The following is a 57,671-nucleotide window of genomic DNA, read 5'->3' as shown; positions in this document are numbered from 1 at the left end:
AGTAACAAAGTTATCCGGCTTTTTGGAATAAGCATCTTTAATTGTTCCGCCTAATTTTAATGAATCGATATAGCTTCCGGTGGAAAAGACATATTTAAACTGTGAATACGGATTTCCTTCGTTATTGTCCGTTATACTTTGGCCGAAGTTAAAGCTATAAGTAGTATTGGCCTGAAGCGTGTCCAGTATTTTTATGGTGATGAATTTGCTCGCGCTGCCCATTGGTACAATTGTCGGAGCATTTTTCATCGGTGGTGAAATGATAAGTTGTTTGTTGATGTCTTTAATTTTGATGTACTCGTCAAAATTTATTTTGATGAAGTTTCCATTAAAGTTTGTACTGAAATTCTTAGGCGCGCTGCTGATGATCCTTGGAGGAATAGTGTCTTTTGCTCCGCCGCTAATGGTGCCTCTTTTAGCGCAACTGGTCGCGATGATAGAAAGAAAAAGAACAAATAGTATATACTTTGATTTTAACATCCTGAATTTCATTTAACAGTACAAAATAACAATTATATTTAGAGGAAATAAAATGTTTTCTCAAAATTATGAATGGGCGAACGCGATCGTAACGATGCTTACTCTTGCCCCCGGTATTTTCAAAAGCGCTTTTCCGCAAGCTTCAAGAGTGGCGCCGCTTGTTATTACATCGTCGATCAGTAAAAAATGTTTTCCGTGCTCATTTTCGGAATAATTTACATCAAAAAGAGATTGGTTTACTTCGGTTCTTCCCAAAAGATTTTTTTTGGTTTGCGTTTTAGAATAGAGGTTCCGGATTAGCAGCTTGTCGTCGAACGGAATTGAAAGGCTGTCGGATAAGATGGAGCCGAATTGCGTTACCTGATTGTAACCTCTTTCCCGAAGTCGTTTTTTATGAAGCGGAACCGGGATTATGACGTCAAATTTTTCGGCCAGGTGGATTTTCGAAAGTTCGTCTCCGTAAATCATTCCAAAAAAAGAACCCACTTCTTCAGCGACTTTATATTTTAAGTTATGGATCAGTTGTTGTACAATGCCTTTTTTGTGGAAGTATACAATGGAGGAGGCATGAATTAAAGGAAGCCTGCCGTAAAATTTTTTAAAGGTTTCGTTGTCCCTCACCAAATGATGATTAGTGTAAGGTAAATCATGCCGGCACTTCGAACAGATTACAGTTTCATTGTTTAACAAATGGTTATTACATCCGTTACAAATTGACGGAAAGAGCAGTTTAATCAGGTTTTTTATCATTTCATCGATTTTTTTACTTAAATATTTAAAAAATTGTTAAATTCGAAATCATTACTTTTCACAATGCCACAGAATAAATTACTATACTTTACTACCTTCAGTATTGGGTTTCTTGCAGTAGGATTGATAACGGTTTCTTTCAAATTGTACGATTTTTCCTTAAAAAATGAAGAGCTCAAAGATAAACTAACTTTAGAAAAATCAATACATCAGAATCAGATTTCGGAGATATTGAAAAGGTATGATTCCTTAAATAAGGATTATGCCGATAAAATTGCGGAAGCAAAAAAACTTTCGGCTGTCCAGTATGAAGTTTTACCTGCCAAACCTATCTTAAATTCCGTAAGCAAACCGATTTTGAAAAAAGAGCAAGAGAAACTGAACGCCGTAAATATCAGTGCCCGCGGAGTTCGTTTAATTTCCAATGATGTGGTTGAAACCACGGTATCTTCGAAGATCGATCAGGTGCGTGTCCGTTTTACTTTGGAAGAAAATAAAGACATCGAATCCGGCATTAAAAAGATCTTTATCCAGGTAACCAATCCAAAACACCGCTTCCTTACTCTGAAAGGCAAGTCGGATACCCAATTAGCCAAGGAGATTTATTACGACAGACTGAATACGGATGCCTGCGTCTTTTTAGATTTGTATCAATACCAACTGATTGTTGGGGATTATAAAATCAATCTTATCTGCGACGGGCAGGTTATCGGTTCCACCAATTTCAGAGTGAATTAAAAATCTTCCAAAAAGATAGTTTTCCGACTATTTTTTCCCGACCTATTTTTATACTTTTGCGTCACTATGGCAAAACAAGAAGACTTATTTAAGAATGTGGTTTCGCATGCAAAAGAGTATGGATTTATTTTCCAGTCTAGCGAGATTTACGATGGTTTAAGCGCTGTATACGACTATGCGCAAAACGGCGTTGAATTAAAGAAAAATATCAGAGACTATTGGTGGAAATCAATGGTGCAGATGCATGAGAATATTGTGGGTATCGATGCCGCAATTTTCATGCACCCTACGGCATGGAAGGCCTCCGGACACGTGGACGCTTTCAATGATCCGTTGATTGACAACAAAGACTCTAAAAAAAGATACCGTGCCGATGTTTTAATTGAAGATTATGCCGAAAAATTAAACCAGAAAGCACAAAAAGAAATCGAAAAAGCGAGAGGCCGTTTTGGCGACGCTTTTAACGAACAGGAATTTGTAACCACTAATGCCCGTGTTGTAGAATATCTTTCAAAAAAGAAAGAAATTTTAGAAAGGATGGCGCGTTCACTGGAAACCGAAAACCTGGCCGATGTAAAAGCATTGATCGAAGAGTTGGAGATCGCCGATCCGGAAACCGGTTCAAAAAACTGGACGGAAGTACGTCAGTTCAACCTGATGTTCGGAACGAAATTAGGCGCTTCTGCCGATTCTGCTATGGACTTATATTTGCGTCCCGAAACCGCGCAGGGGATTTTCGTAAACTTCCTTAACGTTCAGAAAACAGGGCGTATGAAAATTCCTTTCGGAATCGCCCAAACGGGTAAAGCGTTCCGTAATGAGATCGTGGCACGTCAGTTTATTTTCCGTATGCGTGAATTCGAACAAATGGAAATGCAGTTTTTCGTTCGTCCGGGCGAGGAGATGAAATATTACGACTACTGGAAAGAAACGCGTCTGAAATGGCATTTGTCACTTGGTTTAGGGAAAGAGAATTACCGCTTCCACGATCATGAGAAATTGGCTCATTACGCTAACGCAGCGGCCGATATCGAGTTCAACTTCCCATTCGGATTTAAGGAACTGGAAGGAATTCACTCAAGAACCGACTTCGATTTGAAGGCACACGAACAGTTCTCAGGTAAAAAAATGCAGTATTTCGATACGGAATTAAATCAAAATTACACGCCTTATGTAGTGGAAACTTCGGTTGGTTTGGATCGTATGTTCCTGGCTGTTTTCTCGAATTCTTTGAAAGAAGAAACTTTGGAAGACGGAAGTACAAGAACCGTTCTCCGTTTACCAAGTGTGCTAGCACCAACGAAAGCAGCTGTTTTACCATTGGTGAAAAAAGACGGTTTACCGGAAGTGGCAAGACAAATCATTGAAGATTTGAAATGGGATTTCAACGTTGCTTACGATGAGAAAGATGCAGTAGGCCGTCGTTACAGAAGACAGGACGCTTTAGGTACTCCTTTCTGTATCACGGTAGATCATCAGACATTGGAAGATCAAACGGTTACAATCCGTCACAGGGATTCGATGCAGCAAGATCGAGTGAAAATTGAAGAATTACGTAGTATTATCAATAGTGAGGTTTCCATGAGAAACTGGTTGATGAAGATGTAATTTTATTCAAATATTAAAAAGGCTTTCCAATCGGAAAGCCTTTTTTTGTTTTATTCTTTTTCGCTCATGGCGTCCCAGCCTCTCGCTTTCAATTCGATTCTTGTATTGGCACGTGTTACCAGATGAACTCCTTCACTCGGTTGTGTCATGTGACCAATTACCGTAAAATTAGGATTCCCTTTGATTTTATCGTAATCCTCCATTTTTATGGTGAACAGCAACTCGTAATCTTCCCCGCCGTTAATGGCAACTGTGGTACTGTCGATGTTGAATTCCTCACATACATTGATCAACTGCGGATCCAACGGTAATTTTTCTTCAAATAAATTACAGCCCACATTCGATTGTTTGCATAAATGCATAATCTCAGAAGATAATCCGTCTGAAATATCAATCATGGAGGTTGGTTTGATTTCTAGTTTCTCCAGAATTTCACGTACGTCAACTCGAGCTTCCGGTTTCAGTTGACGTTCTATCAGATAAGTGTACTCGTCCAAATCCGGTTGGCTGTTCGGATTAACTAAAAAGACCTGCTTCTCACGTTCCAAAACCTGAAGCCCCATATAAGCCGCTCCAACATCTCCGGAAACGACCAATAAGTCTTTCACACCGGCACCATTTCGGTAAACGATTTCGTCTCCGTTAGCTTCTCCTATTGCGGTTACAGAAATAATAAGTCCTTTTTGGGAAGATGTGGTATCACCACCAATGACATCAACGCCGTACACTTTAGAAGCGATCGCAATTCCTGAAAACAATTCCTCCAATGCTTCCAGCGGAAAACGATTCGATACTGCAATGGAAACTGTAATCTGTGTTGCCTTGGCATTCATAGCACATATGTCGGAAACATTTGCAGAAACTGCTTTATAGCCAAGGTGCTTTAAGGGCATATAAGCCAAATCAAAATGGACGCCTTCTATCAATAGATCGGTAGAAACGATGGTTTTTTTGCCTTTGAAATCCAACACAGCGGCATCATCGCCAATTCCTTTTAGTGTGGAAGGTTGCGTGATTTCAAACTGTTTAGTCAGATGGTCTATCAAACCAAATTCACCCAACTGGGTAATACTGGTTCGTTGTTGGTTTTTGTCTTCTATCATTTTTGTAAAGTTGCTGAGTTGCAAAGGTACAAAGGTACAAAGTTGCTTAGTTGTTCAAACAAAAAGTTTAAAAGGTTTAGCCCAAAGAAAAAACTCGACTACTTGCGCAATCGGGTTTTGACTTATCGTTTCATACTGAAGTGCGATCTGAATTCACGATCTTCATCGTTGAGTTTGTAAAATACCTGGAACCAATAGTCGGTCGAAGGAAGTGGATTTCCGTTGTACATACCGTCCCATCCCGGACCATTCGGGTAAATCTGCGTAATCAATTTTCCGAAACGATCATAAATATTGATTATTGCTTCGGACTGGTTCTTCAAATCCGAGATATTCCACTCGTCATTAATCCCGTCGCCATTTGGAGTGAAGAAATTCGGATAGTGCAATACAGTAGCCATCACCATAAAATCACCACAACTTGCCGGTGAAACATCTCTAATGTAAACCGTATGATCGCCGGAAGCTACATTATAAAATACGTTGCCGGATTGGAATGGGCCGTTTGGACTGTCCAATGAGAATTCATAAGTACCATAACCACCGGTAATATTTACGATCAGATCTATTTGATTTTGGAAAGCTCCGGTCAGGGTAACGGTTGCTGTTGCGCGACTGGATTTGGTAATCACCACCTGCGTGTCTTTGTAATTACAATTTGCCCCTACACTCGGAATAAGTTTTGTAAAGCGTACATCATACGTGCCTTCCTGAGTAAAGGTATACGACGGTCCTGCACTCATAAGCGTGCTTCCCAAATACCAATCTACCGTGTATATTGCCGGGTTTAGTCCGGTATTTATGGTATACGGTCGAATCGTTTGGTTGTTTATAGGATCCACGCAAATGGTGCCATCCGGGAAATCAATGTCCAGTAAAGGATGAACCGTAAATGTAAATTGCGTTTCATCATGGCAATTCGCATTGTTGGTAGCTGTCGCATAAACGTATACGGTGTAAGTGCCGGCCGTTGAATAGGTGTAATCTGCCGGGGAGATCAGTCCGACACCTCCCGCTTGCGAATAGTAATTGACATTATAAGGGACTGTTGGCAAGGCAGGTAAGGTATAGCTTCCACATTCTTCGTTATCAAATGTTAATGCAGGTAATGCCGGAGTATCTGAAACGGTGATGATAAATGATTTTTCTTCAATACAGGTTATCCCAAATCGGCCGGCGTTTACGGCATACACATAAACGGTCACGGGTGTGTTGGCCGATGTGAAAAGTGTTCCGTTCGGAACCGGATTGACTCCATTTGCATTATAAAAATAGCCAATGCTGTAATTGTTGGAGGATTGTGGTGGAACATGCGTCAGAACCGGTAAAGTGTAGCTGTCGCAAACGGCTACATCCAGATAATTGGGCAGATTTATTCCGTTGAAATAAACTTCGAAAGGTTTATCGAACACGCAACCGGTTGCCGAATCAATATTATACATATAGAAAGTATTGTCCGTGCTGAAAACATCCGTGGCATTAACTGGTGTTCCCGAACCGTTAGGGCCTCCTGGAGCAGTATACACCGTTCCGTTTGTTGGTGTCGGAATGCTGTACGGAGTACATTCAATTCGGTTTATTGGTTCATCGGTTACCGGATACGGATTTATGTTGATGGTGAAGTTAGTTTCATTAACACAGCCATTGCCATTCGGACCATTGTAAATATAATAGGTTCCCGGCGGTAAACTGGTTCCGGATAAATCGATTACTGCTCCCGGTGTTAACGCTGTCTGTCCTGGTGTTGATGGACCTCCCGGCAACGTATAATAACTTCCGTTGGTCGGGTTAGGTAAAATAAATTCGCCACAATGCGTACCACTTGGAATGGTGTCAACCAATGGCAAAGAGTTGATAGTTATGTTGTAATTTAAGTTGTCGGTACAGTTGGGTAACGTCGTTGTACTGGCGTAATAGTAAACGATTTGTGAAGTGGTTATCGGAATGCTAGGGTCAACAACAGAGCCTCCTCCCATTGGAGCAGTATAATAGCTGCCGAAAGCTATCCCGGGTAAGGTATAACTGCCACAGGCTGCTACCGGTGTGAAAAGACCTGTGTTTACAATGTTTACCGTAAACTGGGTTTCCGCAGAGCAGACGCCCAAGTTACCATGTACGTCAGTGTAATTATTTTGATTGTAAATATAAATGGTTTGCGAATTGGTTAACGATGTTCCTGGCGTAAATATGGTCTGACCTAACGCGCTCGGTCCTCCTGATAAACTATAATAAGAACCATTGGGGATAACAGGAAGCGTGTAAGAGTTGCAGGTTGTCACATCCGGCAGGTCATCTACCAAAGGAATCGGGTGAAGGTTTATCGTAAATAGCACATCTACACATGGCTGGTTGTTTACTTCCGCATAATAATAAATATCCTGGGTTGTGGCAACTTGTGTGGCATTGGTATAAACCGTTCCGGCAGGAATCACGGTTCCCGTTCCGTTTGGTCCGCCCGGTGCTGTATAAAATGCTCCAATATTGAAAGGTGTCCCCGGAACCATGAAGCTTCCGCAATTGTCCATTGTCGGTTCATACTCGTCAATCAGATAAACATCGAAGCTACTTTGATTGGTACAGCCATTGGCGTCCGGTCCGGCGAAAATATAGTAAGTACCTGTTAAATCAATAACATCTCCTGCATTGTATTGTGTTCCGGTTCCGTTGGGACCACTATAATAAGTTCCGTTGGTAATCACCGGGAGGGTAAAACTGCTGCATTCCACCGGACTTTGAATAGTGTCCACAACTGGTAGCGGATGAACGGTGATGACAGCACTGGTTACATCAAAACAATTTGGATTGGAATTGTCCGTTAATTGCGCCCAAACTGTAATGGAAGTGCTTCCGGCAGGGATGTTGATGGAATTGCCGATACTGTTTATGCCTTGCTCTGCATCTGATTGTGTATTGTAATACGTTATAGTGTAATCAGTAGACGGTAATCCATCAAGTACATGTAAATTTACATTCAATAAATTGTAGGTCTGACCTCCAATGCTGTCGCAAGTTTCAACATTAATATTTGTACCTGCTGTTACCGCATTGGTTACGATCAAGTTGAAAGAGTACACGGCATCACAAAAGTTTCCGGTTTGAGTATTTAAGATCTTAATGTAGATGGTCTGTCCTCCTGCGCTTGAATAAGAAGTAAGGTTTCCGCTCGGAATTGGCGTATTGGCTGTAATATCCGCCAAACTTTCGTAATAGAAAACATCATATATGGCGTCGTCAATTCCTAATGGTGTTTCATCATTAGTGGTTAAATCAAAGGTGTAACTGGTGCTTCCTGTATTGCAAGTCTGCAGGTTAACAGGGGCATTTACAGCCAGATTGTTAAAAATTATGGTGTCGGTCAGTAAACAGGACGCTTTTCTGATTTCTACTGTATAAGTCCCGGGCTGGGTCACGGTATAGGTTGGATTTGTTGCTCCGGGAATCGGACTGCCGTTTAATAACCACACATAGGAAAAAGTATTGTCTAAATTGGTGTCCAGAAGAAAAGTATCACCGGTGCATATGGAACGGTCCGGACCCAATTCAAAGGTGTTATCGAAACTTCCGGCGGCAATAAATACGGCCGAATCATATTCAAAATCACCATAGTCGCCAATCACAAGTTTTAAACGGTACGGATTGTTAGGCAAAACTGTCGAAGCAGCATTTAAGACAACGGTATGTCCTCTCATGTTCAGGGCGGAGGCGGCCGGGTTATTGACATTATACACCCCGAAAAGATTCGGATTGGTGGATCCGCAGGTATTGTTGTAAATAGAATTTTTTATGTTTTTTACCGTTACCGGATTAGTGGTTCCGGGGATTACAGCCAGATTGGTTGTTATGTTCGTTGTAAGGTCGGTTAATTCAAATGCGAAAATATCGTTAGACAAACACTGAAATTGTCCGTATTCATTCGAGGCGAAAAGAAAGTCAAAGCTGAATGAACTTGAAATAGGTATAAAATCAAACTGCAAATAGGCTAAATCCACCAAGGGTACGCTTGTTCCACTGCTCGTATTACTCAGGTTCTGAAGAAAAGCATCGGTTCCCCCACCGGCAGCATTGGTATTCATATTCGCGCCGGTATACAGGCCTTGCGTGTTGGCAGCGAGTCCGTTTCGAATAATTATCCCTTCACTGATGGGGAAGGAGGATCCGTTCTTATTAAAATAAGCTACCGATTGCGCAGAAGAAGAGGAAATGTTGGAAACGGTAACACAGGAATTTCCTAATAACAGGTTGACCAGATCTGCAGGCGTGTTAGAGGAATCATCAACTGTTATCGTCTGAGAATAAGTGGTTATGCCGAGTAAAAGAAATGCTATCGATACTATTTTTTTCATTTATAAAAATCGGTTTTAGGCCCTTAAAATTAAGAATATATTCTTTTGCGGATGTTAAATAAATTGCATTGATATTGTTCTGTTCACAATGATAATGTTAAATGCAAATAAAAACAAAAAACCTGACTACTTTCGAGGTCAGGTTTCAGTTATTTAACGGAAATAAATTAATCGTTCAGTTTTAGAACCGCCATAAACGCTTCTTGCGGAATTTCTACGTTTCCTACCTGACGCATACGTTTTTTACCTTTTTTCTGTTTTTCCAACAATTTACGTTTACGGGAAATATCCCCTCCGTAACATTTTGCGGTAACGTCTTTACGCAAAGCCTTGATGGTTTCACGCGCGATGATTTTCGCGCCAATCGCAGCCTGAATCGGAATATCAAATTGTTGTCTTGGGATCAGTTCGCGCAATTTCTCACACATTTTTTTACCGATGTTGTAGGCATTGTCTTCGTGAATCAACGCCGAAAGCGCATCCACCGACTGAGCATTTAATAATACATCCAGTTTCACCAATTTCGAAGTGCGCATTCCAATCGGAGTATAATCAAACGAAGCATATCCTTTGGAAACCGTTTTCAATCGGTCGTAGAAGTCGAATACGATTTCCGCCAACGGCATATCGAAATTCAATTCCACACGCTCCGTAGTCAAATAGGTTTGGTTGGTAATCAATCCGCGTTTTTCAATACACAAACTCATAACGTTTCCTACGAAATCCGCTTTGGTAATGATGGTAGCTTTAATATATGGTTCTTCTACTCGGTCTAATTTTGAAGGTTCCGGTAAATCGGAAGGGTTGTTAACCACAAGTGCCGTTTCTGGATCTTTTTTGGTATAGGCCAAATACGATACGTTGGGAACCGTTGTAATTACGGTCATGTCGAACTCACGCTCCAAACGCTCCTGGATGATTTCCATGTGCAGCATTCCCAAGAACCCGCATCGGAAACCAAATCCTAAAGCCGCCGAACTTTCCGCGGTAAATACCAACGAAGCGTCATTCAGCTGCAGTTTTTCCATTGACGCGCGCAGGTCCTCATAGTCTTCAGTGTCCACCGGATAGATTCCGGCAAATACCATCGGTTTCACATCTTCGAAACCGTGAATCATATTGGTGGTTGGGGTTTTCGCATCGGTTAACGTATCACCCACTTTTACTTCTTTTGCTTCTTTAATCCCTGAGATCAGATAACCTACGTCACCCGCAGAAATTACGTTTTTCGGAACCTGATTCAGTTTCAGTGTTCCAATTTCATCGGCAAAATATTCGTTGCCTGTAGCCATGAATTTAATCTTCTGGCCTTTTTTGATTTCCCCGTTTTTTACTCGAAAAATAACTTCAATTCCGCGGAATGGATTGTAAACCGAGTCGAAGATCAATGCCTGTAACGGTTCGTTCGGATCGCCTTTCGGAGCAGGAATGCGTTCGATGATCGCCGCTAAGATATTCTCCACACCAAATCCGGTTTTCCCCGATGCATGGATGATGTCTTCCAGTTTACAGCCTAGTAAATCGATAATGTCGTCGCTTACTTCTTCCGGATTCGCGCTGGGCAAATCGACTTTGTTCAATACCGGAATAATTTCCAGGTCATTCTCCAAAGCAAGGTATAGGTTGGAAATCGTTTGTGCCTGAATACTTTGTGCTGCATCCACGATCAAAAGGGCGCCTTCACAAGCTGCGATGGAACGGGAAACCTCATAGGAGAAATCCACGTGGCCCGGAGTATCGATCAGGTTTAATATATATTGCTCGCCTTTGTAGGTGTATTCCATCTGAATGGCGTGACTCTTAATGGTAATCCCACGTTCACGCTCCAGGTCCATGTTGTCCAACAATTGTGCTTTTTCCTCACGCGCCGTAACGGTTTGTGTGGCACCAAGCAAACGGTCGGCCAGAGTGCTTTTCCCGTGGTCAATGTGTGCAATAATGCAGAAATTTCTAATATGCTTCATCTTCGTTCTTTGTAATTTTTTGGGCGTTTCCACAAGGGCCGGGCTTTCCGCTGTATCTTTTGTACCTCCCGATAAAAATCGGGATCCACAAAAGGATGCCGCTACAATCCCTAACGCAAACTTTCTTGACAATTCACCGGACAGCCACTGACTGCCCTTACTCTTACTACCAGATCTAACGCGACCTACCTTAAAGGTAGTGAATTAATCGGCAAATATAGTCAAAGATTTGATTTAAAAGGGAAGCTTAACAAATTACGTTAAATTCAGAATTCAGGTTAATCGGTTTCTTCTTTTTCGATTACTTCATTGTCGGGCTTTGCGGTATTTGGCAAAACAGTTACTTCTTTTTCCTTTTCGGACTGTTCAACATACACCGCATAATCCGAAGGGTGAATCCTTGCGCCCATATATTCCGCATAAATTTTTGTGAATTCTGCCCCAAAATATAAAATAGCTGCGGTATAATAGACCCAAACCAGAATAATGATCAACGATCCTGCTGCGCCATACGCCGACCCGGTACTCGTAACATCGATATAGATGCCTATCAAAAAGCGGCCTAACATGAAAAGACATGCGGTAAAAAATGCGCCGGATCTAACGTCCTTCCAGGAAATTTTTGCATCCGGGAGTACTTTGAAAATCACGCCAAAAAGCGTCGTAATAACCGCAAAACTGACCAATATGTTGGCGATTTCAAAAATAATAAGCGTAATGCTGGGAAAATAGTATTTCAGCCAGTCACTTAATGCCAACAGAATTCCGTTTATCAATAACGACACAATGAGTAGGAACCCAAGGCCGATAATCAAAGAAGAAGAAAGTAATCTGTCCTTGATGAGTTTCAGCCAACCCCGTTGCGGTTTTGCCTTTAATTTCCAGATGATATTGATGGAATCCTGGATTTCTGCAAAGACACTTGTCGCTCCGATGAGTAAAATGACGCCGCTAACCACCATCGCTGCATTTGTTTCACCCGAAAGTTCCATGTTTCGGATAACCTCCTGAATCTGGGCTGCAGCGGCATTGCCCATCAATCCGTTTATTTCTTTAAAAATCTGGCCCTGAACCGCCTCGCGTCCAAAGAAAATGCTTGTAAGTGAAACGATTAATAATAAGAGAGGCGCCAATGAAAAAACGGTATAGTAGGAGAGGGAGGCGCTCAGTTTTAATGCCCGGTCATCGATAAATCCCCGGAAAGTATCTTTCAGGATCCTGAAAGCAACGCTGATATTGACTCTCTTTTCCATACTCCTGTTTTTAACAAAGTTAGGTCGTAAAAACCAAAAGGAGCTATAAAATTCTATAATTCTCTTTCGAAATTATTGGTTTTCTGCTTGTTATAGCTTTCGGGGATTGATTTGGGTTTAATATAAAATTCGTAATTTTGCACCAAAATGAAGAAGATGGTCAAGATTGGCAACATAGAATTACCTGATTTCCCTTTGTTACTCGCGCCTATGGAAGACGTGAGTGATCCACCGTTTCGTCGTTTATGCAAGCAGCACGGCGCCGATCTGATGTACTCGGAATTTATTTCCAGCGAAGGACTGATCCGTGATGCCATGAAAAGCAAAAAGAAGCTCGACATTTTTGATTATGAGCGTCCCGTAGGGATTCAGATTTTCGGCGGTGATGAGGAAGCGATGGAAATGTCGGCCAAAATTGTCGACACCGTTCAGCCTGATTTAGTGGATATCAATTTTGGATGTCCGGTAAAAAAAGTGGTATGCAAAGGCGCCGGTGCCGGAGTATTGAAGGATGTGGATCTAATGGTGCGTCTGACCAAAGCTGTAATTAAAGGAACAAACCTTCCGGTAACGGTAAAAACCCGTTTGGGTTGGGATCATGATTCCATCAATATCGATGAAGTTGCCGAAAGATTACAGGATGTAGGTGTCCAGGCGTTAACGATCCATGGTCGTACCCGTGCCCAGATGTATAAAGGACATTCCGACTGGTCGCATATCGAAAGAGTGAAAAACAATCCGCGTATCACCATGCCTATTTTCGGAAACGGCGATATTGATTCCCCTGAAAAAGCGTTGGAATACAAAAACAAATACGGTTTGGACGGAATCATGATCGGTCGTGCCGCGATTGGATATCCCTGGATTTTTGACGAGATCAAACATTACTTTAAAACTGGCGAATTACTGCCGGCTCCTGATATGGAAGCCCGAATTCAAGCCGCACAAAATCACCTTACGTGGGCTATGGAATGGAAAGGCGAGCGCGTAGGAATTGTGGAAATGCGCCGTCATTACACCAACTATTTTAAAGGAATTCATAATTTCAAGGAATACAGACAAAGATTGGTGACCAACGATCATGCTGAGGAATTGTTTAAGATTTTTGATGAAATCCGTGATGCATATTCTGACTATCAGATTGTCTAAAACTATTGTATCAGTATATGAAAAAACCCGTCTTGTTGTAAAGACGGGTTTTTTTATTACGGTCTGAATTAAATTAAACCTGTACTTTCTTCCACTTTCCTTTTTTGTAAAGCACGATGCTTGCCAATGTTATTCCTGTTTCAGCTATCGGAACAGCCATGAAAACGCCGGTCGGGCCCATTTTAAAATGTTTCGCTAGAACATAAGCAAGCGGAATCTGAAACAACCAGAATCCGAAAAAGTTAACCCACGTAGGCGTCCAGGTATCTCCGGCTCCGTTAAACGTGTTGATCAGTACCATCCCGATGCCATAAAAAACATACCCCAGACTCATGGTCTGTAAAGCTTCCACGGCAATCTTCCGTACGATCACATCATTCGAGAAAAAGGAAATAAGATATTGGGCAAATAACAAGGTAATCACCATAATGGTAGCCATGAAAATGGTGTTGTATTTGGCCGTGGTGAAAACGGATTTCTCGGCACGTTCGATCTGCTGGGCTCCTAAATTCTGTCCCACCAACGTTGCTGCAGCATTGCTTAATCCCCAAGCCGGGAGAATGAAAAACATCATAATCCGCAAAGCCGTCTGGTATCCCGCTGAACCATGATCACCTCCGGTAGTCGCTACCAACTGCGCTAAGAATATCCAACTGCAGGAAGCGATGACAAACTGTAAAACACCCGGAGCGGCAATTTTTGCGATGTTTTTTATCTGATCTAAATCGGGTATAAAATACGACGGAATAATTTTTAAGATGCCTTTTCCGTTGAACAAATGATATAACTGGTATAGTACGCCAATGCTTCGTCCGGTAGTAGTTGCCATTGCAGCGCCAATCAGTCCGAAAGCGGGAACCGGCCCCAATCCATTGATCAGAATCGGACACAAAATAATGTTACATGTGTTTGCCAGCCATAAACTTCGCATGGCAATGGCAGCATTTCCGGCACCGCGGAAGATTCCGTTGATCAGGAATAAAAGCATGATGCACAAACTTCCACCCATCATGATTCGGGTGAAATTCACACCGTAATCCGCTGCTTCTTGAGAGGCGCCCATAATTAATAAAATGTCTTTGGCATAAATAAAACCGAAGACACTGATGACCGAATTAATTACAAAGGCAATAATGATGGCCTGCATTCCTGATTTGGCTGCGGCAACCGGGTCCTTTTCGCCAATTCGTCGTGCGACTACCGCTGTAGCTGCCATACTGATTCCGATTGCCAGAGAGTAAATAATAGTAATCACGGATTCAGTAAGACCAACAGTCTGTATGGCAAAACTACTGTGTTCCAAATGACCGACGAAATATAAATCGACCAAAGCGAACACCGATTCCATCATCATTTCCAAAACCATCGGAATGGCTAAGAGGATTACGGCTTTTTTAATGCTTCCGCTGGTGTAATCAAAGGAGTCATCTCCTTTTATAGCGGTCTTTAAAGTATTGAATATTCTTGAAAAAGTAGAATTTTTTGATGTATTTGTCATGATAAAAAGGATAAAATGAATAAAGCCGGATTGATAAATCCGGATAAGGTTGAAATGTCCTAATTATCTCAGTGAAAATAAGTAAGGACTAGACAAAAACAATCATGGGCGTTCCGTTTGTTGAAAAGCAAATATAAAAATTAATTTGAAAGCTGTGTGTTAATCCAGTAGACTTTTGCCTACACGACTTGATGCGATCCAGGAAGCCGTCAGTCCTAATATACCGATGGTTCCAAGCACAATGATTACGTTTAGGGTCTCAAATTGGATGGGATAAGCCATAGATGGCGTAATCATAATCAGCGCATATTTCTTTTGCAGAAAAACAAAGAACATGCCTAAAAATAGTCCGATGATTCCCCCAACGCAGGTCAGTAAACTTCCCTGGAGTAGAAAAACCGCTCTCAGGTGACGGATTTCAGCACCTAAATTGAAAAGGGTTTTCAGATTGGCTCTTTTATCGAGAATCATCATAATCAAAGCGCCTACTAAATTAAACAAGGCTACTATAATGACTAAAGTAAAGATCAGATAAACGGCAATGTTTTCAGTGTTAAGCATTTTGTACAAACTGTCATTTAATTGCGCTCTGGTTTTTACTGATACTTTGTTGTTAAAGAGGGTTTGCAGTTCTTCCATCGTTTCTTCTTCCGAAGCGGATGGTTTCAGTTTTACTTCGATGGAAGTAATCTGATTGGATTGGTATTGCAGTAATTCCTGCGTCAGGCCTAAATCGGCAAAAACGAATTTTTTATCCAGATCATCATTGATGGCATAAATGCCGGCAGGAGTTAAGGGCGATTCATTAAATGCTTCTTCCGGATTTTCAATGGTTCCTTTGCCGGGTTTGGGAACGAAAACCTCAAAAACATTATTAAAATCAAAAAGTCCCATGGAAAGTTTGTTGGCGATGCCATAACCTATGACTACCTGTGAAGTGTTGGGTTTAAGCCATTGTCCGGCATAAATTTTCTTTTCGAAGGGCGTCGTTTTTTTGAAAATACTGTCAACGCCTTTTAAATATGCTACTTCCTGCTTTTCGTTGAAAGAAAACAGAACGCGTTCTTCAATGGTCTTGCTGTAAAACGCAATGTTTTTGGACTGCTTCAGTTTGCTTTCCTGTTGAGGAGTGATCAGCATCGATTTACCGACGGAATTAGCAACCTTTAAATCAGGATCGGTTTCATTGGCAAAAGAAAGGCTGAAATCCCGAAGACCGCTAAATACGGACAACACCACAAAGAGCGCCATGGAACTCACGATTATGCCAAGCGCAGCAATGCCGGTAATGATATTGATGGCAGTGCTTTTGCTGAAACTGATCGTGTAACGGCGCGCTATGTAAAACGGGAAATTCAATTCTTAGGATTTCTTTCTTCGTGCTAAAAGATCTCTGTTCTCAATCGGATTTTCATCGCCTTTAAGAGCGTTGTCGATCTTTTCAATATAATCCAAACTGTCGTCGATGTAAAAAACCAGATTCGGAACCCGACGTAATTGCTGTTTAACGCGTTGTGCTAAATCGTGTTTTATCAGCGGCGTATTCGTACGGATCGCTGTTAAAAGTTCCGGTCCTTTGTCTACCGGGAAAATGCTTAAATATACTTTTGCGATTGATAAGTCTGAGGTTACATTTACTTTCGATACGGAAATAATCAGATTGCTGATTCCGTTTTTACGTACCTCTCCCTGCAAAATATCCACCAAATCTTTTTGCAAAAGCGTTCCTATCTTTTTTTGTCTGTTTGTTTCCATGCTGCAAAAATACGATTTTTTTAAGTTATATATAAATAGGAGTAAACGGTCGGCGATTTTTCGGAAGTCTTTTCTTGTTTATTGGTCGGTTTGTATGCAAAAACGGTTTTGATTTTTGTGAACATTGTAAAAACTTTTGCGACCTTTGTAGTTCAATAAGAAAGCATGAGAAAAATTGAGCACATAGGAATTGCGGTAAAGGATTTGGAGACATCCAATCTGATTTTTGAAAAATTGTTCGGAGCACCGGCTTACAAACAGGAAGAGGTAGCAAGCGAAGGAGTGAAAACTTCTTTTTTTATGAATGGTCCCAATAAAATTGAATTATTGGAAGCTACATATCCGGAAAGCCCGATTGCGAAATTTATTGACAAAAAAGGAGAAGGCATCCATCATATTGCATTTGATGTGGAAGATATCGTTGCGGAAATTGCTCGTTTACAGCAAGAAGGCTTTACGGTTTTGAACGAGGTGCCTAAAAAAGGCGCTGATAACAAGCTGGTGGCTTTTCTTCATCCAAAAGGAACAAATGGAGTTTTGGTTGAATTATGTCAAGAAATCCCGAATTAATTTTTGTGGGATTAAAAAATAGTAGTAATATTGCAACCTCTAAACCGGTCCTATAGCTCAGTTGGTTAGAGCACCTGACTCATAATCAGGTGGTCCCTGGTTCGAGCCCAGGTGGGACCACAAGCATGTAAGGCCTTCTTTTTGGAAGGCTTTTTTGCTGCTTTAAAATGTCGGAAATTTTTAACGAAAGAAAAAAAAAGATTTTTAATAAAAAAACATTGTTTTGTTGAAAAAACTTATTACTTTCGTCAAAAAGGTATTGAATTGTAAATCGAATATTTAATCAATTATGTTTAACAGTGTTGATTTGATGCGATTTTAACATAATATTAAATTTTGACAGAAAAATTTAAATATTTTTTTGTCAGGAAGTTAATTTTTATATTTTTACACCCATGAAAAATAACCTACATAAGTTAATAGTGATTGTGGCTGTTTTATTAAACGCCCCAGTGGTCTTTTCCCAATCAGAGCCACCACCCCCACCGTTGCCACCCCCACCAGGATTGCCTATTGATGGAGGGCTGTTGTTGCTATTGGTAGGTGCCTTAGGATATGCGTTATATTACTTTAAAAAAAGTGCCAGTATAAAAAAAGCTTCAAAGTAATTTGAAGCTTTTTTCTTTTTCATTGTATTATTTTCTTAATTCCTGTAAGCGGGATACATATTTTCCGATAACATCAAATTCCAGATTGATTTTTGTGCCTATTTTAAAGTTTTTAAAATTGGTATGCTCCAGAGTGTATGGGATTATTGCTACGCTGAATTCATTTTTCTTTGAATTAACAACCGTTAGGCTTACGCCGTTTACGGTTATGGATCCTTTTTCGATAGTTATGTTATTTTGACTGCTGTCGTATTCAAAAGTAAAATAAATACTTCCGCCCGCATGTTCGATGTTTTTGCAGATTCCGGTTTGATCAACATGGCCCTGCACAATGTGGCCGTCCAGTCGGTCCCCTAATTTCATCGCGCGTTCTAAATTAATTGAGTCGCCAATTTCCCAGTTGCCTAAATTTGTTTTATCAATGGTTTCTTTGATGGCGGTAACCGTATAGCTGTCGTTCGTAATTTTTACTACCGTTAAACAGATGCCGTTGTGAGCAACACTCTGGTCAATTTTCAGTTCATTTGTAATTGTGGAGTTGACGGTTACGTGAATATTGTTGTTTTCTTTCTCAATATCCTGAATCGTTCCAAGAGTTTCGATAATTCCTGTAAACATAAGTATTAAATTTGCTAAATTTGCACATCCAAAATTAGGAATAAATAACTAGTCAGCATGGTTAAAAAAGCAGAAAATATAATTGTAGGGATTTCTATCGGCGATTTGAACGGTATCGGAAGCGAAGTCATTTTGAAAACTTTCGAGGATACGCGAATGCTTGAACTTTGCACGCCGGTTATTTTCGGGAATGTCAAAATTCTTTCTTTTTTAAAGAAGACATTGAATTTGGAATCGAATTTGCACGGAATCGATAAGCTGGAGCAATTGGTGTTTGGGAAGATCAATGTCTTGAACGTTTGGCGCGAGGGCGTGAATCTGCAATTTGGTGTTAACGATGAAAATATTGGTAAATATGCCATAAAATCGTTTACGGCGGCAACTCAGGCGCTGAAAGAAGGATTGGTCGATGTTTTGGTAACGGCACCTATTAATAAGTATAATATACAGTCGGAGGATTTTCATTTTCCCGGACATACGGATTATCTGAATCAGGAATTGGAAGGCAATGCTTTAATGCTGATGGTTCAGGATACGTTGCGTGTTGGATTGCTAACGGATCACGTGCCGGTAAATGAGGTTTCGAAACATCTGACAGAAGCATTGATCCGAACCAAATTGGAGACGGTCAATAAAACACTTATTGAAGATTTTGGAATCACCCGACCTAAAATTGCAGTGTTAGGCTTAAATCCGCACTGTGGTGATCACGGTGTAATCGGTAAGGAAGATGATGAGGTGATCGTGCCGGCGCTGAAAAAATTATTTGAAGAAGGAATTATGGTTTTCGGACCGTTTTCGGCGGACAGTTTCTTCGGATCAGGACAATATGAAAAATATGATGCGGTTATTGCGGCCTATCACGATCAGGGATTGATTCCGTTTAAAACATTGTCTTTTGGTAAAGGAGTTAATTACACTGCCGGATTAAATAAAATACGTACGTCACCGGATCATGGAACGGCTTATGAAATTGCAGGAAAGGGTGAGGCGGATTTTAATTCATTTAAGGAAGCGGTTTACCTGGCGCTGGATGTGTTTCATAACCGAAACGAATATAAGGAGTTGATTAAAAATCCCTTAAAACCGAAACAAAAGCAGTTATAAACAAAAAAATGTTTACAACTCGTTTGGATTTACAATAATTTTATATCTTTGCACGCTCAAAACTGTTGGTATGAATATTCAGAAAGATTTTTTAATCCCGTTTGTGGGGTTGAAGTTGGGGAAACATCAGTTTGATTATCAAATAGGTAAGGAGTTCTTTGAGAGCTTTGAATTTGACGAATATAATGACGTTAATATCAAAGTGGATCTGGTTTTGGACAAGAAAAGCACTATGCTGGAGCTTGTATTTAAACACAAGGGTACGGTTAACGTGGCATGTGATAAGACCGGAGAAGAATTTGATTTGCCCATTAAAGGAAAGCTGAATCTAATTGTGAAATTTGGGGATGCTTTCAATAATGAAAATGATGAAATGCTGGTTTTGCCACATGGTGAATTCCAGGTAGATGTGGCTCAGTATATCTATGAGATGATTGTGCTTTCGGTACCTTCGAAGCGCATTCACCCCGGAGTAAAAGACGGGACATTGAAAACTGAGGCAATTGAAAAACTGAATGAACTGGCTCCGAAAGAGCATCATAAAGAAGAAGAAAATAATGATCCCCGTTGGGATAAATTAAAACAACTATTAACGGATAAATAATATAGTAAGATGGCACATCCTAAGAGAAAAACCTCGAAAACAAGAAGAGATAAGAGAAGAACGCACTATAAAGCGACAACTCCTCAAATTGCAACATGTCCTGTAACAGGAGAAGCACATTTATACCACAGAGCATACTGGCATGAAGGTAAAATGTACTACAGAGGTCAAGTTGTTATTGACAAACAAGTAGCGGAGGCTTAATCCGAAAAATGAATAGAGAAAACTCTCACTGTGTGGGAGTTTTTTTTTGTTGAACCTATTGAAAGTAAATTAAATAGGGATAAAAGAATATAGGTGTGGGATTTTTTTCGTAATTTCCACCACTTTTTGAAATCACTTTTTTCAGGAAGAAAAATACAACTTTTATGAATAAAATATCAGCCGCTATTACAGCAGTGGGAGCCTATGTTCCGGACTTTGTGTTATCAAACCAGGTGCTGGAAACAATGGTGGATACCAATGACGAGTGGATTACTTCTCGTACCGGAATCAAAGAAAGAAGAATGCTAAAAGAAGAAGGACAAGGTACTTCTTTCATGGCGATAAAAGCAGCACAAAACTTAATCGATAAAGCAGGAATTGATCCAAAAGATATCGATTTGTTAATCATGGCCACAGCAACTCCGGATATGCCGGTTGCAGCCACAGGAGTGTATGTTGCCACTCAGATCGGAGCCGTAAATGCGTTTGCTTACGATCTTCATGCAGCATGTTCAAGTTTCCTTTACGGAATGTCTACCGCTTCAGCCTACATCGAATCAGGACGTTACAAAAAAGTCCTTTTGATCGGCGCCGACAAAATGTCTTCCATTATTGATTATACTGACAGAGCTACCTGTATCATCTTCGGAGATGGTGCCGGAGCCGTATTGCTTGAACCGAACACAGAAGGATTGGGCTTTCAGGATGAATTTTTGAGAAGCGACGGTATCGGGAGAGAATTCCTGAAAATCGATGCGGGCGGATCTATCTTGCCGGCTTCTGAGGAAACCGTTAAAAACAAACAGCATTATGTATTCCAGGACGGAAAAACCGTATTCAAATATGCTGTTTCCGGAATGGCAGACGTTAGCGATAAAATCATGCAGCGCAATAACTTAACCAAAGACGATGTGAATTGGTTAGTGGCTCACCAGGCCAACAAAAGAATTATTGACGCTACTGCTAACCGCATGGGCTTAGACGAGGAAAAAGTACTGGTTAACATTCAACGTTATGGAAATACAACATCGGCTACATTACCATTGTTGTTAAGTGATTTTGAAGGTCAACTTAAAAAAGGAGATAATATTATTTTTGCAGCCTTTGGAGGTGGTTTCACTTGGGGAGCTATCTACTTGAAATGGGCATATAACAAACAATAAACAACAAAACCAAATTTAGAATAGTATGGATATCAGAGAAATTCAAAACCTAATCAAATTTGTAGCAAAATCAGGTGCTACAGAAGTAAAATTAGAAATGGATGATTTTAAAATCACCATTAAAACCACTGAAGCTGGAGCAGCTGAAACAACTTACATTCAGCAAATGCCTATGCAGGCTATGCCACAGATGGCAGCACCGGTAGCAGCACCAGCGGCGGCACCAGTAGCAGCAGCACCAGTTGCAGGAGCACCGGCAGCAGATGATAATTCAAAATACATCACAATCAAATCACCAATGATCGGTACTTTCTACAGAAAGCCGTCTCCGGACAAACCAATGTTCGTGGAAGTTGGAAGCACTATCTCTAAAGGGGATGTGGTTTGTGTGATCGAAGCAATGAAATTATTCAACGAAATTGAAGCGGAAGTTTCAGGTAAAATCGTTAAAATTTTAGTTGATGACGCTTCTCCGGTAGAATTCGACCAACCTTTATTCTTAGTTGATCCATCATAAAAAGTTAGGAGTTAGAAGTTCGAAGTCAGAAGTTTTTCTTTCTTCATCTAAATTGTCTAATGGACACATTGTCTAATTATCTAATTGAAAGTTATGTTCAAAAAAATATTAATCGCCAACAGGGGAGAGATTGCACTTCGTGTGATCAGAACCTGTAAAGAAATGGGAATTAAAACGGTTGCGGTTTACTCGACTGCCGATGCGGAAAGCTTACACGTTAAGTTTGCCGATGAAGCAGTTTGTATCGGACCTGCGCCAAGTAATCTTTCCTATTTAAAGATGTCAAATATCATCGCTGCTGCTGAGATCACCAATGCAGATGCGATTCACCCGGGATACGGTTTCCTTTCTGAGAATGCTAAATTCTCTAAAATCTGTCAGGAGCACAATATTAAATTTATTGGGGCTTCTCCTGAAATGATTGATAAAATGGGAGACAAAGCTACGGCTAAAGCAACCATGAAAGCCGCAGGAGTACCTTGTGTGCCTGGATCAGAAGGGATTTTGGAAGATTTCAAACAAGCCAAAAAAGTAGCTAAAGAAATTGGTTATCCGGTAATGATGAAAGCTACTGCCGGCGGTGGAGGAAAAGGAATGCGTGCCATCTGGAAAGAAGAAGAGCTTGAGAAAGCTTGGGAAAGTGCCAGAATGGAAGCCGCTGCCGCTTTCGGAAATGACGGAATGTACATGGAAAAACTTATCGAAGAGCCTCGTCACATCGAGATTCAGGTAGTAGGAGATTCTTATGGTAAAGCTTGTCACCTTTCTGAAAGAGATTGTTCCGTACAGCGTCGTCACCAAAAATTAACAGAAGAAACACCATCGCCTTTCATGACGGATGAGTTACGTGAGAAGATGGGAGAAGCTGCAGTAAAAGCGGCGGAATATATTAAATATGAAGGAGCTGGAACTGTAGAGTTCTTAGTGGACAAACACAGAAACTTTTACTTCATGGAAATGAATACACGTATTCAGGTGGAGCACCCGATCACTGAGCAGGTTATTGATTATGACTTGATCCGTGAGCAGATTATGGTAGCGGCTGGTGTGCCTATTTCAGGTAAAAACTACTTGCCACAATTACACTCAATCGAATGCCGTATCAATGCGGAAGATCCATACAATGATTTCCGTCCGTCTCCGGGTAAAATTACCGTTTTACATGCACCGGGAGGGCACGGGGTTCGTTTGGATACGCACGTTTACGCAGGATACACGATTCCGCCAAATTATGATTCGATGATTGCGAAGTTGATTACAACGGCGCAAACACGAGAAGAAGCGATTTCAAAAATGAAACGTGCTTTGGATGAGTTTTACATCGAAGGAATCAAAACTACGATTCCGTTCCACAGACAGTTGATGGACCACCCGGATTATGTGGCCGGAAACTACACAACGAAGTTCATGGAAGATTTCGTAATGAAAGAAATCTAAAATATATAAAAAACCCAATCGGAAGATTGGGTTTTTTTATTGGAAACTGTTGTCAGCCATATTGTTTTAATGGCTGTTGCTCATCGTAATTTTTAACTTACCGCCTTTCATAATGTCTTCATGACTAATGAAGAACTTCTGTAAAGGTTTACCGTTTAAAGTCATACTTTTGATATAGACGTTTTTATCGGATTGATTGTTAACTTCAATTTCAAATTGTTTTCCGTTCTCCAGATTCAGTTTGGCATAATCCACGCTCGGACTTCCGATAGCATATTCGTTAGACCCTGGCGCTACAGGATAAAAACCTAAGGACGAAAAGATGAACCAGGCGCTCATCTGACCACAGTCGTCGTTTCCGCCCAGACCATCCGGAGTAGGTTTATACTGCATTTTTAATATAGTTCGGATTTTTTCCTGCGTTTTCCACGGCTGATGGGTCCAGTTGTACAGGTAGGCTACGTGATGCGCCGGTTCGTTTCCGTGAACGTAACCACCAATGATTCCGTCTCTTGTGATGTCTTCGGTTTCAGCAAAAAAGCTGTCCGGAAGATGCATGGAAAACAATTCGTCCAGTTTTTTGATGAATGCTTTTTGACCACCCATCGTTGTTATTAAAGTGGAAGGATCCTGGGGCACAAAAAAGCTGTAATTCCAACTGTTGCCTTCGATGAAACCCTGGCCATGTGTGCTCAAGATGTCAAATTCTTTTTTAAACGTTCCGTCCGCTAGTTTCGGACGCATAAAACCAATGCTGCTGTCGAAATTATTTTTCCAATTATTAGAACGTTTTAAAAATTGCACGTATACGTCCTGTCGGCCCACTTTTTTTGCCAGTTGTGCAATTGCCCAGTCGTCATAGGCATATTCCAAAGTGTTAGAAACTGAAATGCCGCTTTTTTCGGCGGGAATGTAGCCCATGTCAATATACGAACCGATTCCTTCATAATCACGCTTATTCGCTGTAGTAACACAGGCATCTAAGGCTTTTGCCGGATCGCCGGTATAAACGTTTTTAAGAATTGCATCGGCTACGACCGAAACACTGTGGTAACCGCTCATGCACCAGTTGTCGTTGGCATAATGGCTCCATATCGGCAGCATTTTTTGCGGACTTTGTTCGTAATGTCGTATCATGGAATGCACCATGTCATTGTTTCTCTTTGGCTGCAAAATATTGAACAGCGGATGCAACGCACGATACGTGTCCCAAAGAGAAAAAGTGGTATAATTGGTAAAACCTTGCGCCTGATGGATTTCCTGATCCAGACCTTTGTATCTTCCGTCTACATCTATGTAGGTTGTTGGCGCGAGAAAGGAATGATACATTGCGGTGTAAAAGTTTTCTTTTAGGGTTTGACTTCCTTCAATTTCTACTTTACTTAATTCAGTTTCCCAAAGGTTTTGTGTTTGTTTTTTTACGGCATCGAAATCCCAATTCGGCGTTTCGGCTATAAGATTTTGCAAAGCGCCGCTCATGCTGACCGAGGAAAGCGCCAGTTTGATTTTTATTTTTTCCTGATCTTCGGTTTTGAAGTCAAAATGCATACGAATCTGTTTTCCGGAGATTTCGGGAAAGTTCTTGTTCTGGTTGAATTTTCCCCAAAAACCACGATACACCGGCTTGTCTTCAAAATTTTTACTGCCATAACTCTGAAACGGTTTGGAGAAAGCGATGGCGAAATATTGTACCCGGTTTTTTGCCCAGCCGTTGGTTTGTCGATAGCCGGTAATCAAAGTATCGTTGATTACGCGAACGTAAGTCCAAACGTTCTTCTCCGGATAATTGTAAATCCCGCTCATCAGATCCAAAATAATGTGTGCTTCGTCCGATTTTGGAAAAGTATACTGATGAAAACCAACACGATTAGTGGCAGTCAGCTCGGCCAAAATATTATGATCATCTAATTTTACTTTGTAATAACCGGCTTGGGCGACGTCATTCTGATGGGAAAAAGCCGATCGGAAACCCGATGCGGGATTCGAAGCAATACCCGGATTCAATTGCAGTTTTCCTGTAGTCGGCATAATCAGGAAATCGCCCAAATCAGAATGTCCCGTCCCGCTGAAATGAGTATGACTGAAACCTACAATCGTTTTGTCGTCGTACTGATAGCCTGCGCAGTATTTATACACATCGGGATTGTATTTCCCGTTTACTGAATAAGGGATGGTGTCTGTGTCGGGGCTGAGTTGTACCATACCAAAAGGAGCCGAAGCCCCGGGATAGACATGCCCCATACGCTGTGTTCCGATAATAGGTTTTACGAAGTGCACATATTTGTTCTGGCTGTAAACAGGTAAGGAGAGTATTATGAATAATAATGGAAAAATGTATTTTTTCATTTTAGTTGTCTTTTTGAGTAGATAAAGAATACGGAAACGACTTTTGGGTTGTTCCTCTTTTTAAATTAGGAGCACTGCTCATTTTTAATTGGAAAGTCCCTCCATTGAGTATCGCAGTATGATTTATCCAATTGTAGTCATAAGTTTTTCCATTAAGTTTAACTTGTTCTATGTATTTGTTGGTCTCGCTGTTGTTTGGCGCTTTTATGATGAAATCCTTGCCGTTCTCTAAGTGTAAGGTTACTTTTTTGAAAAGCGGTGTTCCTAAAACATACTGGTCGGTAGCTGGACAAACGGGATAGAATCCTAACGCTGAAAATACATACCAGGCGGAGGTCTGACCATTGTCTTCATCGCCACAATAGCCATCAGGAGTGGGTTTGTAAAGTTTGTTCATGGTTTCTCTTATCCAATATTGCGTTTTCCAGGGCTGACCGGCATAATTATACAAATAGATCATATGCTGAACAGGCTGGTTTCCATGAGCATATTGCCCCATGTTGGCGATCTGCATTTCCCGAATCTCATGGATGGTCTCTCCATAATACGAATTATCGAAAACCGGCGGCATGGTAAAAACGCTGTCCAATTTTTTTGCAAATTCACCATAGCCACCCATCATTTTTGCCAACCCGTCAATATCATGAAATACACTCCACGTGTAATGCCAGCTGTTTCCTTCCGTGAATTCGTCTCCCCATTTAAAAGGGTTAAAAGGCGAGTGGAAGGAACCGTCTTTGTTTTTGCCGCGCATCAGTTTGGTTTCCGGATCAAAAAGATGCTTGTAATTCAACGACCTTTTTTTGTACAATTCAATTTCTGTTTGAGGTTTTTTTAGCGCTTTTGCCAATTGATAGATTGTAAAATCGTCGTAGGCATATTCCAGCGTGCGGGCTGCACTTTCGTTGATGTTTACATCATAAGGGACATAACCTGATTTGTTGTAATACTCAACACCTTTTCTTCCTGTAGCCTGAGGTCCTTCATTATTGGCGCCGTGTAATAAAGCTTCGTATAATTTTTCGATGTCATAACCTCGTAATCCTTTAATGTAGGCGTCAGACACCACCGAAGCCGAATTGTTCCCAATCATTATATCGCTGTAAGAAGGACTGCTCCATTCCGGCAGCCAGCCCCCTTCTTTATAATCGTTTAGTAGTCCTTCCTGCATTTCTTTGTTGATGGAGGGATACATAAGATTTAAAAAAGGATATAAAGCCCTGAAAGTGTCCCAGAAACCGGTTCCGCCAAATCGATAACCCGGTAAAACAGTGCCTGTGTACGGACTGTAATGCACTATTTGCCCGGATTCATTTTTCTCATATAATTTCATTGGGAAAAATAAGGTACGGTAGAATGTTGAATAAAAAGTGCGCAAGTGGTCGACGTTGTCGCTTTCCACTTCTATCTTACTTAAAGTCTTGTTCCAGGAGGCTTTGGCTTTTTGTTTTACAGTGTCAAAGTTGTCTGATCCAATTTCCCGTAAATTGATTTCGGCTTGTTCAAAACTTATAAAAGAGGAAGCGACTTTGGCATGTACTTTTTCATTGGCTGCAAGCGACTTAAATTTAATGATGGCTCCAATATGGCTTCCTGATAAATCCAAAACATCCATTTTTGTTTTATCGCTCCAAATGTTGGATTGTTCAAAAGGCTTGTCAAAAATAATAACAAAGTAGTTTTTGAAGTTGTTGAGCTTTCCTCTGGTGTAACGGGAACTGTATCCTATGATTTTATTTTCTGAAGGAATTATTTTGATGTAAGAACCTCTGTCAAAAGCATCAATCACCATATAGCCTTCATTGGTTTTGGGGAAAGTGAAGCGAAAAGAAGCGGCTCTTTCGGTTGGGGTTAATTCAGTGGTGACATTATAATCGGCTAAGTAAACGCTGTAGTAATAGGGCTTAGCAATTTCTGTTTTATGACTGAACCAGCTGGCTCTTTCGCTTTCTTCAAAAACGGGTTTTCCTACCACCGGCATTAAAGAAAACTGTCCGTAGTCATTCATCCAGGGCGAAGGTTGGTGCGTTTGTTTAAAGCCTCTGATTTTTTGAGCGCTATAGGTGTATTGCCAGCCATCACCATTTTTACCTGTCTGTGGTGTCCAGGCGTGCATGCCCCAAGGCAATGCAATGGAAGGGTAGGTGTTTCCGTTGCTTAACTCATAACTGCTGTCTGTTCCCATCAGCGGATTAACCCACTCCACAGGGTCGGTCACCTTAATGGTGTTCTGAGACGAAACAAAATTCAGTGACAGTAAAAACAGTAATAGGGCGGTTTTTTTAAAGAAGGTCATAGATACAGAGTTTACTTTACTTACAAATATAAGTTTTTATAAGAAGGAATCTTGCTGTTGATCTGGGATAAAAAAAATCCCGAAGCTTAGCTCCGGGATTTTGATTCTTGATTGATGATTGTGCTTATTCTTAAACGCCTAATTTTTTAGCGATTGTTGCAGGAACTGCTTTTTTGTGCAACATGATAGCCGTTGCTTTGTATTTAGCGAATTCTTTGCTCATGTATAAATACCCTTTGTAGTCGTTTGAAGATCCCCAAGAGTTTTTAACGATATAGTATTCTTTACCGTTTTGATCTTTTGAAATTCCAACGATGTGCATACCGTGATCATCAGTAGTAGTGTAGTTGTCGAATGCTTTCTGACGCATTTCTTCTGTTACCACAGCTTCTTTTTTAGGACCGTTGAACATGTCTGCTTTTTCTTCAGCAGTCATTTCTTCTACTCTTTTTTCCGGTACGAAAGCAACTCCGTTTTTCCAAGAGAAACTTTTTTCGCTAACGTCACCAGCCCAAGCTACAGAATATCCGTTTTTCAACGCATTGTCGATGATGTCTGTCAATTCATTCATTTTAACGTTGTATACTTGATCATAAGACCAGTTGTCCGGAACCATTAAAGTGAATTTTGTATAGTATGGGTGCTCCATCAAAGAAGAGATTTCCACATAATCATCCGCATTAATTCCTACTACTTCTTTAGCAAAAGTTTCCGGTGTATAGGTTTTTCCATTGTATTGGAAAGACTTTGGCGCCTGACCTAAATACGAATCGATTACTGCAGTATATGCTTTTTCCCAGTTTGGTGTTAATTCTCCGTTTGGATTAGTAACAACAGCTTTCAAAACACCTTCGCCTATAGCTGCCATTTCAGCAAATTTATTTTTATCGGTACCGTAGTTCAAACCAGTATAAACCGATTGTGGAACAGCACCGTATTTTCTGTACATGTTGATTACGTCATGGAAAGCACCTCCGTCGCCTAAAGCAACCGAACCGTGCATACGAACGTAGTTTCTTCCTTTCTCAATGTAAGCATTTCTTGCAGAGAAAATCTGAGACAATTCAACCGGTTTTTTACCCATACGGATCATTTCGGATTCCAAGAATGAGTTGGCTGAATAACTCCAGCAAGTTCCTGAAGATCCCTGATTTTTAACCGATGTATTTTCGATGTTCACCACATCTGTAAATTTGTAAAGCTCTTTACTTTTTTCGCTTGCATTGATTTTTAGCGAATTCACTAAATTATCTTGTGCAAAAGCCGACGACATACTCACAATCAATGAAGATGCAACAAGAAAAGGTTTGATAGGAATTGTTAACATAGTTTTGTTTTTTGTGTTTCACTATTGGTTGGTAAAATTAAAAATTGTTACAAAGCAAAATTCATTTTAACAACAATTTAGGTTTTAATTATGATAGATATTCCCTCCGGGACCTTACGTCAGGAGGGATATGTATTTTGTCTTATAGAGTCTCTTTCAGCCACTTAAAGAATTCGCGTTGCCAAACCAAAGCATTTTGTGGTTTAAGCACCCAGTGGTTCTCATCCGGGAAAAGAACGAATCGGCTTTTTATGCCTTTTAACTGCGCTGCCTGGAATGCTTCCTGACCTTGTCCAATCGGAACACGGTAGTCTTTTCCGCCCTGGATGATCAATATTGGAGTATTCCAGTTATTCACCATGTTGATCGGATTGAACTGAGAGTACGCTTTTTGGGCATCGGCATTATCTTTTTCCCAGTAAGGACCTCCGTGATCGAAGTTGTTGAAAAATACTTCTTCCGTGGTTCCGTACATGCTTTGCAGGTTAAAAACACCGCAATGTGAAATGAAAGTCTTGAAACGGTTTTTGTGGATTCCTGCCAAATAGAATACGGAATAACCACCGTAACTTGCTCCTACAGCGCCCAAACGGGTTTTGTCAACGTACGATTCTTTGGCTACATCGTCAATCGCTGCAAGGTAGTCATCCATTACCTGTCCGCCCCAATCTTTACTGATGTCTTCGTTCCATTTTACTCCGTGACCCGGCATTCCGCGACGATTTGGCGCCACAACGATATATCCCTGAGCAGCCATTGTCTGGAAATTCCAACGGAAAGAATAGTATTGTGTCAGCGCACTTTGAGGTCCGCCCTGGCAATATAGTAAGGTTGGGTATTTTTTGGTTTTATCGAAGTTCGGAGGAAGGATTACCCAAACCACCATTTTTTTACCGTCGGTAGTGGTTACGATTCTTTTTTCGGTTTTGCTTAACGCTAATTTGCTGTAAACTTCAGTATTTACATTGGTAATTTGCATCCAGGCTTTTTTCTTGAATTCATACGAATAGATTTCCGAAGCATGGTTCATGTCGTTTCGCGCCAAGATTACTTTTCCGTCACTGAAACCAACAATTTCCGTCACGTCAAAATCGCCGTTTGTAATTTGTTTTACCGTCAGGGCAATTTTCGTTAACCCAGGGAAATTCACTTCGAATAATTGTTTGGTTCCGGCAACAGGAGCGATGAAATATACTTTTTTACCGTCTTCACTCCATTTGAAACTTTCAACGGTTCCATCCCATCCGGCAGTAAGATTAATGTCCATTCCTTTGAAACGAACAATCAGATCGTTTTTGTCGGCTTCATAACCGTCGCGTTTCATTTGAAGCCAGCTTAGGTTTCCTGTTGGTGAATACAAAGGATGTGTGTCGTATCCTAAATTGCCTTCAGTTAAGTTCTTTGTGGTTTTGGTTTCGATATTGTATTCGTACAAATCAGTGTTGGTACTGATGGCATACGCGGTTCCCGATTTCTTTTTGCATACGTAGATGATGCTTTTTCCGTCAGGAGACCAGATGTAATCTTCATCACCACCATGTGGTTTTTGTGGCGTATCGAAAGCTTCTCCTTTCATGATGTCGATAGGAATCACTTTGTCGTTGTTCTCTGTAAAGAAAACATGATTGTGTGTTCCGTCGTTCCAGGTGTCCCAATGGCGGTAATCTAATCCGTCATATACCTGAGCTTCTGCTTTTTTAAGTTCCGGATACAGGTCTTTGCCTAATACTTTGTCGACTTTCACTTCTTTGTGTGAAAGCGTGTATTTTCCGTCGGAAGAAAGATTTTTGTTCTTAACCAGATCTTTGGTGTCTTGTACCTCGGTAGCATTTCCGCCGTTAATCGGAATGGTGTAAAATTTCGAATTCGATTTGTTTTCTTCCACCGAAGGAGTGGATACTTTGTAAACAATATTTTTTCCGTCTTTGGAAAGTCCGATCGGTGTTACGCGGCCTAATTTCCATAGTAGTTCAGGTGTCATCACATCCTGAGCTGAAGCTGATAATCCCATCATTCCAAGCGTTAAAATAAGGAGTTTTTTCATTGTTGTTATTGTTTTGAAAAGAAAGGCTAAAAATAAGGATTTTTCGGTTTTGATTGCCGATTTGATCTTAATTAACAAAAAGCCCCGCGTTTGCGAGGCTTTTCTTTTGCTAATTTTCGGGAAAATTACTTCTTAACGAAACGTTTTGTTGTTACACTGTCATTATCGGAAATTTCTAAAATATAGTTTCCTGATCCGATCGTGGAAATATTGATTGAACCGTTGCTGAATTTACCGTTAGCTACAGTTTGTCCCATTAAATTGTAAACTCTATAAGTTGCATTTTCCGAAACTTCAGTTGCATTTAGTACATCAGTTGCCGGGTTAGGATAGAGCTTAACCGAAGAAAGCGTATTTGTAGTTTCTGTTGGTTTTGCAGTAGACGTGATGTTAACGGTATAATCCTCAACTTGTCCGTAGGAGAAAGCTTCGCAAGAAGTCGGAATTCCGCTGTACTTCATTGAAACTCGCATTCTTGTAGCGCCTAATGTCGCTGTAGCAGGAATTGTGAAGGAGCCGCTAACAGGTGTGGCCGTAGAGGCAGCATTACTCCATACCAATTCGCCTGCATCTGTGAAAACGCCGTTTTGGTTGTAGTCAATCCAAACCGCATAACCTTCAGAATACACTGTAGCGGTCCACGATGGAGTAATCGTGATTGTGTTTGATGTGCCGCGAACCGCGTTGGTAGATAAAGAGGTGAAGTTCTCATAACCAGCGGTACCGGTCGAAGTGTTGTTGATTGTTCCAAAAACCACTTTACCGATTTTCTCATCCGTAGTGCTGTTTCCTTGCGAAGTACAGTAAGTGATTGAAGAGGATAATGTCGTAACATTTACCGTATTACTTGAAGCAGAAATATTTCCGGCAGCGTCTTTAGCTTTTACAGAGAAAGTATAAGCCGTTGCAGCTGTTAATCCTGTTGCATTATAAGAAGTTGTTGTTACCGTACCAAGTAATGTTGTTCCTCTGTAGACATCATATCCGGTTACGCCAACGTTATCAGTAGAAGCTGTCCACGATAAGTTCGTTGTTGTTTGTGTAGTTCCGGAAGCTGTTAAATTTGTTGGAGCAGAAGGAGCTGTTGTGTCAGCCGTTCCGGTTACTAAATTAACGGTGTAATCCTCTACTTGTCCATAATCAAAAGCGCCACAAGCGGATGGAATCGCATTGTATCTCATGGATACGCGCATTCTTGTTGATGTAGCTGTAGCAGTAGTTGGAACTGTAAACGTACCGGAAACCGGAGTTGTAGTTGAAGCGGCATTGCTCCATACCAATTCACCTGCATCGTCGAAATCCTTATCGTTGTTGTAGTCGATCCAAACGGCATAACCTTCAGGATAAGTAGAAGCTGTCCATGTTGGAGTGATGGTAATTGTTGCGGATGTGCCTTTCGTTAGGTTAGTTGAAATCGATGTGAAATCTGTATAACCTGTGCCTCCTGTTGAAGCATTGTTGATTGTTCCGATTTGTACTCTTCCGATGGATTCGTCTGCAACACTGTTTCCTTGGGAAGTACAGTAAGATGCTACAACAGCCAAAGTAGTTACATTAACGGTGTTGCTGGCAGCAGAAATATTTCCCGCAGCATCTTTAGCCTTAACGGAGAACGTGTATGCTGTCGAAGCTGTTAAGCCTGTTACGTTATAAGTTGTAGTGGTAACGGTTCCTAATAAAGTCGTTCCTCTGTAAACATCATATCCCGAAACGCCTACGTTGTCCGTAGAGGCAGTCCATGATAAATTAGTTGTTGTTGATGTAGTGCCTGAGGCAGTTAAACTTGTTGGGGCTGATGGAGCAGTTGTATCTGAGCTTCCTGCTGTAATGGTAAAGTTAGCATTCGAAACATCGAAGAAGATGTGGTTTGTACCTTTGACCATGATTCTGTTTTGGGTTCCAGCCGTATTAGGAACAGTGATTGCCTGAGAACCATCGTTTGGTGTTGCTGCCAATAATGTTGACCAGGTAGTTCCGCCGTTAGTTGATATTAAAATATCAACATTCGCACAGTTTACACCGTTAGCAGTAGTTCCCGCTACGTTCCATGTAACTGTCTGAGTGGAACCTCCCGCCCATGAAACAGCTGTGTTTGGAGCGGTAACGTCAAACGGACCTGCCGTAGCATTTACCGTAACAATCATGTCGTCACTGTTGTTAGCCGGTCCGCCGGCTCTGTTATCACGGACTGTTAATCTGAAGTTCAATGTACGTGCCACAGAAGACAATGCTTCGACAGTAAGTTCAGTTCCTGCTGTTGTAGTTGCGCCGGTTAGTACCGATGCCATTTTAGGAAAATAGCGTACTGTTGATGTAGATGAATTGTAAGATCTGAAATTCGGACCTGTGGTTTTAGTAGCACTCGGTGCTGCAGAAGAAGTTCCATTGTCCATTTCTTCCCAGTTATAAGTAAGTGCATCACCATTAGCATCGGTACCTGTACCTGTTAACATAAATGGTGTGCTTTTAGGAATAGTGTAGTCCAAACCTGCATTTGCTGTTGGAATTGAATTTCCGGTAGCGGTATTAGTGGAACAGGTTTTCGATTTGATATTGTTGGTAACCTGTTGGATGCTCATGGCATGGAAATACGGATCAGAGTGCGGTTGTACATCTAAAGAGGTGATACCAGCATAACCCATAATTGTAGATCCTGAACCAGGTTCCATTTGAGCACCCGTGCCTTCATTGCTGTGTGTAAAGGTGTGGTTGGCCCCAAACTGGTGCCCCATTTCGTGCGCTACATAATCGATATCGAAGTTGTCTCCCGACGGGATTCCGTCTCCCGGAGAAGTAAATCCACTTCCTTTTCCAAGTGGTACTGAAGTAGTTGGGTTAGTACAAACACATCCGATACAACCCGCGTTACCACCACCACCCGATGCACCGAATAAGTGACCGATATCGTAGTTGGCATTTCCGATGTTGTTGGTTAAGGTTGTTTGTAATTCCTGGTTCCATGCGCCACCTGATCCGGTTGCTGCTGCTGAGTATGGATCAGTGGAAGCGCTGGTGTAGATTACCACATCTGTATTGGCAATCAAATTCATGTGAACCCCGAAATCTTTTTCAAAAACCCCGTTTACACGTGTCATGGTATTGTTGATCGCTGCTAATGCTAATGCTTTTGTGCCGCCAAAATAAGCGGTATATTCGCCTGTTACGGACATCGCCAATCGGAACGTTCGTAAAGTCCCGTCATCGGCATTTGGACGTAATGTTTCGCCTGAATCTGTTACCGCTGTAGCTGCTTTGTCCACGACGGAACATTCGAAATGAGAAAGTGATCGGATTTTATCGGCTTTCTTAAATACAGTATATGTTTTCAGATCCTGAGAGTAAGGTTCAATGAAAACCGCAGATTGGTCCGCATTGATCTGCATCGTTTGTAAACCAAGCGGAGAAATACTGAAATGAATGGTCGAGGTTGGGTTGTCGATGCCTTGACCGACATACGATTTTATTTCCGGATAACGTTCCGCCAGTCCGGGCTCCATATTGGAAGATTCCAGGATTCGGAAGCGCTCCATTTGTCCTTCTGCATTTGGAAAGGAAACAATCACATTTGATTTTCCCGACTGAATTCCTCTTTTGGGAGAATTAAGCAGGGCATTTTTTAATCCGTTGATGTCAAGTTCAAACAGATTTTTAGTAGGCAGGGTAGCTCCTCTTTCTGTAGTAACCATGTTACTTTTCTTTGAAGAAGCTTTCCAGAACGATCCTCCGTCTTGGGCAAAGGAAAGACTCGTAAAAGCCAGTAGGGCAATTGAAAGTAATCTGTAGTTCATAATTTTTTTGGGTGTTAATTGATATTTGGTTTCAATTTTTCAACGTAAATATATTTAACATTTTTATTAATTAAGCAAATAATTATAACATAAATTACAAAAAACGTCTTAAATAAAACTAAAAAAATCAGAATTTACCATCAATTTGTTAATGTAAAACCATGTGAACAGATTTTTTTGTTGTGAAATATTTATTTCCAATGATTTTTAAGAGGACAAAATTGCATTTTTCGTAATTCTTTGTTTTTGAAATATTTAGAAAGGCTTTCCGGTTTTTATTACTTAAAGAAAAGGCTGTTTCAAAAAATATAACTAATTTCACGGACTAAAATAGATTTCAAAAGTGAAAAGCAATAACAAACTCTTTATAGCGATCATTGTCGCGTTGATTCTTGGTGTCATCTTGGGTGGCATTGTTCATTATCAGTTTGTTGAATCAAAAGAAGTTTTTTCAAAAAATATAAAACTGCTCGGAACCGTATTTATCAGAATGGTGCAGATGATCATCGCTCCGTTGGTATTTACAACCCTGGTTGTAGGAATCGCCAAAATGGGAGATCTGAAAATGGTGGGGCGAGTTGGAGGAAAAGCGATGGGGTGGTTTATCTCTGCGTCATTGGTTTCGCTTTTACTTGGAATGGTGTTGGTAAATACCCTTGCTCCCGGAAAAGGTACCAGCATTAAAATGGATGATCCGTCATCGGCTTCGGAACTTTTGGAGAAAACACAGTCTTTTTCTCTGGAAGAATTCGTTAAACACGTAGTTCCTAAGAGTATATTCGAGTCGTTTGCCACTAACGAAATTCTACAGATCGTAATATTTTCCATATTCTTCGGTATCGCTTTGTCTTCTTTCTCAAAAAAAGAAGCGAAACCTATCTTGAAATTATTTGACCGCATTTCGCATGTGGTTTTAAAAATGGTAACCTATATTATGTGGTTGGCGCCACTGGGTGTTTTTGGTGCGGTGGCTGCTGCAGTAGCCAATTATGGATTTGAGATTTTCAGTCTGTATGCCAATTATCTTTTTGCGTTTGCCATTGGAATTCTATTGCTTTGGGTACTTCTCCTTTTTGTAGGTTATCTGATTCTGGGTAACAGACTTTGGGATTTGTTAAGACGAATTAAGAGTCCATTATTGATCGCATTTTCCACAACCAGCAGTGAAGCGGTTTTTCCTAAGATGGTGGAAGAGTTGGAGCGTTTCGGCTGTCAGCCAAGAATTGTATCATTTACCTTGCCGTTAGGATATTCATTCAACCTGGACGGAAGCATGATGTACATGACTTTCGCCAGTATTTTCATAGCCCAGGTATACGGAATCGACATGCCGCTGGACAAGCAGTTAACCATGTTGTTGGTGCTGATGCTGACCAGTAAAGGTGTTGCCGGAGTACCACGTGCCTCTTTGATTGTAGTAGTGGCAACCTGTGCAATGTTCGGAATCCCGCCGGAAGGAATCGCGCTTATCCTGCCAATTGATCACTTCTGTGACATGGCAAGAAGTATGACCAATGTATTAGGAAATGCCTTGGCTACAAGCGCCGTTGACAAATGGGAAACTAAATCATAAATTAAATATTTAAAGAAATATCCATAATGAAAGAAGATTTTCACTGGACACAGTTATTAAATCCTGAATTCTACATTAACCTTGAAATTGCCGGGCATCACATCGGTATTTATGTGGTATTGTTTATCGTTTTCGCTGAAACTGGTTTATTCGCAGGTTTCTTTTTACCAGGCGACAGCTTGTTGTTCCTTAGCGGAATTTACAGTGAAACACTGATGCAGGAATTGTTCGCTATTGAAAATGAATTTACAAACGTTGCCGTTTTAGCGACATTGGTGGGAATTGCCGGAATCATAGGGAACGTATTCGGTTATTGGTTTGGTGCCAAAAGCGGTCATTTTCTGTACTCAAAACAGGATAATTTCTGGTTTAAAAAGAAATACCTTATCCAATCCCGTTTGTTTTTCGAAAAGCACGGAGGAAGAGCGATTATCTTTGCCCGATTCTTACCAATTATCAGAACTTTTGCACCAATAGTGGCAGGAATTGTTCAGATGCCAAAGCAAAAATTCATGTTTTATAATATAATTAGTTCGTTCCTATGGTCCTTTGTCCTGATCTTCGCCGGGCATTACCTTTACACTTATTTACTGGAACGTAACATCATCGACCTTAAAAAGAATATCGAGTTGATTGTTATCGGAATCATTATCGTCTCTACGGCGCCATTGGTAATCAATTCGATTAAAAATAAAATGAAAGTCAGAAAATAAGATCATGGACGTTAGCTACTGGGAACTGAAGAATTGGTTTACCAACGTTGATTACACGATTGTTGGTAGCGGAATAGTAGGCCTGCATGCTGCGTTACGTCTTCGTGAGCGTTTCCCCCAAAGTAAAATCCTGATTCTTGAAAAGGGAATTTTACCGGAAGGTGCCAGTACCAAAAACGCAGGTTTCGCCTGTTTTGGAAGTTTGTCTGAAATCATAGAGGATTTACGAAACTACAGTGAAGAAGAAGTTATTCAGCTGATACAGAAACGCTGGAACGGACTGAATCTGTTGCGCAAACGTCTAGGTGACACGACCATCGATTTCAAACCCTTTGGAGGTTACGAAGTTTTTCTGAAAGAAGATGAAAGCACGTATGCCGAATGTCTTCAGAAATTGCCTTTCGTTAACGAGTTACTGCGACCGCTTTTCAGAACCGATGTTTTTGCCAAAGAAGTTGACCGGTTCGATTTTCAGGGCATTCACGAGTATTTGATCTTTAACCCGTTTGAAGGACAGATCGATACCGGAAACATGATGCAGGCGCTGATGCGTGAAGCGGTTGCCCATAAAATTCTGATTTTAAACGGACAGACCGTTACGGATTATCACGATTCCGATAGCGGAGTGCAGATAAATACAACGGACTTTACCTTCAATTCTAAAAAGCTATTATTTGCCACCAACGGTTTCGCGGATAAGCTTACGCACGGAGCGGTTCATCCCGCACGGGCACAGGTGCTGATTACCGAGCCGATTCCGAATCTGGATATCAAAGGGACTTTTCACATTGACGGAGGATATTATTATTTCCGGAATATTGATGACCGAATTTTATTTGGTGGCGGTCGAAACCTTGATTTTGAACGAGAAGCCACATCCGAATTCGGCTTGACCGAAACAATCCAAAACTATCTGGAGCAATTGCTCAGAGAAGTGATTTTACCAAAATACGATTTTAAAATAGCACATCGATGGAGCGGCATCATGGGCTTAGGATCGCATAAGAAACCAATAGTTGAACCGCTGTCCCAAAATGTCTATTGCGGCGTCCGTCTGGGTGGAATGGGCGTGGCCATTGGTAGCTTAGTGGGACAGGAATTAGCAGATTTAGTATAAATGGCAGGAAAGAAACCAGCAAAAAAACAACCGGCAAAACCAAAATCTAAAAACGGCAAAAGCAGTTTGAGAAGAAGGATAGCCGTATTCTTCCTAAAGCTTTTTTTATGGCTTTTCGGTTTGTCTATCCTATCAGTTGTTTTCTTCAAATTTGTTCCGGTACCCTTTACACCGTTAATGGTAACCCGTGCCTTAGAACAGCGATCGGCAGGAAAGGAAATGACCTGTAGTCACGATTGGGTTCCCTTGGAAGATATCTCGGTGAATCTTCAAAAAGCGGTTATAGCCAGCGAAGACGGAAATTTCTTAAGACATAACGGTTTTGATTTTAAAGCGTTAGCCAATGCTTACGAAAGCAATCAGAAAGGGAAAAAGCTAAAAGGCGGAAGTACCATTTCACAGCAAACGGCTAAAAATGTCTTTTTATGGCAGGGCAGAAGTTACCTCCGTAAAGGATTGGAAGCGTATTTTACCGTTCTGATCGAATTGATCTGGGGTAAAGAACGTATCATGGAAGTCTATCTGAACAGTATCGAAATGGGTGACGGCGTATATGGCGCACAGGCAGCTTGCGAACATTGGTATGACAAAGACGCCAAAGATCTGACCAAGTACCAGGCAGCCGGAATTGCAGCCATTCTTCCAAATCCAAGAAAGTTCAAAGCATCGAATTCATCTTCATATACCAACAGAAGAAAAGATAAGATTGTCCGCGTGATGCGCCATATAGGAAAGATTGATTACAGTGCAGAGAAGTAACCTTCACATGCTTAGATAAATACATTAGAAAGTGTTCCGGTAAAGGGGCACTTTTTTATTTCCGGTAACATTTTCCAAGGTAAGACGTCTAATTACCATAAATCAAAAAACATAAAAAATGACATCACACGAAATAGATTACCATATTTATGGTGAAGAAATGCAATACGTTGAAATCGAATTAGATCCGCAGGAAGTTGTTATTGCCGAGGCAGGAAGCTTCATGATGATGGACAACGGTATCAAAATGGAAACCATTTTTGGAGACGGTACCGGGCAACAACAAGGGTTTTTAGGTAAATTAATGACGGCCGGTAAAAGAGTTTTAACGGGAGAAAGTCTGTTCATGACTGCTTATATAAACCAGGACAACGGAAAACGTAAAGTTTCGTTCGCATCGCCTTACCCAGGGAAAATTGTTCCGATTGATTTGACGCAATACCAAGGGAAGTTCATTTGCCAGAAGGATTCTTTCCTGTGTGCTGCTAAGGGTGTTTCTGTTGGGATTGAATTCTCTCAGAAATTAGGACGTGGCTTATTTGGCGGTGAAGGTTTCATTATGCAGAAAATTGAAGGCGACGGTATGGCATTTGTGCATTCAGGCGGTACGCTGGCTCGTAAGGAACTGCGCCAGGGGGAAGTATTAAAAGTGGATACCGGTTGTATTGTCGGATTTACTAAAGATGTGGATTACGATATCGAATTCATAGGCGGAATCAAAAATTCGATTTTCGGAGGAGAAGGACTTTTCTATGCAACGTTGCGTGGACCCGGAATCGTTTATATTCAATCGTTGCCATTCTCAAGATTGGCTGACCGAATTATCGCCGCAGCTCCAAAAGCAGGAGGAAGCGGTAGAGAAGAAGGAAGCCTGCTGGGAGGCTTAGGTCGCATGTTAGACGGTGACAACAACTTTTAATGAGACCATAATCAATAAGAAAGCGTTCAAAGATTGAACGCTTTTTTTATTAATTGCTGTTGCTGTCTTCTACTTTGATGACATAAGTAGCAACAATATACTTTTCGACTTTAAGATGAACATCAAAACTTCCTTTCTTGTTGAACTTGTGCTTAAAAGTCGTTAATTCATTGTTGGACTGAATGTCGTAAATGTCATACGGAAATTCTTTTTCTCTAATTACTTCAATGAGAGCGGTGCTGTATTTTTTTTTGTCCAGACTTTTATAACCGAAAGTCACTTCATCACCTTTTTTACAATTTATAACTATATTATCCGGTGTAATAGGGTTGATATTTAATTTAAAAGTTTCAGTGTAAACAAGTGGCGGCAAATTGTTTTTAATTTGAGCAGCGTCATCAAAGAGAAACCATTTTTGTTCAATCGGGATGTGATTTTTTGCAAATAGGCTGGGATCACTTAAAAAATAGCCATTAATGTATTCTTTTATAAAATAGGACGTAGAATATATGTAACCGCTTGCCCAGGTTGCATCACACAAATACCATTTGCTGCCTAATTTTACAGCATTCCATGAGTGGTTTACTAAATCTAATGATTCAACATTTCCATCTATTGTCCTTCCGTAACCATTGATGATTTTGCATTCAATATTGGCAAAAAAGCACAACTCTTTGATTAAATAGGCGTAGCCGGTGCAAGTTGTTTTTTTGTTTTTGAAAAGTTGGCTTAATGCTTTTTTTTGGTATTGACGGTTCCATTCAAGGTAAGCCAGACTGTCATTTTTGAATTTTCTTCTTGCACTTATGACTTTTGTGTTTTGGGCGTCATCTGCTTTGATATTGTTACAAACCCAATAAAAAATCGCTCTGAATTTTTCAACATCGGTTTTAAGTTTATTAGTGAGTTTATGTGAAAGAACTGGGATGTTGTCTAGTTTTTCTCCCTCGTTTAGTTTCGCAATATTGTCGGCTATAGTAAAATCAGTAGCACTAAAATCGGAAATCTGTGCGTTGATTAGCGAGGAGAAAAACAAGGTGAAAAGAAAATAAAAACGTTTCATTAGGTGCAATTATTTCTTTGAAGAATAAACTCCTTTTTTAGCTACTTTACCCATTGTTATAAAAGTACAGGAGTCCATTTGTACATTTAAATCTATTTTTAAATCAGAACTTCCGTGGTCAATGATTACTTTTTTGGATTCCATCCCAATAAAACTAAATTGCAGAACATCACCTCGTTTAAGTTTTTCAGGAAATACGAAATTCCCGTCCATATCGGTTTGTACTCCTTTTGGTGTCCCTTGAAGTACAACACTTACTCCTGGTAAAGGCAAGCCTCCTTCCATGACAACTCCTTTTACGGTGAAAAGATTTTGTTTAGTGTCGTCTTCTGTTTTTAGGTTATTACCATCCGATTTATTTTCCGGTTTACTATCCTGAGCGTGTATCATGGAGCTGCTAAAAAACGAAATACAGGCAAGGCCAATCCCACTTAGAAAGCTAATCCTGTTTTTCTTTTTTAAAGCTGCTTCATTATGCATTTTAATTTGTTCCGTTTTAAATCTTCCGCAAACATTTTTGCTCTTTTCTCTGTTGAAATAAGCGACGATTTCTTCCGCGGGTAATTTTGTGAAATCAACTACTTCTTTGCTGCAGGCATTACAAAATCCACCGTTTGCAGTAGGATTGAATTTATTAAAATCTTCAGAGCATGGAGATTCAATATTTAGAAGGAATTTACTTTTCATATTTACTTTTCTTTGTGATTGTAAGATAAAAAAAATCCGCTTATTTAAGCGGATTTTCAATTTGTAAAATTTATTTGAGTTGTTTAATTCCCATATTGTAAAGTGTAAATGCCTGGACATCCACATTTTCCTGAATCGTGGCAGCTACGGATTTTCCGGCTCCATGTCCTGCATTGATATCAATACGGATCAACGTCGGATTTGGTCCGCTTTGTTTGTCCTGTAATTCGGCTGCAAATTTGAAACTGTGCGCCGGAACTACGCGGTCATCGTGATCACCTGTAGTAACCATGGTGGCCGGGTATTGAACTCCTTTTTTTACGTTGTGTACCGGAGAATATTTTTTGATGTACTTAAACATTTCCTCTGATTCTTCCGAAGTTCCATAATCATAAGCCCATCCGGCACCTGCAGTAAAAGTATGGTAGCGAAGCATGTCCAAAACACCTACGGCCGGCAATGCTACTTTCATTAGGTCGGGACGCTGTGTCATTGTAGCGCCTACCAATAAACCACCATTTGAACCTCCTCTTATCGCTAAATAATTAGGAGTGGTATATTTTTCTTTGATAAGGTATTCTGCCGCGGCTATGAAATCGTCAAATACGTTTTGCTTTTGCATTTTTGTACCGGCATCGTGCCATTTTTTACCGTATTCACCACCGCCACGCAAGTTCGGAACGGCGAAGATCCCTCCGTTTTCCATCCAAATCGCGTTGGCAATACTGAACGTCGGTGTCAGACTCACACTGAAGCCGCCATAACCATACAACATGGTCGGATTTTTACCGTCAAGTTTCAACCCTTTTTTGTAGGTAATGATCATTGGAATCTTGGTTCCGTCTTTTGAAGTATAGAAAACCTGTTTGGAAACGTAATCCTCGCCCTTGAAATCCACTTTCGGTTTTTCATAAATCGCAGAACTTCCCGAGTCTGCTTCGAACGAATAAGTGGTTCCCGGTGTAATATAATTGGTAAACGAATAATAAAGTGTTTTTTCTTCTTTTTTACCGCCGAAACCTCCGGCTGTTCCAAGACCCGGTAAGGAAATTTCACGAACCAGTTCTCCTTTGTAATTGTATTGTAAAATGGCAGAAACGGCATCTTTCATATAATTGGCAAAGAAATAACCGCCACCGGTAGAAGGGGATAATACATTTTCGGTCTCGGGTATGAAATCGTTCCAGTTATCCGGTGTCGGATTTGAAAAATCAACAGTAACGATCCTTTTGTTCGGCGCTTTCATATCGGTTACGATAAACAATTTGCTGCCTTCGTTTTCAATAACATAACTTGACGTGTCGAAGTTGTCCAGAATAGTAATTATTGGACTGTTTTCCTTCGTAAGATCTTTGATGTACAACTCATTTCCGTAAGTCGAATTTGCCGCTGTAATTACAAGATACCTGTCGTCTTCCGTAACACTTCCGCCCACATACCTTCTTTTTTGATCCAGGCCGAAAACTACTTTATCGTCTTTTTGAGCCGTCCCCAATTTGTGATAATACAATTTATGCTGATCGGTTTTTGCCGATAGTTCGCTTCCTTTCGGTTTATCATAACTGGAGTAGTAGAAGCCTTCGTTGCCTTTCCACGAAACACCGCTGAATTTTACGTCTACAATAGTATCTTCCAAGACTTTTCCGGAATACGCATCCATGATGATCACTTTTCGCCAGTCACTTCCGCCTTCTGAAATAGCATAAGCCACTTTGGAGCCGTCACGCGAAAAATCCAGTCCGCCTAAAGAAGTAGTTCCATCTTTAGAAAATGTATTTGGATCTAAGAAGATTTCCTCATGTCCGGAAGCATCTTTTCGGTATAAAACAGACTGATTTTGCAAGCCATTATTTTTATAGTAATACATGTAATATCCTTCTTTGAAAGGCGCCGAAATTTTCTCGTAATTCCAAAGTTTTTCCATTCGTGCCTTAATGGCGTCACGGTACGGTATCTTTCTCAGGTAATCGTACGTCAGGTTGTTTTGTGCTTTTACCCATGCACCCGTTTCAGCAGAACGGTCGTCTTCAAGCCAATGATAAGGGTCATTTATTTTGGTGTTGAAATAGATGTCGGTATGTTCGACTTTTTTTGTCGGAGGATAGTTGATCTTTCCGATATTTTTCGGGGCCTGTGCATTCATGGTTAAACTACAGATTACAGCAGTTGCAGTTGCTATGTTTTTCATATATGTGAATTTTATTTTTTAGTGGTCATATACGGTATCGCCTTTTTATTTCATGGAGTTTATCTCGCAGTATTTTATTTTCAGCGGATCTCGATGATTATTTAATTGCTAATGCAAAACAATTTATTGATGGCTATTTCATTGTTTGTTTTTTAAGTTTCTCAAATATAGTTAAATTTTAAATTAAAGTTTTTTCACCGTAAAAACCATCGGAGTTTCAGAAACGATTAAAAATTGAAATTTAGTCCCAAAATGATATTTCTGCCGATATTCGGAATGCCGTCCGTTTTTAATCGTGACAAATGCGAAATGTATGTTTTGTTTAATAAGTTATTGGCGTTAAGGGAAAGATCGAATTTGGTTTTTCCCAGAACAACATTTCCTCCGAAACCTAAATTCAGCAGCGTAAAATCATTTGATGCGGTTTCAAACGAACTGACGTTGTTCTGATCCAACGTATAATCCACATTAAACAAGGCATAACCGTTTTTCAACCAATTTTGAATGTCGAATTCGGTACGCACGGTATTTGAGAATTTATTCGCGGGAATCAGGGGTAAATAATCGCCGTTTTCTTTTTTGGCGGTCACACTCTCAAAACTGCTGACTAAATGAAGCCAATCCAGCGGGTGAGGATGATAGTGAATGCCGATTTCCCCACCGTAAAGCGCCGCATTGCCCTGAATGTAATCATATACGTCATTACCATCAATGGCAGTTCCGGTTGGTGAAAGAAAAATGTAATCGTTGATGTGATTGTAAAAACCATTGGCGAAGAACTCAAAATGGGCGTTACCATATTCCAGATTCAAATCGGTCTGCAGGTTTTGTTCGTTTTTTAAATTGGGATTTCCGACCTCATAACGGTTACTTCCCTCGTGAACGCCATTGGAAGTCAGCTCTGCTAAATTAGGAGCACGAAATCCTGTAGCCATATTGGCACGAAGCGTCAGCTTGTCGAGTAATTTTGTTTTGTATCCCAATGAAGCGTTGAAACTTTCGAAATTTTTGTTCAGGGCTTCAAAATAACCTTCCTCACCAACTATTCCATGAGTTTCAGAATCTATTTTCCGACTGTCAAAACGTATTCCGGCCTGAAAAGTATGGGATTTCCATTCGTAATTGGACGTTGCCAGAAATCCAATGTCGTTTGTGATGGCATCGGGAATCAGCAGTTCACTACCGTTATTCTCATTGCTTTGGTGTAATCCCTGTACACCAACTATAGTTTCCAGATTTCCAAATTTGGGCAGATAGTATTTTACATTGTAACTCGTGGTTTTCAATTTCATGTGGAGTGCTATATCATCGGCAGTTTCCAATTCTTTTCTATTGTTGTAAGTGTATCCCAAATCGGCTTCCAGTTTTGAATTGCGGAAGAAAAACTTCTGATGTAAACTCAAAAGATGATTATCGATATCTTGCTTCGGATATAAAGGGGTTCGGAAATGTGCATCGGAAATACCTTCTTCAGGTAAACCGATGTTTAAGTTGTTATAATTGTACCGGAATTCCGAATTATAATACGTATTGGAATAGCCTAAGCCAATTTTGTAATCTTTCTCGATAAATCGGGTGTTGATTACTTTTTCGCCTGACGGAATTTCATAATCAGCATGGGTGGAATAGCTCGCTCTTGTCAGGAATTTCCAATTGTCAGAGGAAGATTTGATGCCTAAAGTAGAGTTGCTTCCCTGTGTATTGGAAAACAACTTCTGATTGAAATTGCCGGAAAATGTATTGGCTTTGGCGAATTTTTCGGGATTGAAATACAAAACACCACCCAATGCATCAGATCCGTAAAGTAGGGAGGCCGGTCCTTTGATGACTTCAACGCTTTCCACTCCGGCATCGCTCATGCCCAAACCGTGTTCTTCACCAAATTGTTGGTTTTCCATGCGAATACCTTGAGTATAGATAAGAACCCGATTGCCACTTAAACCGCGAATGACCGGTTTTCCTATAGAAGTTCCTGTGGATATCTGCGCAACTCCCGGAATGGTTGCCAATCCTTCAGCCAAAGTAGCCGCTCCTTTTTGTTGCAGTTGTTTAATTGATTGATGTTCAACTTTCATTACGTTTTGCGACTGTAGTTTGTTAAAAACGGTAGAAATGATCATCTCGTCCATGTGGGTCGAGGTTTCTTCCAGTACGACGTTTGTAAGCGGGTTTTGTTGTCCGAGAATTACGGAAAGGGTTTTGTTGGCATAGCCTATACAGGAAAAAGTTACGTTGAAATTTCCGTTGGGTAAATCGGTAAACTTGTATTTTCCGTTAACATCGGAAATGGTTTCTTTATGTAGTTCCGGAATGGCAACTGTCGCGCTTTCAACAGGTTTTCCGGTATGGTCCGTAATGCTGCCGGAAAGCGTGTTTTGGCCGACCGCAATGAGTGAAAGCCCCAAAAATAGGACGGTTAAAAAATATTTCATATGATTTGCATTGAATTATTGTACAAGAATTTGCGCCGAATGTTCTTCGACTGAAACAATTATCCAATAAAACAAGGAGGTCCCCGAAGCGGAAGGAAGTTGCCCGAAAAGACAATGGGCTTTTCCGTAAGTGAAAAAGGAAGTGGTTTGCTTTCAATCGTTTTTACAAAATCGAAAGTGAAAAATTCAACCGAAATGTAATTGCTGAAGGCGAACTGACAGGAGAAACAGTCATCGAATTCGTGGTGACTGTGTGAGAATTCAGTTTTGGAAGTGCTGTACTTGTGATGGCATTGTTTTTCGGTGAGCTGTTTTACTAAATGCTCATACGAATGCGCTGATTGAAACAATATTGCGAACAATAATGCAATCAGTAAAGAAAGGCTGAAATGTTGCAGTTTCTTATTCATTCCACACAAAGATACGGAACAGAAAAGAAAAATCCGTTTAACTTTTACGTTAAACGGATTTCAATATGCTGTAAATCGGAATTATACCAATTCGTTTGCTACTAAATGTTCTGCAATCTGAACTGCATTGGTTGCAGCTCCTTTGCGTAAGTTGTCGGCAACAATCCACATGTTCAATGAGTTTGGCTGACTTTCATCACGACGGATTCGACCAACAAAAACATCGTCTTTTCCTTGTGCATAGATTGGCATCGGGTAAGTTTTCGTATCCAGGTTATCCTGAACGGTAACGCCTGGGGTGTTGTGTAAGATGGAACGCACTTCGTTAACGTCGAAATCGTTTTCAAACTGTACGTTAACCGCCTCGCTGTGTCCGCCAACTACAGGAATACGGATAGCTGTAGCCGTAACTGCGATCGTTTTATCTTCAAGGATTTTTTGTGTTTCGCGAACCAATTTCATCTCTTCCTTAGTGTATCCGTTGTCTTCAAAAACATCGCACTGTGGAATTGCGTTACGGTGAATTGGGTAAGGATACGCCATTTCGCCTTTGATTCCTGCGTACTCATTTTCCAATTGCTGAACTGCTTTCACACCCGTTCCTGTAATGGACTGGTAAGTAGAAACTACAATTCGTTTGATGTCGTATTTTTTATGTAACGGCGCTAAAGCCATAACCATCTGAATAGTAGAACAGTTTGGATTAGCAATGATCTTATCTTCTTTAGTTAAAATGGAAGCGTTGATTTCAGGAACTACTAATTTTTTAGTTGGATCCATTCTCCAGGCAGATGAATTGTCGATCACTGTTGTTCCTGCTTCCGCAAATTTCGGAGCCCATTCTTTTGAAGTGTCTCCTCCGGCTGAGAATACAGCAATATCCGCCTTCATGTCTACTGCGGTCTGCATTCCAACTACCTTATATTTAGTGCCTTTGAATTCAACTTCTTTTCCTACAGATCTTTCTGAAGCTACGGGAATTAATTCTGTAATCGGGAAATTTCTTTCCGCTAAAACCTGAAGCATCACTTCGCCTACCATACCGGTGGCACCTACAACGGCTACTTTCATTTTACGTATTGATTTTTAGTGTGTTATTACGAACTGCAAAAGTAATTAATAATGATGTTAAAAAGTTATAACAAAAAAATATCACAAGAATTATTTTGCAAATAAAAAAAACCGCCCAATCGGACGGTTAAGTTAGAATATGTTGTGTAGCGGATTATTTTTTCAGCAAATCGCGGATTTCTCCTAATAATTCTTCCTGAGTCGGACCTGATGGGGCAGGAGCCGGTTCCGGTTTTTTCAGTTTGTTCATAGCTTTGATGATAAGAAACATCACAAAAGCAACTATGATGAAATCAATTAAAGCGGTGATAAAAGCGCCCCATTGAATGGCCACTTCGGCGACACCAGGAGTAACCACTGCACCTGCAGCATCTTTGACTTCGGGAACTGCTTTTGTAATAACATATTTCTGGTCGTTGAGATCCAAGCCACCCATGATGATACCCACAATTGGTGCAAACATTTTCTCAACGAAAGCGGTAACCACTTTCCCAAATGCGCCTCCCATAACAAATGCAATTGCCATGTCAACCAGGTTGCCTTTCATGGCAAACTCCTTAAACTCCGATATAAATCCCATAGATTCGTTTTTTAGTTAAAAATGCCTTTGAAACTAAATTAGTGAAATTTTGGTTACATTTTGGTGTTTGAATCAAAAAAGTGCGTTATTCCTTGTAAAAAACACGTTTTACACGATGGGAAATGCTGGTTAAAATTTCATATGGAATGGTGCCAATGACTTCTGCCAATTCGGTAACTCGCGGTGATTTTCCGAAGACAATTACCGTATCACCTTCCCGGCAATCGATATGAGTAACGTCGATCATTAACATGTCCATGCAAATGTTGCCTACAATTCGGGCTTTTTGATGGTTCACCATTACATATCCTTTTTCATTGCCCCAGCTTCTCGGAATCCCATCGGCATAACCAATTGGGATGGTGGCGGTTCGTGTTGGCTCAGTCACCCTGAACTTTCTGCTGTAACCTACACTGTCGCCAACCGGAATGTCTTTGATCTGTAGAATAATGGTTTTGAGTGTACCAATCGTTTCCAGATGTTTCATTTCTTCAGGATCATTGCCCACGCCGTACAAACCGATGCCCAGACGAACCATATCAAACTGATGCCCGGCAAAATTGTAAATCCCCGAAGTGTTTAAAATATGTCGGATAGGTGCAATATTCAGTTCCTGCATCAGTCGGGTAGACCATGAATCGAATTTCTGAATCTGTTCCAAAGTAAAATCCCTGAATTCCGGTACATCACTTGAGGACAAATGCGAGAAAATACTTTTTACCGAAACAAAGTTGTTGTTTTTCAATAAGCCGATAAGTTCATCCAATTCCTTTTCTTCGAAACCAAGGCGGTGCATTCCGGTGTCGAGTTTCAGATGGATCGGATAATTGGACAGGTTTTTTTGTTGCGCCAGAAAGATAAACTTCCTTAAAACCGAAGCCGAGTATATTTCCGGTTCCAAATGGTAAGCAACCATGGCAGCAAAAGCACTGTTTTCGGGATTCATTACGATAATCGGCATGGTGATTCCGGCGTTGCGAAGTGCAATTCCTTCATCGGCGAAAGCGACACCCAAATAATCCACTTTATGGTGCGCTAACAATTTTGCGATTTCAAAACTGCCGCTTCCGTAACCGAACGCTTTCACCATCGCCATCATTTTCGTAGACGGTTTCAGCTTCGAACGATAGTAATTCAGATTGTGACTGATCGCATTCAGATTGATTTCCAAAACCGTTTCATGGGTTTTCTCTTCCAATACCACGACAATTTCCTCGAACTGGAAACTACGCGCTCCTTTTATCAGAATGGTTTCGTTGGAAAAATGCGAGCTGTTGAATTGCAGCAGGAAATCTTGTGTTGTCGCAAACGAAATAAAATTCGGATAGTCTTTTAAATGGCTTCCAATGCTTTCTCCGATTCCGATTACGGTGTCGATTTTATTGTGAGCTAACAGTCGGAATACTTTCGAATACAATTCTTCTACGGGAAACCCGCTTTGAAAAATATCGGAAAGAATGACGGTTTTCTTTTTATGGGTTTTGTGTTGTTCCAGGAAATCCAATGCAATTTTCAGCGATTGGTAATCGGAACTGTAACTGTCGTCGATGATCGTACAGTTATTGATTCCGTTTTTCACCTGAAGCCGCATTTCGACCGGATACAGATTGGCAATTCGCTCTTGTATCGTTTTTTGATCATAGCCAAAATGCAGTAAAACCATTATGCAGGTAATCGCATTTTCTTCGGATGCTTTATCGTGAAACGGAATTTCAGCAAGGAATTTTTCACCTTTTTGTTGAATCTCTAAAGTGGAATTTCCTTTTTCAGAAATTAAGATGTCTGCGGAAGTATCATCATAACTCCACGTAAACGTTTTGGCAGAAGGAGGCAGAAGCGCTTCGATCTTCTCGTTTTTTTTCAGAATTACGATTTCCGTATGTTGAAATAATTTTAATTTTTCGCTGATTTTTTCCTCTTCCGAAGCAAATCCTTCATTGTGCGCCGAACCGATATTGGTCAGAATTCCGAGGGTAGGCTGAATGATTTTTTCCAGCTTTTCCATCTCCCCAACAAGCGATATGCCGGCTTCAAAAATACCCAAGTTATGACGTTCGTTAATTCCGATAACTGAAAGGGGAACACCCACCTGCGAGTTATAACTTTTCGGACTTCGGATGATATTGTATTCCGGACTCAGCAGAAAATTCAGCCATTCTTTTACAATGGTTTTTCCGTTACTGCCTGTAATTCCCACGATGGGGAAATCGAATTGTTTGCGGTAATAAGAGGCAAACTGTTGTAAAGCCACTAAAGTGTTTTCCACTAGCAGGAAATTGGCTTTGTTGGCAAGTTTTTCCGGCACGCGATTCACCACAAAATACTGAACGCCCGACTCAATCAGGTCAGGAATATACTGATGGCCGTCATGGTTGTGTCCCACCAAAGCAAAAAACAGCGTACTGTTGTTGTTCTGCAATGAGCGGCTGTCAATGGAAACATTGTCAATCAGACAGGTTTCGTCGACCCCTAACCATTTGGCGTGAATGACCGGGACGATATTGTGAAGGGATAAACTCAAAATTTAGTCTTGCGTTTTAATTTTTTCGGACGGAACGGTTTCGCTTTCCTGCGACTCTCGCATCGCGTTGAAATAAGCCGCACGGCTAAGAGGTTCGTATTCTTCGGTTTCGCCTAAAAGGACCAAATTGTCGTTGTTTGCTTTTCTGAAACTGTAGTGGGCTAAATTTCCGGTACGGGTGCATACGGCGTGTACTTTCGTTACGTACTCGGCCGTAGCCATAAGCGCGGGCATGGGACCAAACGGATTGCCTTTAAAATCCATGTCCAGACCGGCTACGATTACTCGCACTCCGGAATTGGCCAGATCATTACAAACAGTTACAATCTCATCATCAAAAAACTGTGCTTCATCAATGCCGATCACATCGCAACCATCGGCCAGAATACGAATGTTCGCCGCTGCCGGAACAGGTGTGGAGCGGATTTCAGTGGCATCATGCGAAATTACCATTTCGTCATGGTAGCGGGTATCGATGGTGGGCTTGAAAATTTCCACTCTTTGCTTTGCAAATTGGGCTCTTTTCAAACGACGGATCAGCTCTTCGGTTTTACCGGAAAACATTGAGCCGCAGATGACTTCGATCCATCCAAATTGTTCTTTGTGATTTACTGTATTTTCGAGAAACATTTTGTAATTTTCAGACGTAACAGAAAAATTTCTGATTAGATTTGTAACTCAAACAAACCAACGTAAATTTTACTGTTTTTTATATTGTTTCAAATGTAGAAAAAATTATCAAAGGTTCTTTCCATTGACAAAATAAAAAACATTGAAAAAACAGCATAAGAATTGCCTTACTCCATATAAATTCAAAAGTTATGAAGAAAAAATTAGAAGCCGAATTAATCAGTATTGCGCACCGAATTTTAAAGATGAAAAACAGGGACGATGTGGTTCAGCTGCATCAGGAAGCCCAGAAATTATATGAGAATCTGTCTGTTCTCCGTTTTTACCAAGAGAATATCGAGGCATTAAAAACAGAATTGGCTCCGGAAGTTCTGGAAGAAAAAATGGAGAAGGCTGATGAGAAGAAAGCGGACGCAGAACCGGTAGTGGCTGCAGTTGCTGTTCAGGAAGAAGTCAGTACTCCTATTTCTGAAGTTCAGGTTGAAGATGAAAAGATAATGGTTGGCGAAATAGCTATAACGGAAGAGGACTTGGATACTGAAGAGCCTATAATTGCAGAAGAAACTGTAACGGAAGAAGAGGTATCAACGGAAGAAGAACCGGTCGTTCAGGAAGAGCAAGCTGAAGAACCGACTGCCGAAGAAGAACCTGTGGTGGCAGAAGCAACTAAGGAAGAAGCTGAAGAACTTCTTTTTGAACCGGTCGCAGAGGAAAGTAAGGAAAAAATAAAAGAAGAGAAAAAGGACGAACCAAAACAAATTTCTTTTGTGGAATTGTTGGGGGATACTTATCATGAAGCGGATTTTGTTAAAGTAGACGATGTTCCGAAAGAAGTTGAAAAAGCAACGGAAACCGTTTTCGAAAAAGTGGATGAGGTAAAAGTAAAACCTGCCAAAGACAAAGTAGTGGAGGAAGAAACGTCTAATCACCGACCTTTGGAAAGTATCCGAAAAGAAATTGAATCTGAAAAAGCCGAATATAAAGCCTTATCGCTGAACGAAAAATTCAACAAAACGATTACGCTTAGTTTAAACGACCGCATCGCTTTTGAGAAAAATCTTTTCGCAGGAAGCGGAGAAGATCTGAATCGCGTATTATCTCAGTTGAACACTTTTAATACACTGGATGAAGCCAAAAGTTTTATCGACGATCTTGTGAAACCCGATTATAATGACTGGCAGGGGAAAGACGAATACAGTTCGCGTTTTATGGAATTAATAGAGCATAAATTCGCCTAAATGGGAAAATTGTATTTAGTACCGACGCCGATTGGGAATCTGGACGACATGACTTTCAGAGCCATTAAAGTTTTGAAGGAAGTCGACCTGATTTTAGCCGAAGACACCCGAAACAGCGGAAAACTTCTAAAGCATTTTGAGATTGCCACGCACATGCAGAGCCATCATATGCACAACGAGCACAAAACGGTTGAAAATATCGTGAAGCGTTTGCAGGCCGGTGAAAATATCGCATTGATTTCCGATGCCGGGACTCCGGCAATTTCCGACCCCGGATTTTTGCTGACAAGAGCCTGTGTGGAAAACAACTTGGAAGTGGAATGCCTGCCGGGAGCAACTGCTTTTGTACCGGCTTTGGTGAACAGTGGCTTGCCTAATGATAAATTTGTGTTCGAGGGTTTTCTTCCTGATAAAAAGGGCCGCCAAACAAGATATCTGACATTAGCTGAGGAAACGCGCACGATGATTTTATACGTTTCACCTCATAAATTAGTGAAAACCCTGGCGGAATTCGTGCAGTATTTCGGCGCGGACCGACCGGTTTCGGTATCGAGAGAGTTGTCGAAATTACACGAAGAAACCGTGCGCGGAACAGCGGAAGAAGTGCTAAAACATTTCGAAGCCAAACCACCAAAAGGGGAGATCGTGGTAATTGTGGGTGGCAAGACAAATAAATAATTTTTTGAATTTTTAAATAGAAATGGATACACATAAAGTAATAACTACCTGGAAAGGGAAAATGAAATTTGAATCGGATAATCCCAGCGGTGATATCATTACTATGGACGCCGGACCGGACAGTGGAGGAGAAGGAAGCGGACTTAGACCAAAAGCCATGATGCTGTCGTCTTTGGCCGGTTGCACGGGGTTGGACGTAACTTCGCTGATTGAAAAAATGAAACTGGATGTCGAGGAATTCAGAATCGACACGGAAGGCGATTTAACCGAAGAACATCCGAAAACCTATCATACCGTACGCGTGGAGTACCATTTTTACGGAAAAAATCTTGACGAAAAGAAACTGGAAAAAGCCGTGTATTTGTCTGTAGATAAGTATTGCGGTGTGATGGAAATGTTCCGCCAGTTTGCTAAAGTTGAAATAAAAATAGTATATCATCACAACTAAATTATGACGGTAGCGGAATTAGTAGAAAAAGTTTCAAATCGTTCAATTTTGCCTTTTGCTGAGGTTATTGAAACGATTGACAACCATTATGATTTTGTTCCTAGTTCTTTTAAAAACGGGGAGTTGTTCAATGAAGCAGGAGTAAATAGCGGATCCTGTAAAGTGTATTCGTTTGGGAAAATGCAAGGATTGAGTGAAAGTGAGACCTTGTATCTTTTTGGAGAACATTATCAAAAAGTTTTAGAAACGCCGGATGAGGCAGATCATCAGAATATTAGAAATTTCATGAAATTTGGATGGGACGGAATCGTATTTGACGGAGCGGCCCTTACGGAGAAATAAGCATATCACTTTTAAATATATACGCCAAAATAACTTATTATCAATTGAAAATAGCTAAATCATTATGCGTTGGACATTAAAATCTAAGCCAGATCAGGAAAAAGTACAAGCCTTGCAAAATGCACTTCAGGTAGACGAAATTATCGCCTCCTTACTCGTTCAAAGAGGAATCGAAACCTTTGAAGAAGCCCGGCAGTTTTTCCGGCCGAGTTTAACCGATTTACACGATCCGTATCTGATGAAAGATATGGACAAAGCGGTCGATCGAATCGAAAAAGCAATTGCCAACGAAGAAAATATCTTGGTTTTTGGCGATTATGATGTAGACGGAACAACAGCAGTTTCGTTGATGTCATCCTATCTCCACAGTTTTTATCCTAAGGTTGCGACCTATATTCCTGACCGTTACGATGAGGGCTATGGAATCTCTTATAAAGGAATCGACTTTGCCGACGATAACGGGTTTTCACTTATTATTGCGTTAGACTGCGGAATCAAATCCATCGATCATATCGCTTACGCAAATGAAAGAAACATCGATTTCATAATTTGCGATCACCACCGTCCCGGCAATACGTTGCCTGATGCGGTTGCTGTGTTAGATCCAAAACGCTCGGATTGTTATTATCCTTATGATGAACTCTGTGGTTGTGGTGTCGGATTCAAACTGATTCAGGCATTGGCACAAAACAGAAGCCAATCTGTCGAAGATTTGGTTCCGTATCTGGATTTGGTTGCGACGGCGATTGCGGCGGATATTGTTCCGATTACGGGAGAGAACCGCGTGCTGGCGAAATTCGGGTTAGAAGTTATCAATGCTAAGCCGCGTCCGGGAATAAAAGCATTGATCCGGAATTTAAAACGAAAAGAACTTACCATAACTGATGTTGTTTTCGTAATCGCTCCGCGTATCAATGCTGCTGGCCGAATCAAACACGGAAATCATGCGGTGGAATTGCTGACCGAGTTTAATTTGGAGCAGGCTGAAGAATTCGCATCTCAGATTGAGGAATTCAATTCCGACCGTAAAGGATTGGACAAAAAAATCACTGTTGAAGCTTTGCAGCAAATCATTGAGAACAATGAACAAGATCGATTCACCACCGTAGTGTTTCAGGAAGACTGGCATAAAGGCGTGATTGGCATCGTTGCTTCGCGATTGACTGAAACCTATTATCGTCCGACCCTTGTTTTTACAAAAAGCGGCGATAAACTTGCGGCTTCGGCCCGTTCTGTAAAGGATTTTGATGTGTACAATGCCTTAGAAGCCTGTTCGGAACATCTGGAGCAGTTTGGCGGACACATGTATGCAGCCGGGATGACCCTCAAAGAAGAGAATTACGAGAAATTTAAATTGGCTTTTGAAAGCGTAGTTTCCGATACCATTCATCCCGACTTATTAACCCCTGAAATTTCAATTGATGCTGAGGTTCAGTTATCGGAGATCAATGCTAAATTCATGCGGATCCTGAAACAGTTTGAGCCTTTCGGACCACAGAACATGACGCCTGTGTTTTTGGCAAAGAATCTGAAAGATACTGGATACGGAAAAAAAATAGGCACCGATGAGGAACATCTGAAATTATTTGTGAAACAAAATGATTCGGATAGTTTTGGAGCGATTGGTTTTGGTCTGGCCAAAAAGAAGGAACTGACTGATAATAAGAAACCTTTTGACGCCGTATTTTCCGTGGAAGAGAACGAATGGAACGGCTCCGTTTCACTGCAACTTAGATTTCGCGATATTCAATAATATTTATTTAGAATGATTTTAAATAATTTGTATATTTGTTGAAATCAAATAAGATGAAACAGATAAAGCAAGTTTATCAAAATGATTTTGGTATCGCTTTTTATTGGATTAAGGACAATGAGATTTTAAGAGAGAAAGTACAATTGGTTTTTAGGGAAACCGGTTTTTATCTTTCGCTTTCAGAATTGATTGGATTCTCCGAAAACATTGAAACGACTTGCAGCAATATCAAATGTTCCGATTGCGAGTTGCAAAAACATTGCACAAAATACCTTTTGGAAACGCCATTCCCCGGTTTGGAGTTAGCAGTTTCAGAAGCGGAGGCATTTCAGTTACAGGAACTGGTTTCGGCAACGTTGTTTCAGATGGAATTGAATAATTATCTGAATGACAGCTGTAAGAATTGATGTTTTTAGACCAAATGTCACGATACCCTAATTGAGGAGGTGATTCTCTTCGGTGTTTTTTTTGGATGAAAAGACCCTATTTATAAAAGGCTAAACAAAATATATAGTAAATAAAAGAGGCTGTCCGATAAGAACAGCCTCTTTTTATTTATTGTAAAAATTGTTTTAGAACAGATCCATCAAAACCGATGGGAACAGACCGATAGCGACATTCAATCCCATAGCCACTACTGCTACAAAATAGAACTCAAAAGGTACTTTGTGCGTTTCTTCTGCGGCATCTTTCGTGTACATGGCGCTGATCACTCGGAAATAATAGTATACCGCAATCATAGAGTTGATGACCCCGGCAATTACTAAAACTAACCAACCTGCCTGTAAGGTTTGATTCAGGATAAAGAATTTAGCGAAGAATCCGGAGAAGATCGGGATTCCAGCCATTGATAATAAGGAAGCGGTAAGAATCATTGCCAATAGTGGACTTCTTTTTCCTAATCCGTTAAAATTCTCAAGTTCTTCATTGTCTTTTCCTTTACAAGCATATAAAATAACCGTGAAGGCTGCAATACCTGCCAATCCGTAAGCAACGGTGTAGTAGAATAAACTTCCGGCTGCGTTTTGCAGATTCAAAAGGGCCATTATCATAAATCCTGCATGGGAAATACCTGAGAAGGCTAACATTCTTTTGATATTGTTCTGACGCAATGCCATAATGTTACCTACTGTCATGGAAGCTATGGAAACGATAACGATTACCAATTCGTATTCGAATTTCATGTTACCGTTCATCGCCACGTTCAGTTTGAAAAACGTTGCCATAGCCGTAACTTTTGCAAGAGTACTCATCGTAGCCGTTGTCAATGTTGGTGCGC

At 40.7% G+C, this 57,671-nt stretch carries 47 protein-coding genes and 1 tRNA gene (2 of these 48 cut by a window edge); 23 read left to right on the top strand and 25 right to left on the bottom strand.

The genetic code is table 11. The annotated features are described in order from the left end of the window. Positions 1 to 480 carry the start of an Ig-like domain-containing domain gene (locus tag AC3E9U_RS08295; RefSeq protein WP_488746435.1) on the bottom strand. It extends 1,122 nt beyond the left edge of the window, so the window shows 480 of its 1,602 coding nt (coding positions 1-480); its start codon is at positions 478 to 480; its stop codon lies off the left edge, out of view. Positions 481 to 546: 66 nt separating this feature from the next. Next, a complete protein-coding gene (locus AC3E9U_RS08290; RefSeq protein ID WP_488746434.1) occupies positions 547 to 1,230 on the bottom strand; it encodes a ComF family protein in 684 nt (227 codons plus the stop codon). A gap of 63 nt (positions 1,231 to 1,293) precedes the next feature. Between AC3E9U_RS08290 and AC3E9U_RS08285 the strand changes: the two genes are divergently transcribed. Both AC3E9U_RS08285 and AC3E9U_RS08280 read left to right on the top strand, forming a co-directional pair. Then, a complete protein-coding gene (locus AC3E9U_RS08285) occupies positions 1,294 to 1,968 on the top strand; it encodes a hypothetical protein (protein ID WP_488746433.1) in 675 nt (224 codons plus the stop codon). A 66-nt stretch (positions 1,969 to 2,034) separates the two neighbouring features. Continuing rightward, positions 2,035 to 3,576 (top strand): glycine--tRNA ligase, encoded by a 1,542-nt coding sequence (locus tag AC3E9U_RS08280; RefSeq protein WP_488746432.1) that lies wholly within the window; start codon positions 2,035 to 2,037, stop codon positions 3,574 to 3,576. A 50-nt stretch (positions 3,577 to 3,626) separates the two neighbouring features. On the opposite strand, the gene thiL is transcribed toward AC3E9U_RS08280, so the two are convergent. The 4 genes from thiL to AC3E9U_RS08260 all read right to left on the bottom strand — a co-directional run bounded on the left by thiL (position 3,627) and on the right by AC3E9U_RS08260 (position 12,239). Further along, positions 3,627 to 4,679, bottom strand: coding sequence for a thiamine-phosphate kinase (gene thiL / locus AC3E9U_RS08275; RefSeq protein ID WP_488746431.1), 1,053 nt, complete (start codon positions 4,677 to 4,679; stop codon positions 3,627 to 3,629). Positions 4,680 to 4,801: 122 nt separating this feature from the next. Then, a complete protein-coding gene (locus AC3E9U_RS08270) occupies positions 4,802 to 9,022 on the bottom strand; it encodes a T9SS type B sorting domain-containing protein (protein ID WP_488746430.1) in 4,221 nt (1,406 codons plus the stop codon). 167 nt (positions 9,023 to 9,189) lie between these two features. Next, positions 9,190 to 10,986 carry a translation elongation factor 4 gene (gene lepA, locus AC3E9U_RS08265; protein ID WP_488746429.1) on the bottom strand — a complete coding sequence of 599 codons (1,797 nt, stop codon included), beginning with the start codon at positions 10,984 to 10,986 and terminating at the stop codon, positions 9,190 to 9,192. 278 nt (positions 10,987 to 11,264) lie between these two features. Beyond that, the gene (locus tag AC3E9U_RS08260) at positions 11,265 to 12,239 is read right to left on the bottom strand and encodes a YihY/virulence factor BrkB family protein (RefSeq protein ID WP_488746428.1); all 975 of its coding nucleotides are present in this window, start codon (positions 12,237 to 12,239) and stop codon (positions 11,265 to 11,267) included. A 156-nt stretch (positions 12,240 to 12,395) separates the two neighbouring features. Between AC3E9U_RS08260 and dusB the strand changes: the two genes are divergently transcribed. Continuing rightward, positions 12,396 to 13,388 carry a tRNA dihydrouridine synthase DusB gene (gene dusB, locus AC3E9U_RS08255; protein WP_488746427.1) on the top strand — a complete coding sequence of 331 codons (993 nt, stop codon included), beginning with the start codon at positions 12,396 to 12,398 and terminating at the stop codon, positions 13,386 to 13,388. A gap of 73 nt (positions 13,389 to 13,461) precedes the next feature. Here the strand turns inward: dusB and AC3E9U_RS08250 are convergent, their stop codons facing one another. The 3 genes from AC3E9U_RS08250 to rbfA all read right to left on the bottom strand — a co-directional run bounded on the left by AC3E9U_RS08250 (position 13,462) and on the right by rbfA (position 16,641). Continuing rightward, positions 13,462 to 14,886 carry an MATE family efflux transporter gene (locus AC3E9U_RS08250; protein WP_488746426.1) on the bottom strand — a complete coding sequence of 475 codons (1,425 nt, stop codon included), beginning with the start codon at positions 14,884 to 14,886 and terminating at the stop codon, positions 13,462 to 13,464. Between the two features lie 159 nt (positions 14,887 to 15,045). Next, a complete protein-coding gene (locus tag AC3E9U_RS08245) occupies positions 15,046 to 16,245 on the bottom strand; it encodes an ABC transporter permease (protein ID WP_488746425.1) in 1,200 nt (399 codons plus the stop codon). Positions 16,246 to 16,248: 3 nt separating this feature from the next. Then, positions 16,249 to 16,641 (bottom strand): 30S ribosome-binding factor RbfA, encoded by a 393-nt coding sequence (rbfA, locus tag AC3E9U_RS08240; protein WP_488746424.1) that lies wholly within the window; start codon positions 16,639 to 16,641, stop codon positions 16,249 to 16,251. A gap of 165 nt (positions 16,642 to 16,806) precedes the next feature. Between rbfA and mce the strand changes: the two genes are divergently transcribed. The 3 genes from mce (at position 16,807) to AC3E9U_RS08225 (ending at position 17,819) form a co-directional block, all read left to right on the top strand. Then, positions 16,807 to 17,211 (top strand): methylmalonyl-CoA epimerase, encoded by a 405-nt coding sequence (gene mce, locus AC3E9U_RS08235; protein WP_488746423.1) that lies wholly within the window; start codon positions 16,807 to 16,809, stop codon positions 17,209 to 17,211. A 46-nt stretch (positions 17,212 to 17,257) separates the two neighbouring features. After that, positions 17,258 to 17,331, top strand: a tRNA-Ile gene (locus AC3E9U_RS08230). A 275-nt stretch (positions 17,332 to 17,606) separates the two neighbouring features. After that, positions 17,607 to 17,819: a PID-CTERM protein-sorting domain-containing protein gene (locus AC3E9U_RS08225; protein ID WP_488746422.1), complete on the top strand. Its 213-nt coding sequence runs from the start codon at positions 17,607 to 17,609 to the stop codon at positions 17,817 to 17,819. 27 nt (positions 17,820 to 17,846) lie between these two features. Here AC3E9U_RS08225 and AC3E9U_RS08220 read toward each other — a convergent pair whose 3' ends face one another. Next, a complete protein-coding gene (locus tag AC3E9U_RS08220; protein ID WP_488746421.1) occupies positions 17,847 to 18,437 on the bottom strand; it encodes a riboflavin synthase in 591 nt (196 codons plus the stop codon). Between the two features lie 57 nt (positions 18,438 to 18,494). Between AC3E9U_RS08220 and pdxA the strand changes: the two genes are divergently transcribed. The 6 genes from pdxA (at position 18,495) to accC (ending at position 23,469) form a co-directional block, all read left to right on the top strand. Beyond that, complete coding sequence (gene pdxA, locus AC3E9U_RS08215; protein ID WP_488746420.1) at positions 18,495 to 19,544, top strand: 4-hydroxythreonine-4-phosphate dehydrogenase PdxA; 1,050 nt, start codon at positions 18,495 to 18,497, stop codon at positions 19,542 to 19,544. A 70-nt stretch (positions 19,545 to 19,614) separates the two neighbouring features. Further along, positions 19,615 to 20,148: a YceD family protein gene (locus AC3E9U_RS08210; RefSeq protein WP_488746419.1), complete on the top strand. Its 534-nt coding sequence runs from the start codon at positions 19,615 to 19,617 to the stop codon at positions 20,146 to 20,148. Positions 20,149 to 20,157: 9 nt separating this feature from the next. Next, the gene (rpmF, locus tag AC3E9U_RS08205; RefSeq protein ID WP_081694205.1) at positions 20,158 to 20,352 is read left to right on the top strand and encodes a 50S ribosomal protein L32; all 195 of its coding nucleotides are present in this window, start codon (positions 20,158 to 20,160) and stop codon (positions 20,350 to 20,352) included. Positions 20,353 to 20,516: 164 nt separating this feature from the next. Beyond that, entirely contained in the window at positions 20,517 to 21,515 is a 999-nt protein-coding gene (locus tag AC3E9U_RS08200; RefSeq protein ID WP_488746418.1) for a beta-ketoacyl-ACP synthase III, read from the top strand. 25 nt (positions 21,516 to 21,540) lie between these two features. Beyond that, positions 21,541 to 22,032 (top strand): acetyl-CoA carboxylase biotin carboxyl carrier protein, encoded by a 492-nt coding sequence (accB, locus tag AC3E9U_RS08195; protein ID WP_488746417.1) that lies wholly within the window; start codon positions 21,541 to 21,543, stop codon positions 22,030 to 22,032. Between the two features lie 93 nt (positions 22,033 to 22,125). Further along, entirely contained in the window at positions 22,126 to 23,469 is a 1,344-nt protein-coding gene (gene accC / locus AC3E9U_RS08190) for an acetyl-CoA carboxylase biotin carboxylase subunit (RefSeq protein ID WP_488746416.1), read from the top strand. Positions 23,470 to 23,535: 66 nt separating this feature from the next. On the opposite strand, the gene AC3E9U_RS08185 is transcribed toward accC, so the two are convergent. The 5 genes from AC3E9U_RS08185 to AC3E9U_RS08165 all read right to left on the bottom strand — a co-directional run bounded on the left by AC3E9U_RS08185 (position 23,536) and on the right by AC3E9U_RS08165 (position 35,270). Further along, positions 23,536 to 25,815 (bottom strand): GH92 family glycosyl hydrolase, encoded by a 2,280-nt coding sequence (locus tag AC3E9U_RS08185; protein WP_488746415.1) that lies wholly within the window; start codon positions 25,813 to 25,815, stop codon positions 23,536 to 23,538. 1 nt (position 25,816) lies between these two features. Further along, positions 25,817 to 28,111, bottom strand: coding sequence for a GH92 family glycosyl hydrolase (locus tag AC3E9U_RS08180; protein WP_488746414.1), 2,295 nt, complete (start codon positions 28,109 to 28,111; stop codon positions 25,817 to 25,819). 130 nt (positions 28,112 to 28,241) lie between these two features. Then, positions 28,242 to 29,384 carry a C1 family peptidase gene (locus tag AC3E9U_RS08175; protein WP_488746678.1) on the bottom strand — a complete coding sequence of 381 codons (1,143 nt, stop codon included), beginning with the start codon at positions 29,382 to 29,384 and terminating at the stop codon, positions 28,242 to 28,244. Between the two features lie 196 nt (positions 29,385 to 29,580). Then, the gene (locus AC3E9U_RS08170) at positions 29,581 to 31,482 is read right to left on the bottom strand and encodes a S9 family peptidase (protein ID WP_488746413.1); all 1,902 of its coding nucleotides are present in this window, start codon (positions 31,480 to 31,482) and stop codon (positions 29,581 to 29,583) included. Positions 31,483 to 31,607: 125 nt separating this feature from the next. Continuing rightward, positions 31,608 to 35,270, bottom strand: coding sequence for a reprolysin-like metallopeptidase (locus tag AC3E9U_RS08165; RefSeq protein WP_488746412.1), 3,663 nt, complete (start codon positions 35,268 to 35,270; stop codon positions 31,608 to 31,610). 343 nt (positions 35,271 to 35,613) lie between these two features. On the opposite strand from AC3E9U_RS08165, the gene AC3E9U_RS08160 reads away from it, so the two are divergent. From AC3E9U_RS08160 to AC3E9U_RS08140, 5 genes are all read left to right on the top strand, one after another. Then, positions 35,614 to 36,843, top strand: a complete 1,230-nt coding sequence (locus AC3E9U_RS08160; protein WP_488746411.1) for a dicarboxylate/amino acid:cation symporter — start codon at positions 35,614 to 35,616, stop codon at positions 36,841 to 36,843. A gap of 26 nt (positions 36,844 to 36,869) precedes the next feature. Beyond that, a complete protein-coding gene (locus tag AC3E9U_RS08155) occupies positions 36,870 to 37,556 on the top strand; it encodes a DedA family protein (RefSeq protein ID WP_488746410.1) in 687 nt (228 codons plus the stop codon). Between the two features lie 4 nt (positions 37,557 to 37,560). After that, entirely contained in the window at positions 37,561 to 38,673 is a 1,113-nt protein-coding gene (locus AC3E9U_RS08150) for an NAD(P)/FAD-dependent oxidoreductase (protein ID WP_488746409.1), read from the top strand. Next, positions 38,674 to 39,432, top strand: coding sequence for a monofunctional biosynthetic peptidoglycan transglycosylase (gene mtgA, locus AC3E9U_RS08145; protein ID WP_488746408.1), 759 nt, complete (start codon positions 38,674 to 38,676; stop codon positions 39,430 to 39,432). A 118-nt stretch (positions 39,433 to 39,550) separates the two neighbouring features. After that, positions 39,551 to 40,351 carry a TIGR00266 family protein gene (locus AC3E9U_RS08140; protein WP_488746407.1) on the top strand — a complete coding sequence of 267 codons (801 nt, stop codon included), beginning with the start codon at positions 39,551 to 39,553 and terminating at the stop codon, positions 40,349 to 40,351. A 49-nt stretch (positions 40,352 to 40,400) separates the two neighbouring features. Here the strand turns inward: AC3E9U_RS08140 and AC3E9U_RS08135 are convergent, their stop codons facing one another. From AC3E9U_RS08135 to AC3E9U_RS08095, 9 genes are all read right to left on the bottom strand, one after another. Continuing rightward, positions 40,401 to 41,414, bottom strand: a complete 1,014-nt coding sequence (locus AC3E9U_RS08135; RefSeq protein WP_488746406.1) for a transglutaminase domain-containing protein — start codon at positions 41,412 to 41,414, stop codon at positions 40,401 to 40,403. A gap of 9 nt (positions 41,415 to 41,423) precedes the next feature. Beyond that, positions 41,424 to 42,101 (bottom strand): carboxypeptidase-like regulatory domain-containing protein, encoded by a 678-nt coding sequence (locus AC3E9U_RS08130; protein WP_488746405.1) that lies wholly within the window; start codon positions 42,099 to 42,101, stop codon positions 41,424 to 41,426. Between the two features lie 70 nt (positions 42,102 to 42,171). After that, the gene (locus tag AC3E9U_RS08125; protein ID WP_488746677.1) at positions 42,172 to 44,244 is read right to left on the bottom strand and encodes a prolyl oligopeptidase family serine peptidase; all 2,073 of its coding nucleotides are present in this window, start codon (positions 44,242 to 44,244) and stop codon (positions 42,172 to 42,174) included. Between the two features lie 272 nt (positions 44,245 to 44,516). Further along, a complete protein-coding gene (locus tag AC3E9U_RS08120; RefSeq protein WP_488746404.1) occupies positions 44,517 to 46,721 on the bottom strand; it encodes a TonB-dependent receptor in 2,205 nt (734 codons plus the stop codon). Between the two features lie 59 nt (positions 46,722 to 46,780). Further along, entirely contained in the window at positions 46,781 to 47,131 is a 351-nt protein-coding gene (locus AC3E9U_RS08115; protein WP_488746403.1) for a hypothetical protein, read from the bottom strand. Positions 47,132 to 47,212: 81 nt separating this feature from the next. Further along, complete coding sequence (locus tag AC3E9U_RS08110; RefSeq protein ID WP_488746402.1) at positions 47,213 to 48,202, bottom strand: aspartate-semialdehyde dehydrogenase; 990 nt, start codon at positions 48,200 to 48,202, stop codon at positions 47,213 to 47,215. A gap of 154 nt (positions 48,203 to 48,356) precedes the next feature. Further along, on the bottom strand, positions 48,357 to 48,782 hold the full coding sequence (gene mscL / locus AC3E9U_RS08105; RefSeq protein ID WP_488746401.1) for a large conductance mechanosensitive channel protein MscL: 426 nt from the start codon (positions 48,780 to 48,782) through the stop codon (positions 48,357 to 48,359). Between the two features lie 85 nt (positions 48,783 to 48,867). After that, positions 48,868 to 51,303: a bifunctional UDP-N-acetylmuramoyl-tripeptide:D-alanyl-D-alanine ligase/alanine racemase gene (locus tag AC3E9U_RS08100; RefSeq protein WP_488746400.1), complete on the bottom strand. Its 2,436-nt coding sequence runs from the start codon at positions 51,301 to 51,303 to the stop codon at positions 48,868 to 48,870. Positions 51,304 to 51,306: 3 nt separating this feature from the next. Further along, on the bottom strand, positions 51,307 to 51,933 hold the full coding sequence (locus tag AC3E9U_RS08095) for a thymidine kinase (protein ID WP_488746399.1): 627 nt from the start codon (positions 51,931 to 51,933) through the stop codon (positions 51,307 to 51,309). 191 nt (positions 51,934 to 52,124) lie between these two features. Between AC3E9U_RS08095 and AC3E9U_RS08090 the strand changes: the two genes are divergently transcribed. From AC3E9U_RS08090 to AC3E9U_RS08065, 6 genes are all read left to right on the top strand, one after another. Further along, a complete protein-coding gene (locus AC3E9U_RS08090) occupies positions 52,125 to 53,171 on the top strand; it encodes a DUF8457 domain-containing protein (protein ID WP_488746398.1) in 1,047 nt (348 codons plus the stop codon). Further along, positions 53,172 to 53,849, top strand: coding sequence for a 16S rRNA (cytidine(1402)-2'-O)-methyltransferase (gene rsmI, locus AC3E9U_RS08085; RefSeq protein WP_488746397.1), 678 nt, complete (start codon positions 53,172 to 53,174; stop codon positions 53,847 to 53,849). It begins immediately after the preceding gene. Between the two features lie 22 nt (positions 53,850 to 53,871). After that, positions 53,872 to 54,297 carry an OsmC family protein gene (locus AC3E9U_RS08080; RefSeq protein ID WP_488746396.1) on the top strand — a complete coding sequence of 142 codons (426 nt, stop codon included), beginning with the start codon at positions 53,872 to 53,874 and terminating at the stop codon, positions 54,295 to 54,297. 3 nt (positions 54,298 to 54,300) lie between these two features. Next, a complete protein-coding gene (locus AC3E9U_RS08075) occupies positions 54,301 to 54,639 on the top strand; it encodes a HopJ type III effector protein (RefSeq protein ID WP_488746395.1) in 339 nt (112 codons plus the stop codon). Positions 54,640 to 54,703: 64 nt separating this feature from the next. Beyond that, the gene (recJ, locus tag AC3E9U_RS08070) at positions 54,704 to 56,392 is read left to right on the top strand and encodes a single-stranded-DNA-specific exonuclease RecJ (protein ID WP_488746394.1); all 1,689 of its coding nucleotides are present in this window, start codon (positions 54,704 to 54,706) and stop codon (positions 56,390 to 56,392) included. Positions 56,393 to 56,445: 53 nt separating this feature from the next. Further along, on the top strand, positions 56,446 to 56,799 hold the full coding sequence (locus tag AC3E9U_RS08065; protein WP_488746393.1) for a hypothetical protein: 354 nt from the start codon (positions 56,446 to 56,448) through the stop codon (positions 56,797 to 56,799). A gap of 165 nt (positions 56,800 to 56,964) precedes the next feature. Here AC3E9U_RS08065 and AC3E9U_RS08060 read toward each other — a convergent pair whose 3' ends face one another. Beyond that, positions 56,965 to 57,671: the 3' portion of an NADH-quinone oxidoreductase subunit N gene (locus tag AC3E9U_RS08060; protein WP_488746392.1), read on the bottom strand. It continues 661 nt past the right edge of the window; 707 of the gene's 1,368 nt are visible here — the last part of the coding sequence; its start codon lies beyond the right edge, outside the window — the gene reads right to left on this strand; its stop codon occupies positions 56,965 to 56,967.

The sequence above is a fragment of the Flavobacterium sp. 21.1 genome (assembly GCF_057801535.1).
The sequence above is the reverse complement of the archived record's forward strand: the minus strand, read 5'-3'. Positions and strand labels throughout refer to the sequence as shown.

What these genes read in the sequence shown, in the direction of transcription:
- AC3E9U_RS08290 (WP_488746434.1), bottom strand. Translation starts at nt 1,230, where the DNA reads ATGATAAAAAACCTGATTAAACTGCTCTTTCCGTCAATTTGTAACGGA.
- AC3E9U_RS08285 (WP_488746433.1), top strand. Translation starts at nt 1,294, where the DNA reads ATGCCACAGAATAAATTACTATACTTTACTACCTTCAGTATTGGGTTT.
- AC3E9U_RS08280 (WP_488746432.1), top strand. Translation starts at nt 2,035, where the DNA reads ATGGCAAAACAAGAAGACTTATTTAAGAATGTGGTTTCGCATGCAAAA.
- thiL (WP_488746431.1), bottom strand. Translation starts at nt 4,679, where the DNA reads ATGATAGAAGACAAAAACCAACAACGAACCAGTATTACCCAGTTGGGT.
- AC3E9U_RS08270 (WP_488746430.1), bottom strand. Translation starts at nt 9,022, where the DNA reads ATGAAAAAAATAGTATCGATAGCATTTCTTTTACTCGGCATAACCACT.
- lepA (WP_488746429.1), bottom strand. Translation starts at nt 10,986, where the DNA reads ATGAAGCATATTAGAAATTTCTGCATTATTGCACACATTGACCACGGG.
- AC3E9U_RS08260 (WP_488746428.1), bottom strand. Translation starts at nt 12,239, where the DNA reads ATGGAAAAGAGAGTCAATATCAGCGTTGCTTTCAGGATCCTGAAAGAT.
- dusB (WP_488746427.1), top strand. Translation starts at nt 12,396, where the DNA reads ATGGTCAAGATTGGCAACATAGAATTACCTGATTTCCCTTTGTTACTC.
- AC3E9U_RS08250 (WP_488746426.1), bottom strand. Translation starts at nt 14,886, where the DNA reads ATGACAAATACATCAAAAAATTCTACTTTTTCAAGAATATTCAATACT.
- rbfA (WP_488746424.1), bottom strand. Translation starts at nt 16,641, where the DNA reads ATGGAAACAAACAGACAAAAAAAGATAGGAACGCTTTTGCAAAAAGAT.
- mce (WP_488746423.1), top strand. Translation starts at nt 16,807, where the DNA reads ATGAGAAAAATTGAGCACATAGGAATTGCGGTAAAGGATTTGGAGACA.
- AC3E9U_RS08225 (WP_488746422.1), top strand. Translation starts at nt 17,607, where the DNA reads ATGAAAAATAACCTACATAAGTTAATAGTGATTGTGGCTGTTTTATTA.
- AC3E9U_RS08220 (WP_488746421.1), bottom strand. Translation starts at nt 18,437, where the DNA reads ATGTTTACAGGAATTATCGAAACTCTTGGAACGATTCAGGATATTGAG.
- pdxA (WP_488746420.1), top strand. Translation starts at nt 18,495, where the DNA reads ATGGTTAAAAAAGCAGAAAATATAATTGTAGGGATTTCTATCGGCGAT.
- AC3E9U_RS08210 (WP_488746419.1), top strand. Translation starts at nt 19,615, where the DNA reads ATGAATATTCAGAAAGATTTTTTAATCCCGTTTGTGGGGTTGAAGTTG.
- rpmF (WP_081694205.1), top strand. Translation starts at nt 20,158, where the DNA reads ATGGCACATCCTAAGAGAAAAACCTCGAAAACAAGAAGAGATAAGAGA.
- AC3E9U_RS08200 (WP_488746418.1), top strand. Translation starts at nt 20,517, where the DNA reads ATGAATAAAATATCAGCCGCTATTACAGCAGTGGGAGCCTATGTTCCG.
- accB (WP_488746417.1), top strand. Translation starts at nt 21,541, where the DNA reads ATGGATATCAGAGAAATTCAAAACCTAATCAAATTTGTAGCAAAATCA.
- accC (WP_488746416.1), top strand. Translation starts at nt 22,126, where the DNA reads ATGTTCAAAAAAATATTAATCGCCAACAGGGGAGAGATTGCACTTCGT.
- AC3E9U_RS08185 (WP_488746415.1), bottom strand. Translation starts at nt 25,815, where the DNA reads ATGAAAAAATACATTTTTCCATTATTATTCATAATACTCTCCTTACCT.
- AC3E9U_RS08180 (WP_488746414.1), bottom strand. Translation starts at nt 28,111, where the DNA reads ATGACCTTCTTTAAAAAAACCGCCCTATTACTGTTTTTACTGTCACTG.
- AC3E9U_RS08175 (WP_488746678.1), bottom strand. Translation starts at nt 29,384, where the DNA reads ATGTCGTCGGCTTTTGCACAAGATAATTTAGTGAATTCGCTAAAAATC.
- AC3E9U_RS08170 (WP_488746413.1), bottom strand. Translation starts at nt 31,482, where the DNA reads ATGAAAAAACTCCTTATTTTAACGCTTGGAATGATGGGATTATCAGCT.
- AC3E9U_RS08165 (WP_488746412.1), bottom strand. Translation starts at nt 35,270, where the DNA reads ATGAACTACAGATTACTTTCAATTGCCCTACTGGCTTTTACGAGTCTT.
- AC3E9U_RS08155 (WP_488746410.1), top strand. Translation starts at nt 36,870, where the DNA reads ATGAAAGAAGATTTTCACTGGACACAGTTATTAAATCCTGAATTCTAC.
- AC3E9U_RS08150 (WP_488746409.1), top strand. Translation starts at nt 37,561, where the DNA reads ATGGACGTTAGCTACTGGGAACTGAAGAATTGGTTTACCAACGTTGAT.
- mtgA (WP_488746408.1), top strand. Translation starts at nt 38,674, where the DNA reads ATGGCAGGAAAGAAACCAGCAAAAAAACAACCGGCAAAACCAAAATCT.
- AC3E9U_RS08140 (WP_488746407.1), top strand. Translation starts at nt 39,551, where the DNA reads ATGACATCACACGAAATAGATTACCATATTTATGGTGAAGAAATGCAA.
- AC3E9U_RS08135 (WP_488746406.1), bottom strand. Translation starts at nt 41,414, where the DNA reads ATGAAACGTTTTTATTTTCTTTTCACCTTGTTTTTCTCCTCGCTAATC.
- AC3E9U_RS08130 (WP_488746405.1), bottom strand. Translation starts at nt 42,101, where the DNA reads ATGAAAAGTAAATTCCTTCTAAATATTGAATCTCCATGCTCTGAAGAT.
- AC3E9U_RS08125 (WP_488746677.1), bottom strand. Translation starts at nt 44,244, where the DNA reads ATGAATGCACAGGCCCCGAAAAATATCGGAAAGATCAACTATCCTCCG.
- AC3E9U_RS08120 (WP_488746404.1), bottom strand. Translation starts at nt 46,721, where the DNA reads ATGAAATATTTTTTAACCGTCCTATTTTTGGGGCTTTCACTCATTGCG.
- AC3E9U_RS08115 (WP_488746403.1), bottom strand. Translation starts at nt 47,131, where the DNA reads ATGAATAAGAAACTGCAACATTTCAGCCTTTCTTTACTGATTGCATTA.
- AC3E9U_RS08110 (WP_488746402.1), bottom strand. Translation starts at nt 48,202, where the DNA reads ATGAAAGTAGCCGTTGTAGGTGCCACCGGTATGGTAGGCGAAGTGATG.
- mscL (WP_488746401.1), bottom strand. Translation starts at nt 48,782, where the DNA reads ATGGGATTTATATCGGAGTTTAAGGAGTTTGCCATGAAAGGCAACCTG.
- AC3E9U_RS08095 (WP_488746399.1), bottom strand. Translation starts at nt 51,933, where the DNA reads ATGTTTCTCGAAAATACAGTAAATCACAAAGAACAATTTGGATGGATC.
- AC3E9U_RS08090 (WP_488746398.1), top strand. Translation starts at nt 52,125, where the DNA reads ATGAAGAAAAAATTAGAAGCCGAATTAATCAGTATTGCGCACCGAATT.
- rsmI (WP_488746397.1), top strand. Translation starts at nt 53,172, where the DNA reads ATGGGAAAATTGTATTTAGTACCGACGCCGATTGGGAATCTGGACGAC.
- AC3E9U_RS08080 (WP_488746396.1), top strand. Translation starts at nt 53,872, where the DNA reads ATGGATACACATAAAGTAATAACTACCTGGAAAGGGAAAATGAAATTT.
- AC3E9U_RS08075 (WP_488746395.1), top strand. Translation starts at nt 54,301, where the DNA reads ATGACGGTAGCGGAATTAGTAGAAAAAGTTTCAAATCGTTCAATTTTG.
- recJ (WP_488746394.1), top strand. Translation starts at nt 54,704, where the DNA reads ATGCGTTGGACATTAAAATCTAAGCCAGATCAGGAAAAAGTACAAGCC.
- AC3E9U_RS08065 (WP_488746393.1), top strand. Translation starts at nt 56,446, where the DNA reads ATGAAACAGATAAAGCAAGTTTATCAAAATGATTTTGGTATCGCTTTT.